The sequence below is a fragment of the Catenulispora rubra genome (assembly GCF_015356825.1).
Lineage (GTDB): Bacteria > Actinomycetota > Actinomycetes > Streptomycetales > Catenulisporaceae > Catenulispora > Catenulispora rubra.
Genome location: NZ_JAACYW010000045.1, coordinates 1 through 56,182 on the forward strand (window position 1 = coordinate 1; position 56,182 = coordinate 56,182).

General features: G+C 70.5%; 48 protein-coding genes and 3 pseudogenes. 23 read left to right on the forward strand and 28 right to left on the reverse strand.

All coding sequences use genetic code 11. The features are described 5' to 3' along the window. Positions 1 to 23: 23 nt before the first annotated feature. The 8 genes from GWK61_RS15375 to GWK61_RS15410 all read right to left on the reverse strand — a co-directional run bounded on the left by GWK61_RS15375 (position 24) and on the right by GWK61_RS15410 (position 11,501). Positions 24 to 1,148, reverse strand: a complete 1,125-nt coding sequence (locus GWK61_RS15375; protein ID WP_194909050.1) for an FAD-dependent oxidoreductase — start codon at positions 1,146 to 1,148, stop codon at positions 24 to 26. A 124-nt stretch (positions 1,149 to 1,272) separates the two neighbouring features. Beyond that, complete coding sequence (locus GWK61_RS15380; RefSeq protein ID WP_194909051.1) at positions 1,273 to 1,971, reverse strand: TetR/AcrR family transcriptional regulator; 699 nt, start codon at positions 1,969 to 1,971, stop codon at positions 1,273 to 1,275. Further along, the gene (locus GWK61_RS15385; RefSeq protein WP_194909052.1) at positions 1,968 to 3,653 is read right to left on the reverse strand and encodes an allophanate hydrolase; all 1,686 of its coding nucleotides are present in this window, start codon (positions 3,651 to 3,653) and stop codon (positions 1,968 to 1,970) included. Before GWK61_RS15385 ends, GWK61_RS15380 begins: the two co-directional genes overlap by 4 nt. A gap of 56 nt (positions 3,654 to 3,709) precedes the next feature. After that, complete coding sequence (gene uca, locus GWK61_RS15390) at positions 3,710 to 7,405, reverse strand: urea carboxylase (RefSeq protein ID WP_194909053.1); 3,696 nt, start codon at positions 7,403 to 7,405, stop codon at positions 3,710 to 3,712. Beyond that, positions 7,402 to 8,088 carry an urea amidolyase associated protein UAAP2 gene (locus GWK61_RS15395; RefSeq protein WP_323747577.1) on the reverse strand — a complete coding sequence of 229 codons (687 nt, stop codon included), beginning with the start codon at positions 8,086 to 8,088 and terminating at the stop codon, positions 7,402 to 7,404. Before GWK61_RS15395 ends, uca begins: the two co-directional genes overlap by 4 nt. Continuing rightward, a complete protein-coding gene (locus GWK61_RS15400; protein WP_194909054.1) occupies positions 8,085 to 8,930 on the reverse strand; it encodes an urea amidolyase associated protein UAAP1 in 846 nt (281 codons plus the stop codon). Before GWK61_RS15400 ends, GWK61_RS15395 begins: the two co-directional genes overlap by 4 nt. Then, positions 8,927 to 10,570, reverse strand: coding sequence for an amino acid permease (locus GWK61_RS15405; protein ID WP_194909055.1), 1,644 nt, complete (start codon positions 10,568 to 10,570; stop codon positions 8,927 to 8,929). The genes GWK61_RS15400 and GWK61_RS15405 overlap by 4 nt, the downstream gene beginning before the upstream one ends. A gap of 190 nt (positions 10,571 to 10,760) precedes the next feature. Beyond that, on the reverse strand, positions 10,761 to 11,501 hold the full coding sequence (locus GWK61_RS15410; RefSeq protein WP_194909056.1) for an SDR family NAD(P)-dependent oxidoreductase: 741 nt from the start codon (positions 11,499 to 11,501) through the stop codon (positions 10,761 to 10,763). Between the two features lie 89 nt (positions 11,502 to 11,590). Here GWK61_RS15410 and GWK61_RS15415 point away from each other — a divergent pair, with 89 nt between their 5' ends. Together GWK61_RS15415 and GWK61_RS15420 are read left to right on the forward strand one after the other, a co-directional pair. After that, entirely contained in the window at positions 11,591 to 12,238 is a 648-nt protein-coding gene (locus GWK61_RS15415; protein ID WP_194909057.1) for a TetR/AcrR family transcriptional regulator, read from the forward strand. A 192-nt stretch (positions 12,239 to 12,430) separates the two neighbouring features. Then, the gene (locus GWK61_RS15420) at positions 12,431 to 13,261 is read left to right on the forward strand and encodes an alpha/beta fold hydrolase (RefSeq protein WP_194909058.1); all 831 of its coding nucleotides are present in this window, start codon (positions 12,431 to 12,433) and stop codon (positions 13,259 to 13,261) included. Between the two features lie 15 nt (positions 13,262 to 13,276). On the opposite strand, the gene GWK61_RS15425 is transcribed toward GWK61_RS15420, so the two are convergent. After that, on the reverse strand, positions 13,277 to 13,717 hold the full coding sequence (locus GWK61_RS15425) for a nitroreductase family deazaflavin-dependent oxidoreductase (protein ID WP_194909059.1): 441 nt from the start codon (positions 13,715 to 13,717) through the stop codon (positions 13,277 to 13,279). 143 nt (positions 13,718 to 13,860) lie between these two features. Further along, positions 13,861 to 14,490: a TetR/AcrR family transcriptional regulator gene (locus GWK61_RS15430; protein WP_194909060.1), complete on the reverse strand. Its 630-nt coding sequence runs from the start codon at positions 14,488 to 14,490 to the stop codon at positions 13,861 to 13,863. A gap of 152 nt (positions 14,491 to 14,642) precedes the next feature. On the opposite strand from GWK61_RS15430, the gene GWK61_RS15435 reads away from it, so the two are divergent. Beyond that, the gene (locus tag GWK61_RS15435) at positions 14,643 to 15,206 is read left to right on the forward strand and encodes an NADPH-dependent FMN reductase (RefSeq protein ID WP_194909061.1); all 564 of its coding nucleotides are present in this window, start codon (positions 14,643 to 14,645) and stop codon (positions 15,204 to 15,206) included. An 82-nt stretch (positions 15,207 to 15,288) separates the two neighbouring features. Here GWK61_RS15435 and GWK61_RS15440 read toward each other — a convergent pair whose 3' ends face one another. Next, the gene (locus GWK61_RS15440; protein ID WP_194909062.1) at positions 15,289 to 17,226 is read right to left on the reverse strand and encodes a pectate lyase-like domain-containing protein; all 1,938 of its coding nucleotides are present in this window, start codon (positions 17,224 to 17,226) and stop codon (positions 15,289 to 15,291) included. 156 nt (positions 17,227 to 17,382) lie between these two features. Then, positions 17,383 to 18,693, reverse strand: coding sequence for an MFS transporter (locus tag GWK61_RS15445; protein WP_194909063.1), 1,311 nt, complete (start codon positions 18,691 to 18,693; stop codon positions 17,383 to 17,385). A gap of 75 nt (positions 18,694 to 18,768) precedes the next feature. Here GWK61_RS15445 and GWK61_RS15450 point away from each other — a divergent pair, with 75 nt between their 5' ends. Then, positions 18,769 to 19,644, forward strand: a complete 876-nt coding sequence (locus GWK61_RS15450) for a LysR family transcriptional regulator (protein WP_194909064.1) — start codon at positions 18,769 to 18,771, stop codon at positions 19,642 to 19,644. Between the two features lie 94 nt (positions 19,645 to 19,738). Here GWK61_RS15450 and GWK61_RS15455 read toward each other — a convergent pair whose 3' ends face one another. Beyond that, positions 19,739 to 20,491 carry an SDR family NAD(P)-dependent oxidoreductase gene (locus GWK61_RS15455; RefSeq protein ID WP_194909093.1) on the reverse strand — a complete coding sequence of 251 codons (753 nt, stop codon included), beginning with the start codon at positions 20,489 to 20,491 and terminating at the stop codon, positions 19,739 to 19,741. Positions 20,492 to 20,579: 88 nt separating this feature from the next. On the opposite strand from GWK61_RS15455, the gene GWK61_RS15460 reads away from it, so the two are divergent. Then, a complete protein-coding gene (locus tag GWK61_RS15460; RefSeq protein ID WP_194909065.1) occupies positions 20,580 to 21,170 on the forward strand; it encodes a TetR/AcrR family transcriptional regulator in 591 nt (196 codons plus the stop codon). A 31-nt stretch (positions 21,171 to 21,201) separates the two neighbouring features. Here the strand turns inward: GWK61_RS15460 and GWK61_RS15465 are convergent, their stop codons facing one another. The 6 genes from GWK61_RS15465 to GWK61_RS15490 all read right to left on the reverse strand — a co-directional run bounded on the left by GWK61_RS15465 (position 21,202) and on the right by GWK61_RS15490 (position 27,742). Beyond that, on the reverse strand, positions 21,202 to 21,528 hold the full coding sequence (locus GWK61_RS15465; protein ID WP_228562362.1) for a DUF4387 domain-containing protein: 327 nt from the start codon (positions 21,526 to 21,528) through the stop codon (positions 21,202 to 21,204). Then, positions 21,528 to 22,898 carry an acyclic terpene utilization AtuA family protein gene (locus GWK61_RS15470; RefSeq protein ID WP_194909066.1) on the reverse strand — a complete coding sequence of 457 codons (1,371 nt, stop codon included), beginning with the start codon at positions 22,896 to 22,898 and terminating at the stop codon, positions 21,528 to 21,530. Before GWK61_RS15470 ends, GWK61_RS15465 begins: the two co-directional genes overlap by 1 nt. A gap of 88 nt (positions 22,899 to 22,986) precedes the next feature. Further along, positions 22,987 to 23,694 (reverse strand): GntR family transcriptional regulator, encoded by a 708-nt coding sequence (locus GWK61_RS15475; RefSeq protein WP_194909067.1) that lies wholly within the window; start codon positions 23,692 to 23,694, stop codon positions 22,987 to 22,989. A gap of 4 nt (positions 23,695 to 23,698) precedes the next feature. Continuing rightward, positions 23,699 to 24,814 carry an ABC transporter ATP-binding protein gene (locus GWK61_RS15480; RefSeq protein ID WP_194909068.1) on the reverse strand — a complete coding sequence of 372 codons (1,116 nt, stop codon included), beginning with the start codon at positions 24,812 to 24,814 and terminating at the stop codon, positions 23,699 to 23,701. Next, positions 24,807 to 26,591: an ABC transporter permease gene (locus tag GWK61_RS15485; protein WP_194909069.1), complete on the reverse strand. Its 1,785-nt coding sequence runs from the start codon at positions 26,589 to 26,591 to the stop codon at positions 24,807 to 24,809. The genes GWK61_RS15480 and GWK61_RS15485 overlap by 8 nt, the downstream gene beginning before the upstream one ends. A 5-nt stretch (positions 26,592 to 26,596) precedes the next feature. Continuing rightward, positions 26,597 to 27,742, reverse strand: a complete 1,146-nt coding sequence (locus tag GWK61_RS15490) for an extracellular solute-binding protein (RefSeq protein WP_194909070.1) — start codon at positions 27,740 to 27,742, stop codon at positions 26,597 to 26,599. 239 nt (positions 27,743 to 27,981) lie between these two features. Here GWK61_RS15490 and GWK61_RS15495 point away from each other — a divergent pair, with 239 nt between their 5' ends. The 6 genes from GWK61_RS15495 (at position 27,982) to GWK61_RS15520 (ending at position 35,128) form a co-directional block, all read left to right on the forward strand. Beyond that, positions 27,982 to 30,168: an MMPL family transporter gene (locus GWK61_RS15495; protein ID WP_194909071.1), complete on the forward strand. Its 2,187-nt coding sequence runs from the start codon at positions 27,982 to 27,984 to the stop codon at positions 30,166 to 30,168. 3 nt (positions 30,169 to 30,171) lie between these two features. Beyond that, positions 30,172 to 30,849: a response regulator transcription factor gene (locus GWK61_RS15500; protein ID WP_194909072.1), complete on the forward strand. Its 678-nt coding sequence runs from the start codon at positions 30,172 to 30,174 to the stop codon at positions 30,847 to 30,849. Next, on the forward strand, positions 30,830 to 32,329 hold the full coding sequence (locus tag GWK61_RS15505) for a sensor histidine kinase (RefSeq protein ID WP_194909073.1): 1,500 nt from the start codon (positions 30,830 to 30,832) through the stop codon (positions 32,327 to 32,329). The genes GWK61_RS15500 and GWK61_RS15505 overlap by 20 nt, the downstream gene beginning before the upstream one ends. Before the next feature lie 20 nt (positions 32,330 to 32,349). Further along, the gene (locus GWK61_RS15510) at positions 32,350 to 32,799 is read left to right on the forward strand and encodes a MarR family winged helix-turn-helix transcriptional regulator (RefSeq protein WP_194909074.1); all 450 of its coding nucleotides are present in this window, start codon (positions 32,350 to 32,352) and stop codon (positions 32,797 to 32,799) included. Positions 32,800 to 32,900: 101 nt separating this feature from the next. Beyond that, the gene (locus GWK61_RS15515; RefSeq protein WP_194909095.1) at positions 32,901 to 34,568 is read left to right on the forward strand and encodes an MFS transporter; all 1,668 of its coding nucleotides are present in this window, start codon (positions 32,901 to 32,903) and stop codon (positions 34,566 to 34,568) included. A 2-nt stretch (positions 34,569 to 34,570) separates the two neighbouring features. Further along, on the forward strand, positions 34,571 to 35,128 hold the full coding sequence (locus GWK61_RS15520; RefSeq protein ID WP_194909075.1) for a cysteine hydrolase family protein: 558 nt from the start codon (positions 34,571 to 34,573) through the stop codon (positions 35,126 to 35,128). 58 nt (positions 35,129 to 35,186) lie between these two features. Here the strand turns inward: GWK61_RS15520 and GWK61_RS15525 are convergent. After that, positions 35,187 to 35,396: pseudogene (locus GWK61_RS15525) on the reverse strand (hypothetical protein); the annotation flags it as partial. Between GWK61_RS15525 and GWK61_RS60755 the strand changes: the two are divergent. The 4 genes and pseudogenes from GWK61_RS60755 to GWK61_RS15540 all read left to right on the forward strand — a co-directional run. Continuing rightward, positions 35,393 to 35,617, forward strand: a pseudogene (locus GWK61_RS60755) (winged helix DNA-binding protein); the annotation flags it as partial. The pseudogenes GWK61_RS15525 and GWK61_RS60755 sit on opposite strands and share 4 nt — an antisense overlap. A gap of 182 nt (positions 35,618 to 35,799) precedes the next feature. Beyond that, positions 35,800 to 37,110, forward strand: coding sequence for a carbohydrate-binding protein (locus tag GWK61_RS15530; RefSeq protein WP_194909076.1), 1,311 nt, complete (start codon positions 35,800 to 35,802; stop codon positions 37,108 to 37,110). Between the two features lie 59 nt (positions 37,111 to 37,169). Beyond that, positions 37,170 to 37,604, forward strand: a complete 435-nt coding sequence (locus tag GWK61_RS15535) for a hypothetical protein (RefSeq protein WP_194909077.1) — start codon at positions 37,170 to 37,172, stop codon at positions 37,602 to 37,604. Then, a complete protein-coding gene (locus GWK61_RS15540) occupies positions 37,601 to 39,406 on the forward strand; it encodes a hypothetical protein (protein WP_194909078.1) in 1,806 nt (601 codons plus the stop codon). The genes GWK61_RS15535 and GWK61_RS15540 overlap by 4 nt, the downstream gene beginning before the upstream one ends. Before the next feature lie 17 nt (positions 39,407 to 39,423). Here the strand turns inward: GWK61_RS15540 and GWK61_RS15545 are convergent, their stop codons facing one another. The 7 genes from GWK61_RS15545 to GWK61_RS15575 all read right to left on the reverse strand — a co-directional run bounded on the left by GWK61_RS15545 (position 39,424) and on the right by GWK61_RS15575 (position 44,915). Next, on the reverse strand, positions 39,424 to 40,023 hold the full coding sequence (locus GWK61_RS15545) for a hypothetical protein (RefSeq protein WP_194909079.1): 600 nt from the start codon (positions 40,021 to 40,023) through the stop codon (positions 39,424 to 39,426). A gap of 217 nt (positions 40,024 to 40,240) precedes the next feature. Further along, a complete protein-coding gene (locus GWK61_RS15550) occupies positions 40,241 to 41,197 on the reverse strand; it encodes an RNA polymerase sigma-70 factor (RefSeq protein WP_194909080.1) in 957 nt (318 codons plus the stop codon). Further along, positions 41,194 to 42,108 carry an NAD-dependent epimerase/dehydratase family protein gene (locus GWK61_RS15555; RefSeq protein ID WP_194909081.1) on the reverse strand — a complete coding sequence of 305 codons (915 nt, stop codon included), beginning with the start codon at positions 42,106 to 42,108 and terminating at the stop codon, positions 41,194 to 41,196. Before GWK61_RS15555 ends, GWK61_RS15550 begins: the two co-directional genes overlap by 4 nt. Before the next feature lie 82 nt (positions 42,109 to 42,190). Then, positions 42,191 to 43,015 (reverse strand): SCO6745 family protein, encoded by an 825-nt coding sequence (locus tag GWK61_RS15560; protein WP_194909082.1) that lies wholly within the window; start codon positions 43,013 to 43,015, stop codon positions 42,191 to 42,193. A 187-nt stretch (positions 43,016 to 43,202) separates the two neighbouring features. Further along, positions 43,203 to 43,889 (reverse strand): hypothetical protein, encoded by a 687-nt coding sequence (locus tag GWK61_RS15565; protein ID WP_194909083.1) that lies wholly within the window; start codon positions 43,887 to 43,889, stop codon positions 43,203 to 43,205. Positions 43,890 to 43,952: 63 nt separating this feature from the next. Then, positions 43,953 to 44,471 carry a SigE family RNA polymerase sigma factor gene (locus GWK61_RS15570; protein ID WP_194909084.1) on the reverse strand — a complete coding sequence of 173 codons (519 nt, stop codon included), beginning with the start codon at positions 44,469 to 44,471 and terminating at the stop codon, positions 43,953 to 43,955. Between the two features lie 54 nt (positions 44,472 to 44,525). Continuing rightward, positions 44,526 to 44,915, reverse strand: a complete 390-nt coding sequence (locus GWK61_RS15575; RefSeq protein WP_323747579.1) for a winged helix-turn-helix transcriptional regulator — start codon at positions 44,913 to 44,915, stop codon at positions 44,526 to 44,528. A gap of 98 nt (positions 44,916 to 45,013) precedes the next feature. Between GWK61_RS15575 and GWK61_RS15580 the strand changes: the two genes are divergently transcribed. Next, positions 45,014 to 45,472, forward strand: a complete 459-nt coding sequence (locus GWK61_RS15580; RefSeq protein ID WP_194909097.1) for an SRPBCC family protein — start codon at positions 45,014 to 45,016, stop codon at positions 45,470 to 45,472. 19 nt (positions 45,473 to 45,491) lie between these two features. Here the strand turns inward: GWK61_RS15580 and GWK61_RS15585 are convergent, their stop codons facing one another. After that, positions 45,492 to 45,938: a MarR family winged helix-turn-helix transcriptional regulator gene (locus GWK61_RS15585; RefSeq protein WP_194909085.1), complete on the reverse strand. Its 447-nt coding sequence runs from the start codon at positions 45,936 to 45,938 to the stop codon at positions 45,492 to 45,494. Positions 45,939 to 46,081: 143 nt separating this feature from the next. On the opposite strand from GWK61_RS15585, the gene GWK61_RS15590 reads away from it, so the two are divergent. From GWK61_RS15590 to GWK61_RS15620, 7 genes and pseudogenes are all read left to right on the forward strand, one after another. Then, complete coding sequence (locus GWK61_RS15590; RefSeq protein ID WP_194909086.1) at positions 46,082 to 47,056, forward strand: amidohydrolase family protein; 975 nt, start codon at positions 46,082 to 46,084, stop codon at positions 47,054 to 47,056. Between the two features lie 116 nt (positions 47,057 to 47,172). Continuing rightward, on the forward strand, positions 47,173 to 49,866 hold the full coding sequence (locus tag GWK61_RS15595) for an alpha/beta fold hydrolase (RefSeq protein ID WP_194909087.1): 2,694 nt from the start codon (positions 47,173 to 47,175) through the stop codon (positions 49,864 to 49,866). 1 nt (position 49,867) lies between these two features. Beyond that, complete coding sequence (locus GWK61_RS15600; protein WP_438939769.1) at positions 49,868 to 50,800, forward strand: ABC transporter permease; 933 nt, start codon at positions 49,868 to 49,870, stop codon at positions 50,798 to 50,800. 144 nt (positions 50,801 to 50,944) lie between these two features. Then, positions 50,945 to 53,149 carry an MMPL family transporter gene (locus GWK61_RS15605; RefSeq protein ID WP_194909089.1) on the forward strand — a complete coding sequence of 735 codons (2,205 nt, stop codon included), beginning with the start codon at positions 50,945 to 50,947 and terminating at the stop codon, positions 53,147 to 53,149. Positions 53,150 to 53,153: 4 nt separating this feature from the next. Then, a complete protein-coding gene (locus GWK61_RS15610) occupies positions 53,154 to 53,837 on the forward strand; it encodes a response regulator transcription factor (protein WP_194909090.1) in 684 nt (227 codons plus the stop codon). Next, positions 53,834 to 55,237 carry a sensor histidine kinase gene (locus GWK61_RS15615; protein ID WP_194909091.1) on the forward strand — a complete coding sequence of 468 codons (1,404 nt, stop codon included), beginning with the start codon at positions 53,834 to 53,836 and terminating at the stop codon, positions 55,235 to 55,237. The genes GWK61_RS15610 and GWK61_RS15615 overlap by 4 nt, the downstream gene beginning before the upstream one ends. A gap of 138 nt (positions 55,238 to 55,375) precedes the next feature. Further along, positions 55,376 to 56,056 (forward strand): annotated as a pseudogene (locus GWK61_RS15620) (transposase); the annotation flags it as partial. Between the last annotated feature and the right edge of the window lie 126 nt (positions 56,057 to 56,182).

The following is a 56,182-nucleotide window of genomic DNA, read 5'->3' on the forward strand; positions in this document are numbered from 1 at the left end:
GGCGTGCGGGGTGGGGTTCGGCGTCAGGACAGCTTCGCTTCGGGGGCGAAGGCGGGCAGCTTGTCGAGGCTGCTCCGCACGGCCGCGGCGCCGTACTCGAACATCTGCCGCTCGTAGGCGTCGACCGCGCCGAGCAGGTCGCGGCGGCCTTCGTCGGCCTCGATCAGGTGACGGCGCAGCAGGTCGGCGTCGCGCAGCGCGGTGTTGGCGCCGTTGCCGCCGGTCGGGGAGGTGGCGTGGATCGCGTCGCCGAGCAGGGTGACCGGGCCGGACGCCCAGCGTGCGCCGGGCTTGACCACGCGGATGGACAGCAGGGTGCTGTTGTCCGGGTCGGCCTGCTCGATCAGTGCGCGCAGCTCCGGGTGCCAGCCCTCCATCCGGGACAGGACGGCGTCCTGCGCGCTCAGGTCCTGCAGGGAGCCGTTCGGCGGCAGGATCATGGCCCAGCGGACGTAGTCGCCGATGTCGGGCAGCGTGACTTCGGGGGCCAGCCGCTCGGCGGCCTCCTTCGGCGGGGTGGGGAACCGCATCGCGCCGAGCAGCAGGCTGACGCCGTCGCCGGCGATCTTCGAGCCGTAGGCCTTGGACAGGCCGGCGAACTCGTCGGTCAGCGGGGTGCGGCCGATGACGAACCGGACGCCGGTGTCCGTCGGCGTGGTCTGCGGCGTCAGCACCCCGCGGACCGCGGAGGTGACGCCGTCCGCACCGACGAGCAGGTCGGCCGTGGCCGGGTCGCGACGGGCGAACCGGGCCTGGACGGTGCCGTCGGCCTGGACGTCGTAGCCGGTCAGCGCGGCGTCGGTGTGCACGGTGAGGCCGGTCAGCAGCAGGTGCCGCAGCACCTGCCGGTCGACCACGATGCCGGTCCGGCCGGCGCCGAGCCGGCCGATCTCGTTCAGCTGCGGGTCCAGGATCAGCTGCTCGGCGGCGGCGTCCATGACGATCTCGTCCAGCAGCGGGTGCCAGCGCGTCGGCAGGCAGTCGCGCACCGCCTGGAAACCGACCGGGTCCAGCACGAGCCGGTAGCCCTGGAACCGGGCGACGATGCCCGGGTCGCGCTCGAACACGGCGGCCTCGATCCCGGCGCCGCGCAGACCCTGCGCGAGAGCCAGACCTCCCAGACCGGCTCCGACAATGGAAACTCGCATCACACACCTCCGGATGACCTGCGAACGAACTTAGTTCGTTCTGACGATCTAAGTTCTACTCGGCGAACTTAGTTCGTGTCAACTCGTGGTGGTCGGCGGCTCGGCCGCGAAGGCCTCCCGGCGGTCACCCCAGTTTCGTGGCACCCGCCGCCGCGGCCCGGATCTCGGCCGGACCGAGTCCGGCCGTCCGCAGCGTCGCTTCCGCCACGACGGCCGGTTCGATCTCGACCGCCGGCTCCGCCGAGGTGCCGCCCCAGCGCCGCAGGGGGATGACCACCTCCACGACCTGGATCAGCAGTGCTCCCAGCACCGTCGCCGGTACCGCGTCCGAGCCGGCGACCAGTTGCCCGGCCTTGCCGCCGAGTCGGCCGTAGATCTCCTGCAGTTCGTGTCGCAGGGCGCGGAAGTCGTCGAAGCGCTCGTCGCGTACCTCAGGGATCAGATACAGGCTGCCGATGTTGTGCGGGGCGCGCGCCAGCAGCTCGGTGTCTGTCGCGGCCAGGGTGTACAGCGCCGCTGCTGCGGCCGCCGGGTCGGAGCCTGCCTGTTCCTCCAAGCGGCGTGCGAGTTCGGCGCTGGGGCGCACCGAGCGGTCCAGCAGTTCGGCGAGGATGTCGTCCTTGCCTGCGAAGTGGTAGTACAGCGACGCCTGGCGGATGCCTACCGCGTCGGCGATGGCGCGAGTCGAGGTGCTGCCGACGCCCTGCTCCACGAACAGCCCGGCGGCGGCGAGCAGGATCTGTTCGCGCGGCGGCAGCTGCGGGGCGGTGTCCGGGACCGCGCGGGGTCGGCCCGCGCGTGACGTCTTCTCCACGATGGTCATTCTCGCGCCTGGCCCAGATGAGCGCGCCAGCCGCCGGCCGCGGTGATGTCCTCCGCGTCGTCGAGTGCTGCCGGTTCGCACAGGAAACCGGGCACCGTGCGGCCGTCGGCCAGCGCTACCGGGCCGATCGCCATCGGGGGTGGCAGGGTTGCGACGAGTTGGGCGAATCCGGCGGCGGGCAGCTTCCACAACTCGCCTTCGATAGACGCGCCCTGTGCGGTGCCGGTGCCGGTGTTGGCGTTGGTGTTGGCGCCGGTCCGGACCAGGCCGGGCTTGGCCGGGACGGTCCTCAGCGCGAAAAGCCGGTACTCCGGCGCGGTGCGCACGTCTTCGGCGAACGCGCCGCCGAGCCCGACCAGCTGCCGGTTCAGCGGCTGGCCGCGCAGGTGCGCCCCGAAGACCGCGACGTGGACCGGCGGCGCGGCGAAACGTGCGGCGAGTTCGGCCAGGGCCGCGTCGGAGTGCGGCGCGCCGGTGACCATGACGCCGAACGGCAGCCCGTCGACGAGCCCCGCCGGGACCGCGAGCGCCGCGAGGCCGAACAGGTTCGCGAAGTTCGTGTACCGGCCCAGGCGGCTGTTCACACCGACCGGATCGGCGGCGACCTCGGCGAGTGTGGGGTGGCCGGTGGTGGTCGGGGTGAGCAGGGCGTCGCAGGTGTCGAAGACGGCCAGCCCCTCGGCGCCGAGCTGCTCCAGGCGCTCGCGGTCGCGGAACAGTTCGGCGGCGGTCGGGGCGGCACCGGCCAGGATGATGGCCGCGACCGTCGGGTCCAGGTCGGCGTCCGGATGCTTCTCGATGAACTCGCCGACGGCCGCGTAGCGCTCGGCGACGAAGGCGCCGCCGTACAACAGGGCCGCGGCCGCCAGAAGTGGAGAGATGTCCACTTCGACGATCTCGACGCCGCACGCGCGCAGCCGGGCGACCGCCGCCGCGAACGCCTCCGACCAGCCCTCGGCCAGGCCGGTCAGCTGCGCCGCGACCGGGACGGCGACCCGCGGACGCGCCGGCAGCGCCGGCAACACCGGAGCCGGGTCACCCATCAGCTCGGCGACGGTGCGCGCGAGGGCGAGTTCGGGGGCGAACACCGTCACGCAATCCACCGAACGGCACGCGGGGACCACGCCGGTCGTCGGCACCGAACCCACAGTCGGCTTGACCCCGACGATGCCCTGAAACGCGGCGGGCACTCGGCCGGAACCGGCGGTATCGGTCCCGAGGGCGAAGTCGACCTCGCCGAGCGCCACCGCCACGGCCGACCCCGACGACGAGCCGCCGGAGATCCGCGCCGGATCCCAGGCGTTGCGGACGGGGCCGAAAGGGCTGCGGGTGCCGACCAGTCCGGTCGCGAACTGGTCGAGATTGGTCTTGCCGATGACGATCGCACCGGCGGCACGCAGGCGCGCGACGCAGGTGGCGTCCCGGTCCGGCCGGTAGGAGTACGCGGCACAGCCGGCGGTCGTGGCCAAGCCCAGGACGTCGATGTTGTCCTTGACGGCGAACACCAGCCCTGCCAACGGCAAACGCTCTCCGGCGGCAACCCGCTCATCGATCGCCTCCGCCTCGGCCAGGACCTCCGGCTCCGGACGCACGCTGATCCAGACCTCCGGCCGGTCGGCCTCCCGGATCCGGGCAAACGCAGCGCGCACCCGCGAAACAGCACCGTCCGCGCCGCACCGCAAAGCACTATGCGAAACGGCACTCTGCGAACCAACAGCACTCTGCGAACCCAAGGAACTCAAGCCCCCACCCCGATCGACACCAGCGCCTGCCCCGCAGCGACCTGTTCCCCAGGCCGGGTGTACACATCCAACACCCGCCCCGCGCACGGCGCCGTCACCACCGACTCCATCTTCATCGCCTCCACCGCCGCGATCCGCTGTCCGGCGGCGACGACCGAACCCGGCTCGACGTGCAGCTGCCACACCGTCGACAGGAACGGCGCGGCCACGACGACCGCCCCGTCCGGCACCGCGAACCCCGACTGGTCCGGCGCGGTCGCGGCGACCGGCTCGGTCTGCCGGTCGAACTCTCCCGAGGCGTGCCAGCGCTGCTTCTCCGCGTCGAACGCAGCACTCTGCTGCGCCCGGAACGCGGCGATCGATTCCGCCTCCCGCGCCAGGAACCGCTCGTACTCGGCGATCGAGAACGTCCCCTCGACCGTCTCGAAGTCGCCGCGGCCCGCGTCGGTTTCGGCGCGCAGCTCCAGCAGCTCCTCGGCCGACACCGGATACCACTCGATCCGGTCGAAGAACCGCAGGGCCCAGGGATGCTCGCGGAACAACCCGCCGCGGCGGAAGCGGTTCCAGACCTGCACGGTCCGCCCCACGAACTGGTACCCGCCGGGCCCCTCCATCCCGTAGACGCACAGATAAGCCCCGCCGATCCCGACCGAGTTCTCGGCGGTCCAGGTGCGGGCCGGGTTGTACTTCGTCGTCACCAGCCGGTGCCGCGGGTCCAGCGGGGTCGCGACCGGAGCTCCCAGATAGACGTCGCCGAGCCCGAGCACCAGGTACGAGGCGTCGTAAACGATCCGCTGCACGTCCTCGACCGACTCCAGGCCGTTGATCCGCCGGATGAACTCGATGTTCCACGGCGTCCACGGCGCGTCGTCGCGCACCCCGGCCATGTAGCGCTCGATCGCGACCCGCGTGGCCGGGTCGTCCCAGGACAGCGGCAGCCGCACCGTCCGTGACGGCACCACCAGCTCCGAGGTAGGCGGGATCGTCGCCTCCAGCTCGCGCAGCAGCGCCGCCATGTCGGTCGCGCGCAGGGTCCGCGAGTCGGTGTGGACCTGCAGGGACCTGATGCCCGGCGTCACGTCCAGAACGCCGCGCGGCGCGTGTGCGGCCAGCGCTTCTTGCAGGGCGTGGACGCGCATCCGCAGCCCGATGTCGAGCGTCATCGGCCCGTACTCGACCAGCACGTTGCCGTCCCCGTCGCGCCGGTAGGTCACCTCCGGGCGGTCGTCCTGCGCCGGCAGCCGGCCCAGCACGCCGTCGTCTCCGTCGCCGCCGCGCAGCAGCACCGTGTGGCACGCGCGGTCGTCGGTGAGCAGCGCCGCGTCGGCCTCCCGCACCGGGACGAACCGCACGGTGTCGCCGGGCCGCAGCTGCCCGAGCTTCCACAGGTCGCCGCCGGCCACCACCGCCGGACACACGAAGCCGCCGAGCGAGGGCCCGTCCGGCCCGAGGATGATCGGGGTGTCGCCGGTGAAGTCCAGGGCGCCGACGGCGTAGGGCGTGTCGTGGATGTTCGACGGATGCAGCCCGGCCTCGCCGCCGTCCTGCCGGGCCCACGCGGGGCGGGGCCCCAGCAGCCGCACGCCGGTCCGCGCCGAGTTGTGGTGCACGGTGTAGCAGGACGCGTACAAGGTCTCGATGTCCGCGCGGGTGAAGAACTCCGGCGCCGCGTGCGGGCCCTCGGTGACGGCGATCTCCCAGGCGTCGGTGAACGCCGGGCGCCGGTGCGCCGGGGTCGGCGGCCCGACCCGCGTCAGCCGCTCGCCGGGAGGGAACGCCGGATGCGGGTGGTCGGAGTCCGGCGATCCGGGGCGCAGCACGTCACCGGTGACCAGGGCCCGGCCGCCGTGGCCGCCGAACCCGCCGAGCGTGAAGGTCGAGGCGCTGTCCAGGTGGCGCGGCACGTCGAAACCGCCGCGCACGGCCACGTAGACCCGCAGCCCGGGACCCGCGACCGCGCCGACCGCCAGCTCCGACCCGGCCGCGACCTCGACCGGCTCCCACATCGGGATCGGCGCGCCGTCCAGCAGGACCTCGCACGGCGCGCCGGTGACGGCGACGATCGTCGCCGCCGAGAAGAGCAGCGTCGGCCCCGAGGCGGTGGCCTCCAGCGCCGGCGCCCCGGCCGGGTTGCCGACCGCCAGGTTGGCCTCGGCGAAGGACACCGCGTCGAAGGGCCCGCTCGGCGGGACCCCGACCGACCACAGCCCGATGCGGCCCGGCAGGTCCTGGACCGTCGTCTGCAACCCCGGCACCAGCACGTCCACGCGCGGATCGGGATCGCCGACGCGTCCCTCCTCGGCCAGTGTGGAGGTCGAATGCGTCACCGAGCGCAGTGCCGCGTCGTCGGTCAGGGCCCTGAGAAGCCCGAGGTTCGTGACGATCCCGTCCACGCGGCAGCCCTGGAGCCCTTCGCGCAGCACATCGAGCGCGTCGTCGCGGGACGGGCCTGACGCGATCACCTTGGCGAGCATCGGATCGTAGTGCCCTGAGACCTCCATCCCGGTCTCCAGCCAGCCGTCCACCCGCACCCCGGCCAGCGGCGGCGTGCCCTGGCCGGGGAACAGCACCGCGGTGACCAGCCCGGAGCTCGGCTGCCCGCCACGCCCCGGGTCCTCGGCGTAGACGCGGGCCTCGACGGCGTGGCCGCGCGGCTCGTGCGGGCCGAAGACGGCGTCGCCGAGCCCTGCGTCACCATCGAGCCCTGAGTCATCGTCGAGCCCGGCCGCGCCGTCGCGCGCAAGGCGCAGCATCAGGGCCACCAGATCGACCCCGAACACCTCCTCGGTGACCGGGTGCTCGACCTGCAGCCGGGTGTTGACCTCCAGGAACGAGGCCTCGGCCCGGACCGGGTCGTAGACGAACTCCACGGTTCCGGCCGACCGGTATCCGACGCCGGCCAGCAGGGTCCGTGCCGACTCGTGAAGCAGTGCCCGCATATGGTCCGGCAGCCCCGGCGCGGGTGCCTCCTCGATCACCTTCTGGTGCCGGCGCTGGAGCGAGCAGTCGCGGTCGCCGAACACCGCGACCCGGCCGGCGCCGTCGCCGAACAGCTGCACCTCGACGTGCCGCGCCGGCCGGACCAGCCGCTCCAGGAACACGCCGCCCTCCCCGAAGTTCGCGCCGGCCAAGCGACTGACCCGGTCGAACGCCTCGCGCACCTCCTCGGCCGTGGCGCACGCCGCCATGCCGATCCCGCCGCCGCCCGCGGTCGCCTTCAGCATCACCGGGAACCCGATCCGCGTTGCTTCGGCGACCGCCTCGTCCGCCGAGGCCAGCAAACCGGATCCGGCGAGCATCGGGACGCCGGCGTCCGCCGCGAGGGCGCGCGCCGTGTGCTTGCTGCCGAAGGCCTCGATCTGTTCGGCCGTGGGGCCGACGAAGGCCAGGCCGGCCTCTTCGACGGCGCGGGCGAACTCCGCGTTCTCAGACAGGAAGCCGTAGCCGGGGTGTACGGCAGCACCATGCTTGACCGCGAGCTCCAGGATCGCCTCGGCGCGCAGGTAGCTTTCGCGTGCCGGGCCGGGGCCGATCCGGACGGCCGTGTCGGCCTCGCGGACGTGCGGCGCGGCCCGGTCGGCGTCGGAGAACACTGCGACGGTCCGGATGCCCAGCTCCCGCGCCGAACGGATCACGCGCCGGGCGATCTCGCCGCGGTTGGCGATCAGGACCGTGTCGAAGCGGGGGTTCACGCGTCCTCCTGAGCGGTCGGCGAGACGTTCTGCGGGGCGGCGTCGGCAGCGGTGACGATCATGCGCAGCGGCGTCGGGTCGAAGGCGTTGCAGGGGTTGTTCATCTGCGGGCAGTTGGACACGACGACCAGCACGTCGCGCTCGGCGCGCACCGCCACGCGCTTGCCGGGCGCGCTCAGGCCGTCCACGATCCCCAGCGCCCCGTCGGCCTCGACCGGGACGTTCATGAACCAGTTCAGGTTCGACACCAGGTCCCTGACACCCAGACCCCACTTCGCGCCCTCGAACAGGAAGTTCTCCCGGCAGGCGTGGTCGGCGGCGGTGTGGTGGCCGTAGCGCAGGGTGTTGGACTCCTTGGAACAGGCCCCGCCGATCGTGTCCTGCCGGTCCACCTCGTTGCCGACGACGGTCATCAGGGGATTGCCGTGATTGGACCGCAGCACGGTACCGGTGCGGACGTAGGCGTTGCCCGACCAGGTCAGCGTGTCCGGGACGCTGTAGCGCTCGGCCGGGTCGGCGGCGTCGAACAGCAGGCAGTCGGCGCTCTGGTTGCCGCCGACGTCCACGATCGTCAGCACCTGCCCGGCCGGTACGACCGCCGACCACGAGGCGCGCGCCGCGACCCGGTCGTCGCGCACGACGGTGCCGGGGACCAGGGGATGGGACCAGTCCAGGACGGTCACGAGCGGGACTCCCAGTCGTCGATGGTGTTCAGGTACGCGCGGGTGCGTTCGGGGCTGGCGGCGAAGGACGCGTCGCCGGGTCCGGTCGGGGTGCTCCGCCAGGCGTGGATGCGCAGGGGGCCGACGCGGTAGTCGGGACGCGGGTCCAGGGGATGCGGGACGTTGGCGATCAGGACGATCAGCGGGAGCTCGGCGATCAGGTCGACCGAGGTGCCGGGGCCTGCGGAACCCTGCCAGGTGAGGGTGCCGTCCTCGGCGACGCGGACGCCTTGGAAGAAGGACAGGGACGGGCCCAGGTCGCGCGGCGTCAGGCCGTGCTTCGCGGCGGCGAGCGGCAGGAGCGACTGGCCGGACGGCGTCGGTCCCTCGGGGCGGGCGTCGCCGTACTTGGCGAGGTTCCAGGCGTCGGAGCTGGTGCCGCAGAAGGCGTCGTGGTGCTGCGAGGTGTCGGCGGCGAGGGTGGCCAGGACCCTGCCGTCGCCGGAGAGCAGGGGATGGCCGGGGCCGAGGTAGGCCTGCCAGGGGATCTTGAGGGTGTCGGCGATGTTGAGGCGTTCGTACGGTGCGTCGGCGCGTAGGAGGAAGACGTTGGCGCAGGCGTCGCCGGTGGGGTCCTGCAGGCGGATCCGTGTGCCGCGGGCGACGATGCGGTGCGTGTAGGCGGCCGGGGGGACGGTCTCGGCCCAGGTGAGAGCGTGCGGCGCGACGTCGGCCGGTATGTACGGCGAGGTCGCGGCCGGGATGTAGGGCATGGATTGCGTGGCCGTCGCGGTCGCGGATGCGGCCTGGGAGCGCGCGTCGCTTCGGGCGGCGGTGATGGTGTCGGTCTGGCGGGTGGTCATGACGCTGCCTCGGCCACCGTTCCGGGCGCTCCGGCCCCTCCGGCTGCCGCGACCGCTCCGACCGTGATCCCGCTGGGTGCCCGGTGCCGCCGGTGCGTCGCCGCGTAGTAGAGGCCGCCGACGGCCGTCGCCCCGGCGATGAACAGGACCCCCGACCACCGCAGCCACCAGGTGTGCCCGGTCGTGTCGTAGACGGCGGTGCGCGGCCACAGCAGGTTGACCACCATCGCGGCCTGATAGAGCACGGCGATCGTGCCGACGGCGATTCCGAACCGGCCCAGGCTGAAGACGGCGTGTCCTTCCTCGTCCCGCTCGCCGTCGGACAGGGCGGTCCATCCCGTCAGCCGCCGCCACAGCAGCGGACCGGTCACCCCGAGGTACGCCAGATACAGCATCGCGATGCACAGGCTCGACAACGCTGTGAAGAGCGCGGTCTGGCCGATGTTCACGACCAGTGCCGCCACCGCTCCGACGCCCACGACCAGGCTCGCGGTGATCGGCGTCCCGGTGCGCGGCGAGACCTTCGCCAGGGTCCGGGAGAACGGCAGCGCGTTCTCGCGTGCCATCGAGAACACCATCCGCGATCCGGCGGTCTGGCAGGCCAGCGTGCACGCGAACACCGCCACTGCCACCGTGCAGAGCAGCAGCCGTCCCAGCACGGACCCGAACCGCTGGGAGACCACCCAGGCCAGTCCGCCGGAGGCCAGGTTCCCATCGGTCAGGCTCGGCGCCGCGATCAGGCCGGCCAGGATGAGCAGGCCTCCGCCGAGCCCTGATACCGCGACGGCGCGCACGATCGTCTTCGGCGTCGTCCGGCGCGGGGCGCGGGTCTCCTCGCTGAGCTCGCCGGCGGCGTCGAAGCCGACCAGGACGTACGCGGCCATCAGCGCCGAGGCCAGCCACGCGAACAGGTACGAGCCGCCCGAGGCCGCGCCGGTGGTGTGCAGCACGACGGTCGCCGACCGCTTCGGCAGGAAGAACAGCAGGGCTATCAGCGCGCTGACACCGATCAGTTCGACGACCACGCCGGCGCTGGTGACCAGGGCCATGACCCGCACCGAGACGATGGTCACGACCGTGGTGACGACCAGCAGGACGCAGCCGAGGAGCACCGCGTTCTCCGCGCCGGTCGAGGAGGTCGGCGTGGCGTCGGCGTGCGAGCCGCCGACGATCTGGAACCCGTTCCAGATGCTCGGCAGCACCGCCTGCAGGGCGACGGCGGCCACCGCGACCGTGAGGATCTGTCCCACGATCATGGTCCAGCCGGTGAACCAGCCGAACACCTTTCCGGCCAGCCGCGTGGACCACTGGTAGATCGCCCCGGAGACCGGCCACCGCGCGGCCAGCTCAGCGAAGTTCAGCGCCACCAGCATCTGCCCGGCGAACACCACCGGCCAGGTCCAGAAGAACGCCGCGCCGCCGAACCCGAAGCCCAGGCCGAAGAGCTGGAAGACGGTGGTCAGGATGCTGACGAAGGAGAACCCCGCGGCGAAGGAGGAGAAGGAGCCGACCCCGCGGCGCAGCTCCTGGCGGTACCCGAGGGCGGCGAGGCCGTCGGCCTCGGCGAGGCCCGTCGCGGCGCCGCGGCCGGACGGGGACAGGGGTTGAGCGGGTGGCGCAACGTTCGGGTGCTGACTCATCGCGGACCTCACCGGGACTGGCGAATACCTGTCGAGCGACAGGTATCACCCAAAGTCATATCGGCTGGTCACCGCTTCATGACGCGGTCGTATTTCCTGTGTTAAATCCGGCGCAGGTTCGCGACGGTTCACGCAGGTTCCGGGGAACACGTGGAAGCGTGATGCGCCGGTCGGCGCGGCCCGGCCCCGCTCACACCGCGACGCGTCCGCCGTCGACGGGCAGGACCACGCCCTGGACGAAGCTCGCGCCGTCGCCGACGAGGTACGCGACCGCCTGCGCGATCTCGTTCGCGTCGGCGACCCGCCCCGTGGGCGCCTGGGAGGCGAGCTGGTCCAGGCCGTCGCCCATCGCCGTGGTGCCCTCGGTGCGCGTCGGCCCGGGGGAGACCGCGTTCACCCGTACCCCGTGCGGCCCGAACTCGGCCGCCCAGGCCTTGGTCAGCAAGTTGACGGCGGCCTTGCCGGAACCGTAGAGCGCCATTCCCGGCATCCCGAAGGCGGCGACCATCGTGGACACGTTGACGATCGCACCCCCGCCGCGCTCGGCCATCGCCGGGGCCAGCGCCGCGACCAGGAAGTACGGGACCTTGACGTTGATCGCGTACATGGCGTCGAACTCCGCCTCGGTGGTCGCCTCGGTGGGACCGAACCCGCCGATCCCGGCGTTGTTGACCAGGATGTCCACCCGGCCGGCGGCGGCGATCGCGCGCTGGGCCAGGTCGCGTGCCGAGTCGGCGTCGTGCAGGTCCGCGGCCAGGAAGTCGGCCTTGTGGCCGGCGGCGCGCAGGGCCTGGACCACCTGTGCGCCGCGCTCGGGATCGCGGCCCGAGACCAGGACGTGGGCGCCCCGGTCGGCCAGGGCTTGGGCGGTGGCCCGGCCGATGCCGCTGGTCGACCCGGTCACCAGGGCGATTTTGCCGGTGAGTTCCATGAGGCGCCTCCTTGAGAATGGCTTGTGCGATCCACTATTCGCCGCAAAAAATGGATTGTCCAATCCAGAACTTGAGGTAGGCTGATCTCATGAACACCCGTGACCAGCCCGCGAAACTGACCCGGAAGGGCGAGGCGACGCGCCTGCGCATCGTGGCCGCCGCCGCGCAGCTGATGTACGAGAACGGGGTCGCCGGCACCACGATGGAAGACGTCAAGACCGCGGCCCGGGCCAGCAGCTCGCAGCTCTACCACTACTTCGCCGACAAGCAGGCACTCGTGTTGGCGGTCATCGACTACCAGAACGAGTCGGTCGTCGGCGGCCAGGAGGCCATGTTCGTGCGGCTCGACAGCATCGACGGGCTGCGCACCTGGCGTGACTTCCTCATCCAGCACCAACGCGACCTCGGCTGCCGCGGCGGCTGCCCGATCGGATCACTGGGCAGCGAACTGGCCGAGATCAACCCGGACGCGCGCACCGCCGTCTCCACCGCGTTCCTGCGCTGGGAGGCGGGTATCCGCGGAGGACTGCAGGCCATGCACGAACGCGGGGAGCTCACCGCCGACCCCGACGAGCTGGCTTTGACCATCCTCGCCGCACTGCAGGGCGGACTCCTGCTCACCCAGATCCACCGCGATGTCCGGCCCCTGGAAGTCACGCTCGACGCCATGATCAGCCACGTGGAAGCCCACACCGTAGTTGCTGGGGCCTCGGTCAGCCTCACCCGATCGGCCTAACGGGCCCGTCTCCGCATCGGGTCGAATCCGCTGGTCGGCCGGTCTGTCGCCGGCGGGACCAGTGTTGTCCGGAAGCGCCGCTGGACGACCGGGGGAAAGGTGGCGGTTGGCGTCGGTCGCAGGGCCGATCCACTCCATCGCATCACCACCGCGCGTCACCACATCGCATCACCCGCAGAAGGAGCCTTCGCCATGCCGTTCGTCACCGTGGGGCAGGAGAACAGCGCGTCGATCGACCTCTACTACGAAGACCACGGCTCCGGGCGTCCGGTGGTGCTGATCCACGGCTTCCCGCTCAGCGGCCGGGCCTGGGAGCGCCAGGAGCGGGCGCTGTTGGCCGCCGGGCGGCGGGTCGTCACGTACGACCGGCGTGGCTTCGGCCGGTCCAGCCAGCCGTCGACCGGCTACGACTACGACACCTTCGCGGCCGACCTCGACAAGCTGCTTCAGGCGCTCGACCTGCAGGACGCGGACCTCGCCGGGCACTCGATGGGCGGCGGTGAGATCGCCCGGTATCTGGGGTCTTACGGTTCGTCCCGGATCCGCAAGGCTGTGATCATCTCCGGCGTCCCGCCGTATCTGCTCAAGACGCCGGAGACGCCCGACGGCGTGCCGCTCGACGTCTTCAACGAGATCGCGGCGGCGCTGACCGCGGACCGCGCCGCGTACTTCACCGAGTGGAACAAGAACTTCTTCAACCTGGACGAGACACTGGGATCGCTCATCAGCCCGGAGGAGGTCCAGGACTGCTGGAACACGGCGGTCGGGGCGTCGCCGACCGGCACCATCGCGTGCGTGGCGACGTGGTACACGGACTTCCGTGCCGACCTGCCGAAGATCGACGTCCCGGTGCTCGTGCTGCACGGCACGGCCGACCGGATCCTGCCGATCGCCGCCTGCGGGCCCCGGACCCACGCGTTGATCCGGGGCAGCGAGTACAAGGCGATCGAGGGCGCGGGTCACGGCTTGTGCTGGACGCACGCCGAGGAAATCAACGCGGAGCTGTTGAAGTTCCTGGCGTAGCGGCCACCCGCGTCCCTATGCCTCGAAAGGGGTGAGGACGAAGATCGGCATCTTCCTGCTGGTCTTCTTCTGGTACTCGGCGTAGTCCGGCCAGACGGCGACGGCGCGGTCGAACCAGGCCTCGTACTCCTCGTCGTGGACCTCCCGGGCCCGGTAGTCCTTCTTGGCCGGGCCGTCCTGGAGTTCCACGTGCGGGTCCGCGGTCACGTTGAAGTACCAGACCGGGTGCTTGGGCGCGCCGCCGAGGGAGGCGACGACGGCGTACTCGCCGTCGTGCTCGACGCGCATCAGCGGGGTCTTGCGCAGCTTGCCGGACCTGGCGCCGACCGAGGTCAGCACGATGACCGGCCGGCCCTGGTTCTCGGCGCCCTCGGTCCCTCCGGAGCGTTCGTAGAGCTCGACCTGGTCGCGGCTGAAGTCGAACGCGCTGGGCTCGTATTCCCCGGTGAGAGGCATGGTTTCGTCATCCGATCCGTCGTCGGTCCACCGGCCGGCCACCAGGCGTGGCGGGGCCTCGTCCTCAAGCGGACTTTACCCCGTTTGATGGGCGGAGGCCAGAGGCTGCGCGGATCGGCGTCCGTGTTCGGGGTCGGGGCGGATCACACGCCGCAGAGACGCCGGATGAGGTCCTGCCAGGCCTGGCCGATCCGGTCCTCGATCCCGGTGGGCTCGGTGAGGTCGGAGGACGACAGGTAGAGCAGCATGGGTCCGTCCAAGGCGGCGGTGAGCTGGATGGCGAGCATCTCCAGGTCGGCGCCGTCGAGCCGCAGCTGCCCCAACAGCATGCGGATGTGCGTCCGGGACAGGGGTGATTCCGTCCCGGCCGGAATCGGCTGCCGGCCGTCGAGGGAGGCGCGCGCGATGTCGCGGTTCCTGATCATGAAGGCGATCCTGGCCTCGCCGTAGGCGATCAGGCGGTCCATCGCGGGGGCGCCGGGGCCCAGCGGCGCGGGTCCGGCCAGCACCTGTTCCTGGAAGTCGTGCTCGTCGTCTTCGAGCAGCGCCTGGAAGATCCCCGCGCGGGTGCCGAACCGGCGGAACACCGTGCCCTTGCCGAGCCCGGCGCGCTCGGCCAGGCCGTCCATGGTGATGCCGTCCGCGCCGCACTGTTCGGCGAGCATCTCGCGGGCCGTGGCCAGCAGGTGTTTGCGGTTGCGCACGGCGTCGGCGCGTTCGGTCGGCGGTGCACCCAGGGGCAGTGCGCCCAGAGGCAGAGCGGGGCGGTCCATGGGGGCCATGGTACCGGCGGGAATGTTAATCGGGGTAAAGTCCGTTTATCGTGGAGCGCGGCGACCCCCGCCCGCACACAACCCCCGCACCCGCCCTCACGGCGGTCGGCGGAAACCTCGACCGACCAGCACACTCACAGATCGGAAGCATCATGAGCGACTTGAAGATCGCGGTCATCCTCGGCAGCACCCGGCCCGGCCGCAACGGCAAGGCCGTCGCCGACTGGGTCATGGAGAAGGCCGCGGCGCGCACCGGCGCGAAGTACGAGCTGGTGGACCTGGCCGACTACCCGCTGCCGCACCTGGACGAGGCCCTGCCGCCGGCCATGGGCCAGTACGCGGGCGAGCACACCAAGGCCTGGGCCGCCACCATCGCTGCGTTCGACGGGTTCATATTCGTCAGCCCCGAGTACAACCACTCCACGTCCGGGGTGCTGAAGAACGCCATCGACTACCTGCACGCCGAGTGGAACAACAAGGCCGCCGGCTTCGTCTCCTACGGCTCCCTCGGCGGCGCGCGGGCCATCGAGCACCTGCGGGCGATCGCCAGCGAGCTCCAGATGGCCACGGTCCGCCAGCAGCTGTCCTTCTCGATGTTCACCGACTTCGAGAACTTCTCCGCCTTCCACCCCGGCCCGCAGCACGACGACTCCGCCACCGTGCTGTTCGACCAGCTTGAGGCGTGGGCCGGTGCGCTGAAGACCCTGCGGGTCTGAGGCCCGGCGGGACCGGAGCCGGGCCAGGCTGCCTCGCGGCGGCCTGGCCCGGGGAATTCAGGACTCTGCTACTGCTACTGCGCTACGGGTACGAGACGACGTCGCTCGGGCCGACGAACGTCGAACTGACCGCCGCGCCCTTGCCGTTGATGACCGACTGGATCCCGCCGGAGCCGGTGAGGAACACCGTCAGGATGTCGTGGAACTGGACGCCGGGCCTCGACGGTGCCTGGAACGCCATCGAGTTCTGGATGCCCACCCCCTGGTTGAAGAACGTGTAGCTGCCCATGCCGTAGCCCTGGAAGGTCTTGACGTGCTTGCCGACCAGGAAGGCGGGGTAGCCGTTCTGCGTCGGGCTCGCCATCCACGAGGCCTGGTTCGGCACCTCGTACGGGTTCTCGTTCTGGAAGAAGATCACAGTGCCCTGCTGTCCGTTCCAGACCGTCTCGTTCTTCTGGAAGTGCTCGACCGCGAGCCCGTAGGCCGTGACGCCGTTCCCGTTGACGGTCAGACCGGTGTCGGCCTGGTCGGAGGTCCAGGTGCCGGCGCCCGCGCCGTGGTCCGCGCGCCAGATCCAGACGTCGTCGAGGATCGAGCCGTCGCTGTTGTCCACGAAGGCGTCGCGTACCGTGCCGGCCGTCGCGCCGCCGACCCGGAAGAACACGTCGTCGACGGTGATCGGGTTGTCGGCGTGGCTGACGTGGAAGGGCCGCGGTGCGATGTCGAGCAGGGCGTGCGACTTCTCCGTCCCGGCGTCGAAGATCAGGCCGGACAGCGTGGTGCCGCCGGTGTCCGCGACGTCCATGGCCACGTTGCCGTCGGTCGGGACCAGGGTGGGGAAGCCGAGGCCGACGATCTGCGTGTTCGGCCACAGGACGTGGATCGTCCGCGGGACGTTGTAGACGCCCGGGGTGAACAGCAGGTCGTCGCCGAGCAGCAGCGCCGTGTTGATCTGCATGACGGTGCTGGCCGGGTTCACGACGTAGAACTTGCTCAGCGGCAGCGAGGTCCCGGGAGTGGGGCCCGCGGCCCAACTCGGTCCGCTCGAACTCTTTTGGAGCGAGGGGACGAAGACCTGGTACTGGCCGGAGTCGTCGAGGTAGAGGTACGGGGCTTCCTTGGTGACCGGGCACGTGGCCAGCGTCGTGTAGGGGGCCGGGCCGCCGGGGTCTCCGGAGTTCGCGGCGAAGCTCTGGGCCGGAGCGCCCGGGTCCCCGCAGAAGACCTGGTTCCAGACGCCGTTGGTCCAACCGTCGAGGGCGGTGTTGCGGGTGATGTACTGCTGCTGCGAACCGTTGATGACCGTCCCGCCGGTGAACCGCGAGTCGGCGATGAAGCCGCCGCTGGCGTAGTCCGGCGAGCCGTCGCAGTAGTCCATCAGGCTGACGTTGCCGTTGACGACCACCCGGCGCAGCGGGGCGGCCTGCGAGGCGGCCCAGAACTCGGTGTTCGCCTGGCAGCCGCTGCCGCCGGCGACGTTGATCGTCAGGTTCGTCACCGACCGCCAGAAGTTGTCGGTGGCGTTGCAGTTGGTCTGGCTGCCGAGGCACTGGTTGTAGACGTCGAGCGAGCCGTTGATGACGGTGCGGTCCGGGGTCAGGCCCAGGCCGGCGACGCTGGTGTAGTAGCCGACCTGGAAGACCAGGGGATTCGCGACGGAGCCGTACGTCCCGGGCTTGAAGAGCAGGGCGTAGCGCTCGGTGCCGAACTGGTTCGGCACCTGCTGGGTCGCGATCGTGGTGAGCGTGCTCTGGATCGAGGCCTGCGACATCGTCGGATCGAACACGATCACGTTCGGACCGAGGGCGCCGCCGGTGGGCGGGAGGAGCGTCGCAGGGCTCTGGTGCGCGGCGCTCGCAGAACTGGACACGGACGCGGTGCGGGGCGCGGATGCCGACGCGGACGCCGACGTGGTGAGGGCGGAGGCTGTCACGAGGCCCAACGCCGCCGCCGCGATCGTCAGAGCCCGGCCCGCGCGCCCGAGGGTGCGCGGGTAGCGGAAACGTTTACGTCTGATCACATTCCACCTAGCCTTCGTAGCGGATGTCTGTGATACCTGTGTTGGAGAGCGCTCTCAGGGACAGGAGTGAACTCGCGTGCGACGAGCGCTGTCAAGAGATGCTCTCCAGCTGGTCGAAGGCTCTTGCTGGTCAAACGCTTCAGGTGATCATCGGTCTCATCTGTCCGCGGCCACCCGCACCACCCGCGTGCAGGCCACCACGGCGATGCTGACCAGCGCGGCGAATACCACCATCGCGTTGCGGGCGGAGACGTGCTGGGTCGCGATGCCCAGACCGACCACCGGCACGGTCAGGCCGACGTAGGCGCCGAGGAAGAACCCTGCCAGGACCTCGGCCCGGGATTCCGGGGCGGCGGTGGAGGCGGCGGCGGTGATCGCGGCGCGGAAGGAGATGCCGGCGCCGGCACCGGCCAGGGCGCCGCCGATCACGAAGGTCGTGAGGTCCGGCAGCCACATCCCGGTGATCATCAGGGCCAGGCCGGGGATCAGCAGCAGCGGGCCGGTGCGGAGCGCGGTGCGCTGTCCCGCGCGGCTCATCGCGATCTGGGCGAGCGCGCCGGCGGCGAAGGCGGTGAACGCTACGGCGCCGGCCACCGCGTGCGAGGTCTGGTGCAGGGTGCCGGCCAGGAACGACGGGGCGAGTGAGGTGAAGACGCCGTAGACGGCGAAGGTGGCCGCGCCGGTCGCCGTGGCGGCGAGGAACATGGGGCGGGCGTGCGGCGGCACCGCGATGCGCTGCGGGCGGTAGCGGGGCATCGGGTCGGGGCGGTCGGTGGTCTCCGGGGAGAGGGCTATGAGCAGGGACAGCACCAGGAGCGTCGCGCCGAAGACGTAGTACGACAGGCGCAGCGGTTGCGGCGCGTACTGCGCGAGGAGTCCGGCGATCAGCGGGCCGACGCCGATGCCGCCGAGGTTCGCGGCGGTGGCGACGATCTGTGCTGTCTGGGAGGAGCGTGCTGTCTTTGCGGAGCGTGCGCGCTGTGCGGAGTGCGAGGCGTCAGCGAGCGTTTCGCGGTGGAGCTCGGACAGGTAGGCGGTGGCCGTCGCGGTGGTCAGGCCGATCGAGACGCCGGAGACGACGCGGGCCACGAGCAGGCCGGCCAGGCTCGGTGCGAGGACGAAGATCAGGCCGCTGAGCACGTTGACCAGCAGCGCCGGGACCAGCACCCGCTTACGGCCGAGGCTGTCCGAGAGGTGGCCGCCGAAGAACAGGCTGGCGACCACGCCGATGGCGTAGGCGCCGAAGACGACGGTGAGCGTGATCGTCGAGAAGTGGTCGCGGCGCTGGTATAGGACGTAGAGCGGGGTGGGCACCGCGGAGAAGCCCATGTTCACCAGGAAGGCGGCCGCCGCGGCCCAGAACCCGAACGAGTGATGGCGGCGCCGGCGTGCGTGGTCGAGGCCCCGGTCCGTAGGCGCCGTCGGCGAACCCGACGGTGCGGAGGTCGCATTGGAGATCGCAGTCATGCGTCCAGCGTGCGCGCCGACGCTTATTATGTACAACGAAAAGAAATGATGACGGTCATCGACGAGAGACATAACATGGAGCTCAGGCACCTGGAGCACTTCGTCGCCGTCGCCGAGGAGCGTGGCTTCACCCGCGCTGCCGCCCGGCTGCACCTGGTCCAGTCGACGCTGTCGGTCTCGATCCGGTCCCTGGAGCGTGAACTCGGCGGGCGGCTGTTCGACCGGACCACGCATCAGGTGGAACTGACCGACACCGGCCGCGCGCTGCTCGCCGAGGCCCGGAACGTCCTGTCCGCCGTCGACGTGGCGCGGGACGCGGTCGCCGCCGCGCAGGGCGGCCTGCGCGGCACGGTCCGGGTCGGCATCATGCACTCGCTGCACCTGATCGACATGGCCGCGATGCTGACCCGCTACCACCGGGAGCGCCCCGCGGTGCGGATCATCCCCATCACCGCGCAGAAGGGATCGGCCGAGCTGGCCGCGCGCGTCGCCGACGGGGATCTCGACATGGCGTTCGCCGGGCTTCCCGGCGAGTATCCGCCCGGCGTCACCGCGCACCGGCTGGCCTCCGAACCGATGCGGCTCGCCTGCCCCGACGACGACCCGCTGGCCGGCCGGGACGTCATCCCGCTCGCCGAGCTCGACGGCGCGCGCTTCGTCGACTTCCCGGTCGGCTGGGGCATCCGGAACGGCGTGGACCGCCTGTTCCTGGGCGCGGGCCTGCACCGCGTGATCGCCGTCGAGGTGACCGACATCCCGACCGCCGTCGACCTGGTCCGGGCCGGCTTCGGGTACGCGTTCCTCAGCCCGTCGCTGACCGTCGGATCACGGCCGGTGGCGCTGCGGCCGGTGGCCCCGACGCAGGAGTTCGAGGTCTCACTCCTGACCCCGGCTGAACGCCGCTCCTCGGCGGCCGCGCGGGCGCTCATCGACCTGGTGCTTGCGAGCTGAGCGGCTTCAGCGAACTAGACCGGCTCGTCGCTGAACGTCGGCGCCCCACCATGAAACGCCGAGACTCGCCTCATTCCGATCTGGGCGCCACCGCTCAGACCTGCACCTGTCCGCCGTCGACGAAGTGCTCGGCGCCGGTGATGAACGAGCTCTCCGGTCCGGCGAGGAAGGCGGCCAGCGCTGCGACCTCCTCGGGGCGGCCCATGCGCTGGAGTGGGACCTGGGAGGCGAGCGCGGTGTGGAAGTCCTCTGTGGTCTGGCCGAATCGGGTGGCCAGGCCCTCGAGGGCGGGGGTGGCGATGGGGCCGGGCGTGATGACGTTGACCCGCACGCCGCGCGGGGCCAGTTCGGCGGCCCAGGTGCGGCCGAGGCTGCGGACGGCGGCCTTCGACGCGGCGTAGACGCCCATGCGGTCGACGCCCTGGTGGATGGTGGTGGAGCCGAGCAGGATCACCGACGCGGGCTCTGCGAGCAGGGGCAGGGCCTTCTGGACGGTCAGCAGGCTGCCCTTGGTGTTCACCCCGAAGACGTGGTCGAACTGCTCCTCGGTGACGTCGGTCAGGCTTGAACCGTCGCCCAGGCCGGCGTTGGCGACCACCACGTCGAGCCGCCGTCCGTCGCCGCGGATGACGTCCATGACGCGGTCGATGTCGGCGGCGCGAGAGACGTCCGACTGCACCGGGACCGCGTTCGGACCCATGTCCTTCGCCGCGGCTTCGAGCTCGTCGGCGCGCCGGCCGGTGATGTAGACCCGGGCTCCGTCGTCGGCGAAGCGCTGGGCGATGGCCCGTCCGATGCCGGTGGAGGCTCCGGTGACCAGGGCTGTCTTTCCGTCCAGGGGGCTCATGACGTCGGTCCTCTCGTAGTTCTTGACTGCCTGGTCCAGAACGTAGCCCATTCTGGACCGGGTGGTCAAGAACGGGTATCGTTGCGGCATGGCGCGCCCCCGGAGCTTTGACGAGGAAGAGGTTTTGCGTGTCGCCAGGGACCAGTTCTGGGCGACGGGCTACGCGGCGGCGCGGGTTGACGACATCGCGGCGGCCACCGGCCTGGGGAAGGGCAGCCTCTACGGCGCGTTCGGCGACAAGCACCAACTGTTCCTGCGGGCCTTCGACGAACACTGCGCCGCGCTGGTCGAAGGCGTGCGCCGGGACCTGGACGGCCCGGATGCCGGCGCGTTCGAGCGGTTGCGCACACATGTGACGGCAGTCGCGGACGCCACCGCCTCAGACGTGTGCCTGCGCGGCTGCCTGCTCGCGAAGGGCACCGCCGAGCTCTCGGGACAGGACCCGGCGGTCGTGGCAACGGCCCGCCGCACCTTCGCGGCCATCGAAGGACTGATCGCCTCCTGCGTTGCCGGGGCCCAGCGGGCGGGCGAGATCGACCGGGACGCCGACCCCGGCCGCCTCGCCGGACTCCTGCTGGCCGTGCTGCGCGGGATCGAGGCCCTGGGCAAGGGCGGCAGCAGCGCTGAATCGCTGCGCGCGATCGCTGAAACGGCCATGGCCGTCCTGCCTCGGTCGTAGGAGGTAGGACCCTGAGATGGGGGTGTAGTGCTCAGGTCTGCTCGGAAGCCGGCACCGGAACCTCCAGATCGACCAACGGCGCGTACAACTGCCCGCCGTAGCAGTCGGAATCGCGCAGGTCGCCCTGGCGCACCGGTCGCGGCATGGAGACCTTGACCGCCTCGGCGCGGTCGTGGTGGACCACCAGGACGTCGGCGGGATCGCCGCCGTAGAGCTCGGCGAAGAGCTCGGGCGTCAGCACGCCGGAGTTCCGCAGCGCCTCGTAGCTCGCGGTGTCGCGGCCCATGAAGTCGAAGGTCAGGACGAACGGCCCGGCGTTCTTGGAGCGGATCAGGGAGCACAGGTCGAGCAGGCGCATCAGGGCTTCACCTCTTCGTGGACGGTGCGGAACATCTCGTGCGGGTCGGTGGGTTCGACCACGTGGTTCAGCGTGAACTCGTACAGTGGGCCGCGGTCGATCTCCGGTGGCGAGAACGGGTACGCGATGGTGCTGGCCAGGCCCTCGTACTGGGGGATCGGCAGGTGGGAGCTGGCGTGCGCGACGAAGGTGGCGACGGCGTGCGCGACGGCCTGGGTCGGCGCCGTGACCGTGATCAGCACGCCGAGCTCGTGCACGGGGCGGTCGCGGTCCGGGTCGTTGACGCCGAGCACCGCGTTCCGGCCGTAGAGGCGGTAGTCGATGTCGATGTCGTCGGGATCGACGCGGCCGCCGAACACGTCGCGGATCTTGGCCCGGAAGTACTCCTTCGCCATCGGAAGCAGCGTCGGCAGCTGCTCGATGACCACGCGGTCGCGGATGCCGCCGATCGCGATGGTCTGGTAGCCGACCAGGCGTGAACCCTCCAGCTTGATCGTGTAGGTGTCGCCGGGCAGGTATTCGGCGCCGGCGACGCGCACCGTCCACTCGTCGACCGCGGTATAGGTGGCGTTCGAGGTGTCCAGGACACCCGACGGCTCCGTGATCAGATACGGGTTGGCGTTCTCGTACAGCGTGTGCGCGGCCACCGAGTGCGGCGTGAGCCGGACGGACGGATCGAGCGTCTGGACGTCGAAGTGGTCGTCGCGCAGGTGGACGAACAGGCCGTCGGGCCTCGGCGGGATGGCGCAGGCCGCGCCGCACTCGACGGTCTTGGCCGCGTGCCAGGTCAGACCGGGGTCGGCGCCCATCGCGTGGGGGAGCGCCGCGAACAGGGCGGTGTCGCTGGCGCGTCCGGCCAGGACCACCTCGGCGCCGTCGCGCAGTGCCTGCTGGATCGGCTCGACGCCCATCATGCCTACCACATGGCTGTCGGTCAGGGTGTTGACGTCGATCGGCGGCGCGGGGTGCAGCGGGCGGATACGGCCCTGGTCGTAGCGCTTAATGAGGTAGTCAGGGTCCTGGTCGGCGTATATGAGGGCGAGCTTGAATCCCAGGCCTTCCTCCCGCGCGATCTCCCGGGCGATGTCGGCCACCAGGTCGACGCCCACATCGCGACCGCTCGTGCCGCAGGACCCGATGATCAGCGGCACGCCGAGTGCGTCACGCGCTTCGAGTAGCAGCCGGAGATCGCGGCCGACGGCCTCCCGCGACAGCTTCGGCTGCCCGGCGCCCAGGTAGTACGGCCCGCTGTCGGTCGAGCCGGCGTCGCAGGCGATGACATGCGGGCGCAGGGCGACTCCGCGTTCCAGCGACTCGACGGGGAAGCCCGCGCCGAGGGCCCCGGTGGGGGCGAGGATCCTGATCTCCATGGTGCCGTTCTCCGTTCTTTGCAATTTGCTATAGCAAGCCTGCGGTGGGGCTGCGTTGGTAGGGGAGAGGGGCGTCCCCGGTCCGGGCCTAGGCGTCCCAGCCGGCGAGGTCGCCCGCCGAGGACGCGGCATGGACCCGCGCCAGCTGTTCGGCCAGGTCGCTGTTCCGGTCGCGCAGGGCCGCGAGGATCTGGTGGTGCTGGCCGTAGCGCTGGATCTGGCTGGTCGCGCCCGCGTTGAGCTGGGCGGCGGCGATCTTCAGCCGTTCGGAGCGGCTGAACGCGCGGACCTGGGTCAGCGTGCGCGTCAGCTGGATGTTGTCGGCCGCGAGCTCGATCTCGGCGTGGAAGTCGCGGACCGCGTTGAAGATCCGCTCCACCTGGTCGGGGGTCAGCTCCCGGCCGGCGTCGCGGTCCGCGCGCAGGACGGCCGCGGCGTCGTCGGCGGCGTCGAGCAGCTGCTGCATCCGTTCGAGCTGCGTCTTTGTGGCCTTCTCGGCGGCGAAGCGCGCGGCCACTCCTTCCAGGGCCGCCTCGATGGTCCCGCTCTCGGACCGCGCCTGCGGGGAGACGGTGGCCACGCGCAGGGAGCGGGGTCCGGTGCGTTCGACGAGCTGTTCCTGCTCCAGCCGGCGCAAGGCCTCCCGGACCGGCGTCGGACTCACCCCGAGGCCGGCGGCCAGACCGCGCTCGGTGATCTTGTCGCCCCAGGGCAGGTCGCCCTGGACGATCGCCGCCCGCAGCGCCTTGTAGGCCTGGTCGGCGAGCGACTGCGAGCTGAGTTCCGGGAGCGTCATGGTCCTATTCGATTTCTGCTACAGCAAATTTGTCAAACGCCTCCGCCTCGTCGCTGACCGGGCTGGCCGCGTCGTCGACCACGCTGACCTGGACAGAGCCGGTGGTCAGCGGCCGAGGGGTCGACGCCTGCAGCACCTGCGGTCCGACCTGCACGGTGTGCAGGAAGCTCTCACCCAGGAAGGTGCTGTGCGTGACCTGCCCCGACCAGCCGGGCTCTGCGGCTCCCGGCACTTGCTCCGAGACGGACAGCGACTCGGGCCGCACCGCCAGGGTCACAGCGCCCGGCCCCGGCGTGACGTCGGCGCGGAACCGCACGCCGCCGAGCAGGCCCGGCGCCTCCAGCACGTAGACGTCGCCGCCGACGTGATGCGCGATCCCGGTCACGAAGTTGCAGCGGCCCAGGAACTCGGCGACGAACCGGCTGCCAGGTCGCCGGTAGACGTCCAGCGGCGGCCCGGCCCGCACGATCCGACCGCCGCTCATCACCAGGATCTGGTCGCTCATGGCCAGCGCCTCGGTCTGGTCGTGGGTGACGAAGACGGTCGTGATGCCGAGGTCGCGGTGCAGGGCGCCGAGCCAGTCGCGGGCCCGGTCGCGCAGCTTGGCGTCCAGGTTGGAGAAGGGCTCGTCCAGCAGCAGCGCGGTCGGGCCGTGCGCCAGCGCGCGGGCCAACGCGACACGCTGCTGCTGCCCTCCCGACAGCTCGTGGGGATGCGCGTCGGCGCGGTGACTCAGCTCGACAAGCTCCAGGACCTCCGCGACCCGCCTCTTGATCTCGGCCCGGTCGGTGCGGCGGACTTTGAGCGGGAAGCCGACGTTGGCCGCGACCGTCAGGTGCGGCCACAGCGCGTAGGACTGGAACACCACCCCCAGCTCGCGGCGCTCGGCCGGGACGTTGCGGCGTTGCCGCGCGTCGAACAGCACGCGGTCGCCGTGGCGGATGATGCCGTGCGACGGGGTCTGGAACCCCGCGATGGACATCAGGGTCGTGGTCTTCCCGCAGCCCGACGGCCCGAGCAGGGTGACGAACCGTCCGTCGGGCACGGTGAAGCTGACGTCGTCCAGGACGCGGGCGGCCCCGAAGGTCTGGGTCAGGGAACGTATGGAGATCTCAGGCATGGCGGGCCTTCTTCCGCAGTGTCGAGCCGAAGCCGAAGCCGAAGCCGAAGCCGAAGCGGACGCCGACGCCGATCGCGAGCGCCGCGGCGACCAGCAGGACTTGGATGAGGGCCAGCGCGGCGACCGGGCCGGGCAGCCCCTTGCCCCAGGTCTGCAACATGGTGGTGCCGAGCAGTTCGGTACCGGGCTTGGCCAGGAACACCACCGGGTCGTAGTCGCTGACCAGGGTCACGAACATCAACACCACCGCGCTGAGGATCGCCGGCCGCAGCAGCGGCAGGGTGATCCGGCGCGTCGTGGTCCACCAGCCCGCGCCGGCCGTCGCGGCCGCCTTGGCCAGCTCCGGACTGATCCGGGCCAGCGCCGGGGCGATGATGATGTACGACAGGGTCATGTTGCGCACGCTCAGCGCCAGCAGCTCGCCCCACAGACTGTTGCGCAGCATCGCGCCGGGCCAGCCCACGATGAGGAACAGCCAGAAGAATCCGACCCCGAACACGATGCCGGGTGTCGCCCGGGGATAGACCAGCAGCGCGGGCAGGGTGCGGCGCAGCCGGAACCGCGACTGGCCGGCGATGACGGTGGCGACCGCGACCAACGCCACGGTGGCCACACTGCCGATCACGGCGACGACGAGGCTGTCGGTGATCGCCCGGTGCAGGGTGGGGTCCGACCAGGTCTGGCTCCAGTTCCCGCCGGTCCACAGGTGCCACGGCGCGACGAGGGTCGTCAGCGAAGTGACCGAGGACATCAGGCCGAGGCCCAGCAACGGGATCACAGAGGTGATGGCTACGAAAGCGGCTATGAGGCCCGCGATCGGACGGCGCCAGCGGCCCAGCTCCAGGGCGCGCGCAGGCGGGTTGGCCCGGGTGCCGGCGGTGTAGCGGGCCGAGTGTCGCAGCAGCCTGCCCCGGATGATCAGCAGCGCCGAGGCCACGACCAGCAGGAGGATCGCGCCGGCCGAGACGATCGGCGGGTCCGGGACGGTGCTGTTGGACCAGGTGTCGTAGAGGTAGCTGGCGATGAAGCTGATGTTCGCCGGGCGGCCCAGGAACAGCGGGATGCCCAGGACCTCCAGGCACAGGGTGAAGATGAGCATTCCGGAGTCCAGCAGCGCGGTGCGCAGCATCGGCACTGTCACGGTGCGCAGTATGCGGATGGTGCCGCCGCCGGACGCCCGGACCGCGTCCTCCAACGCTCCGTCGGCGCTCTCCAGAACCGCCTTGCAGGTCAGATAGGCGATCGGGAGTGTCACCACGGCTCCGAGTACTGACATGCCGGGGATGGAGGTCAGGTTCCAGACCGGGAGGTGCAGGTTCTTGTGCCACAGCTGGGTGAGGTAGCCGGCCGGCCCGTAGAGCGATTCCCAGCCGACGATCAGCCCGAGCGGAGGGATCAGCAGCGGGGCCAGCAGAGCCGGGCCCAGCCAGCGCTTGCCGGGCAGGTCGGTGCGGGTGATGAGAACGGCGAACGCGGCGCCGAGCGCGACCGCGAGCGCGGTGGTCGCGATCGCGAACAGCAGGGTGTTGACGGCGGCGCTGCGGAACGCCGGGTCGGCGAACAGCTGCCGGTAGGCGTCCGTGCTGAACACGCCGCCGGGCAGGTAGTAGGGCTTGGAGCGCAGCGAGGTGATCACCAGCGGGACCAGCGGTGCCAGGGTCAGTACGGCGACCGCGGCCCACACCAGGTACTGGCCCGGTGCGGTCGGCAGGCGCCGGCGCCGGTTCCGGCCGCGAGCGGCGACCGGGACGGCTTCGTCGAGGGTGCGGGTCGCCATGGTGATCAGTGGCCGAGGGCCTTGTTCCAGCTGGCGGTGATGGCCTTCTGCTGGTCGACCACGCCCTGCGTGACCGGGACCAGGAACTCGGTGCCCGGGTCGACGTGCGTGGCCAGATCCGTGAGGTCGGCGGTGCAGCCGGTCGCGGGCTTGAAGCCGTTCATCGACGCCTCCATCCCGGTCGCGCACATGACCTGCTGGCCGGGATCGCTGTAGACGAAGTCCAGGAACAGCTGGGCCGAGGCCGATGCGGCCGCGCCGGCGGTCTGGGCGATCAGGCGCGGCGTCAGCGGGGTCGCGTCCGTCATGTAGCCGTACTTGATCAGGCCCTTGTACTGCGGGACGACCGCCTGCGCCAGGCCGCTGGACAGCCAGCCGAAGGAGGCGCCGCCGCCGGCCAGGTAGGTCAGTCCGTCCAGGCCTTCGTCGAAGGTCTTGGTGCGCGGGCCGTACGTCGCGAGGTAGCCGTTGACGGTGTCCGGGCCGAGGACGTGTTCGAGGCCGTAGACGGCGTTGTAGCCCAGCGGGTTGGCGGGGGAGTAGCTGACCAGCGGGTACTTCGCCGGGTCGGCCTTGATGTCGGCGGCGAGCTGCGCGTAGCTCGTGGGGACGTCGGCGCCGGACAGGGTCTTGGTGTTCCAGGCTGTCAGCACCGGATCCGGCGACATCACAAAAACACCGTGTCCCTGGTCGATGTAGTGAGGGAAGTTCGACAGGCCCTGCGGGGTCACGTCGGCGATCAGGCCGTTCTGCTCGGCCTGCAGCGCCTGCGGGATCGCGTCGGAGATGAGGAGATCGGCGGTCCGCGCGCCTTGGGCGTGCTCGGACTGGAACTTTGTGTAGACCTGGTTGTCGGACAGCTGGGAGTACGCGGGCTTGATCCACGGATACGCCTTGCTGAAGGCGTCCAGCAGCGGCTGCATGACCGCGGTCGGCGTGTTGCCGTAGAGGATCAGCCCGGACTCGGTGTGCGACTTGGTCGTGAGGTCGGCGATGGCGGCGGGAGCGGCCGGAGCCGAGGATGCGGCGCTTTGCGGTGGGGTGCGGGTGCTCTTGGAACAGCCGGCGGCCGCGGCGCCGAAGGCGAGTGCGGCGACGGTGACTGCGGTGGCTCTGAGAGCGGCGGCGGAGCGGGAGCGGCGGAGGGACATGGCGAGCTCCTTTCGGGCGGGGAGACGGGCTGGGAGATTTGCTATAGCAACCTTCCACTAACCTGCCTGAAACGCTGTCCCGGCGCGAGACCCCGATGTTAAGCGAAACGAAAGGTGTGTCTGCTATAGCAAAGATCCCGGTGATCCCGCTTAAGCGAATCGAAAGGTGCCCCCACCTAGCGTCCAGGACCGTAGCCGGTCCGTGCCCGCGGACCGGGTGGTTCTAGGAGGTGGAGATCGTGGAACGCTTCGGTGCGCTGCTCCTGCGTCACCGGCTGGTGGTGACCCTGGCCTGGGTCGTCGTGACCATCGTCGGGGTGCTGGTGGCGCCGAACGTGGCCGGCCGTCTGCAGAGCGGCACGACCGTCAACACGGCCAGCTATCACGCCAACGTCGCGCTGCAGAAGGAGTACGGCGGCGTCGCCGCGAACCCCAGCGTGCTGGTGGTCGACCTGCCGCACGGCCTTACCGCCGACAGCCCGGCGGTCAAGGCCGGCCTCACGGCCGCCGACAGGGTCGCCGCCGGTGTCCCCGGGGTCCGCGATCTGTCCTTCGCCACCACCGGTGACCGGGCTCTGGTCGGCTCGGGCGGGACGTCCACGCTGGTGATGGTCTACCCGCCGGTCAGCGGGACCGCGGTGGACGCGCCGGTACTGGACGCGATGGGTTCGGCGATCACCGGGACGGTCCCGGGCGCCGTCGTGCACCAGACCGGCATCGAGCAGTTGTCGGCCGGCGGGACCGTCGGCGGGTCCAGTGTGCTTTCCGAGCTGCTGGTCGGCGTCGGGCTCGCGCTGATCGTGCTGGCCTGGGTGTTCGGCTCGGCGCTGGCGCTGCTGCCCCTGCTGTCGGCGCTGGTCTCGGTGTTGACGATGCAGCTGGCCATCTACGGCCTGACCTACGTGACCAGCATCCACATCAACCCTTCGGTGCAGTTCATCGTCGCCCTGCTGGGCCTGGGTCTGTCGATCGACTACTCGCTGCTGCTGGTCAACCGCTGGCGCGAGGAACGCGACCGGGGCGCCGACAACCGCGGGGCGGTCGTGCGGGCGGTCAAGCGTGCCGGACACTCGGTGGCGTTCAGCGCGCTCATCGCCTCGCTCGGGCTGTTCGCGCTGATCGTGGTGCCGGTGTCGTTCCTGCAAGGCGTGGGACTGTCAGGGCTGTTCATCCCGTCCATCGCCGCGCTGGTGGCGCTGACGACCATCCCGCTGCTGCTGTCCACGATCGGGCCGCGGCTGGACAAGATCCGGCTGCGCCGCCGCAAGAGCACCGGTCCCGGGACGATGTGGACCCGGACCGCGAAGGCCATCGTGGCCCGGCCCAAGGCCGCGGCTGTGTCCGGCCTGGCGATTCTGGGCACGCTGTGCGCGTTCGGCCTGACCATCAACATCGCCTCGCCCGCCTCGACGTCGCTGGCCGCGAACGGCCCCGCGCAGCAGGGCCTGGTCGCCCTGCAACACGACGGCTTCCCGACCGGCGTCCTGACCTCGATCCCGATCGAACTCCCCGCCGGCACCGATCCGGCCGCGACCGCCGCGACCCTGCGCGCGCTGCCGTCGATGCACGGCGTCCTGGTCGCCGACACCCCGGCCTGGCAGCACCCCGGCAGCTCGGTGATCATGGGGCTGCCGGACAGCGAGATCGGCACCTCGCAGGCCGGATCGGCGCTGTCCGACCTGCACGCCGCGGTGCCGCACAACGCCATGGTCGGCGGCGACCTGGTGCAGTCGACCGACGTCACGCACATCATGTCCAGCTGGTTCCCGGTCCTGCTCGGCGTCGTCGCGCTGCTGACCTTCGTACTGCTGGCCCGGGGCATGCGCTCGCTGCTGCTGCCGGCCAAGGCCGTCGCGCTGAACGTGCTGTCGGTCGGCGCCGCCTACGGCGTGCTGGTGCTGATCTGGCAGCTCGGCTACGGGTCGAACAGCCTGTGGGGCATCCCGGCGACCGGGTCGATCAGTCCGTTCGTGCCGATGCTGTTGTTCGCGTTCTTGTTCGGGGTGTCCATGGACTACGAGGTGTTCATCCTCGCCAGGGTCCGGGAGGCCTACGACCGCACCGGACGCACCAACGACGCCGTGGTCGAGGGCGTCAGCCGGACCGGACGCCTGGTCACCAGCGCCGCGCTGATCCTGTTCCTGGCCCTGGCCTCGCTGTCGTCGGCCCCGGACGTGACCATCAAGATGATGGCCACCGGTATGGCCGCCGGAGTCCTGATCGACGCCGTGGTGGTCCGGACGCTGCTCACCCCGGCGCTGGTGGTGCTGTTCGGCCGCGCCAACTGGTACCTGCCCGCGTGGGCCGCCCGGCTGCTGCGCGTGAAGCCCTCGGCGCCGGGCCGGATTCCCGACGAGCTGGATGCACGGGACGCGGACGACGGCGCGGTGGACGCGCCGACCCCGCACGCGCCTGTGCATGCTTGAGCCATGAGAGTCCTCGTCATCGAAGACGACGAATCCACCGGTGCGTCCCTGACCTGGGGACTCCAGGCCGAGGGCTACACGGTCGTGCTCGCCGTCGACGGCGGCGAGGGCCTGTGGCAGGCCACCGAGCACGACTTCGACCTGATCGTCCTCGACGTCATGCTGCCCGGCCTGGACGGCTACCAGATCTGCGCGCGCCTGCGCGAGGCCGGGAACTGGACGCCGATCCTCATGCTCACCGCGATGGACGCCGACCTCGACCAGGCCGAGGGGCTGGACCTGGGCGCCGACGACTACCTCACCAAGCCGTTCGCCTACCCGGTCCTGCTGGCCCGGATGCGGGCCCTGCTGCGGCGCGGCGGCAAGCCACGCCCGGCGCTGCTGACCGCCGGCGACCTGACGCTGGACCCGGCGACCCGCGTCGTCCGGCGCGCCGGACGGACCGTCACCCTGACACCGGGGGAGCTGGCGGTGCTGGAGTACCTGCTGCGGGCCGAAGGCCGTGCGGTGTCGAAGACGGAGCTGCTGGAGCACTGCTGGGACGAGAACTCCCAATCCGATCCGGCGGTCGTCGAGGTCCGCATCCACCATCTGCGCCGGAAGGTGGACGAGCCCTTCGGCTCCCGCCTGATCGAGACGGTGCGGGGAGCGGGGTATCGCGTTGAACCGCAGCCCTCGTAGCCGCCTTCGTGGCCGCCTTCGCAGTCGCGCTCGCGACCGTCCGCGCAACCGTCCGCGCAGCCGCTCGCTGCGGCTGCGGCTCACCGCGCTGGCCGCGCTCGCGATCACCGTGACCGTCGGGCTGGCGACCGCCGTCCTGGTCGCCACGCTCGTCAGTTCCGTGCGGTCGAACGAGACCACCACCTTGAACGCCTACGCCGAATCCCTCGCCCGCTCGGCCGTCGACGGCCGGTGGCCCGCGCCGCTGCCCCCGGCCCCCGGCGACCCGGGCATCTGGTCCCAGGTCGTCGACTCCTCCGGCCGGGTCGTCGCGGCCACGGAGAACGTCGCCGGGCGGCCCCCGATGTACACGCTCGCGGCGGGCAGCACCTCGCCCACGCCGACACCGTCTTCGGCGGGGCACGGGGACGAACAGATCGTCGCGCAGCGGTACGTGGTCGGCTCGACGCCGGTCGTCGTCTACGCCGGCGGTCCGACGCGCCTTCTCAGCATCCTGACCAGCGACATCAGAGGACACCTTCTCTACGCCGTCCCCCTGGTGCTGCTCGGCGCGATCGGCATCTCCTGGCTGCTGATCGGCCGCACCCTGCGTCCGGTCGAGCGGATGCGCGCCGAGGCCGCCGAGATCACCGGCAGCGGCCTGCACCGCCGCATCCCCGAACCGGACGGCGACGACGAGATCGGCCGCCTGGCCCGCACCCTCAACACCATGCTCGGCCGCCTGGAGAACTCCGCCGCCCGGCAACGCCGCTTCGTCTCCGACGCCTCGCACGAGCTGCGGACACCGGTCACCGCCATCCGCACCTCGATGGAAGTGGGCCTCGCGCACCCCGACCAGGCACCCTGGCCCGAGCTCGCGACGCGCGTCGTCTCCGAGGCTGCCAGGCTCCAACGCCTGGTCGACGACCTGCTGCTGCACGCCCGCGCCGACGACGATACGCTGCTGGCCCGGCACGAGCCGGTCGACCTGCGCGGCTTGGCCGTCGCCGCGGTCGACGCGGTCAACGCCGTGCCGTCCAGGATCCCCATCGCCGTCGAGGCCGAGGACGGCGTCCTCGTCACCGGCGACCCGGACCAGCTCACGCGCCTGCTGCGCAACCTGCTGGACAACGCCGAACGGCATGCGACGGCGCACGTCAGGGTGCGGGTCATGACGCAGGGGCCGGGGACTGCCGTCGTCGAGGTGATCGACGACGGCCCCGGCATCCCCCTCGCCGATCGCGAGCGGGTCTTCGACCGATTCGTCCGGCTCCAGGCCGCGCGGGAACGCGGGCCGGGAATGACCGCGGGCACCGGATTGGGGCTGTCGATCGCGCGCGACATCGTCACGGCGCACGGCGGGACGATCGAAGTCACCGACGCTGATCCTGGGCAGGATGATCCTGGGCAGGCTGACCCAGGGCTGAGCGACGAGCGCGGTGCGAAGTTCACCGTGCGGCTGCCGATCGTCTATCCACAGGGGTTAGTTACTTCACATTAATTAAGCTAAAGTAACTAGTTGTGGACCACGCCGATCGGCCCGCAGCCGACGCCCAAGAGCTCGCAGCAGAGTTACAGCTGGTCGTGGGCCGCACCGCGCGGAGCCTGCGGCAGGCGCACGCCGTGGGGTACGTGGCGCTCTCCGAGCTGTCCGTCCTGTCCCGGCTGGAACGGGAGGGCCCTGATTCCCCCAGCTCGCTCGCCGAGGCGGAGCGCGTGCGGCCGCAGGCCATGGCGGTGACGCTGGCGACGCTGGAGGAGCGGGGCCTCGTGAGCCGTCGGCAGCACCCCGGCGACGGCCGTCGCGTGGTCATCGCCGTGACGGACGCGGGCCGAACTCTGCTCGTCGACCGCCGGTCCGAGTCGGTGCGGCGAATAGCGGCGGTCCTCGAAACCGAATTCACGCCGGCCGAACGGGACGCGATGCTCGCCGTTCTGCCGCTGCTGAACCGGCTCGCGGAGCGGTTGTGAGATCCGCGTCGAAGGACCGGCCCGGCGTCCGCGTCAAGAACGGTCACTTTAAGGACGGCCATCTCAAGGACGGCCATCTCAAGGACGGCCGCTACAAGTGGATCGCGCTGTCCAACACGACCCTCGGCGTGCTGATCTCGGCCGTCGACAGCTCGATCGTGATCATCTCGCTGCCCGCGATCTTCCGCGGCATCGGCCTGGACCCGCTGGCCCCGGGCAACATCGGCTACCTGCTCTGGATGATCCTGGGCTACCTGCTGGTCTCTGCGGTGCTCGTGGTCGCCCTGGGCCGGCTCGGCGACATGTTCGGCCGGGTCCGGATGTACAACATGGGCTTCGCGATCTTCGCCTGCGCCTCGCTCGCCCTGTCGGTCGACCCCTTGAAGGGCGGCAGCGGCGCGCTGTGGCTGATCGGGTTCCGCGTCGTCCAAGCCGTCGGCGGATCCATGCTGACCGCGAACTCCGCGGCCATTCTCACCGACGCCTTCCCGGCGCGGCAGCGCGGCATGGCGCTCGGCGTCAACCAGATCACGGCGCTCGCCGGGATGTTCCTCGGGCTGCTGGCCGGCGGGCTGCTGGCCGCGATCGACTGGCGCGCGGTGTTCTGGGTCAGCGTGCCGATCGGCGTGATCGGCACGATCTGGTCCTACCGCAGCCTGCGGGAGGTCGGCACCCGCAAGCCGGGACGGATCGACTGGGTCGGCAACGTCACCTTCACCGCCGGCGCCGGATCGCTGCTGGCCGCCGTCACTTACGGCATCCAGCCCTACGGAGGCCACTCGACGGGCTGGACGAATCCCTGGGTCCTGGGCGGGCTGGGCGGCGGGTTCCTGCTGCTGGTCGTGTTCTGCGTCGCCGAGACCCGGATCAGCGATCCGATGTTCAACCTTGGGCTGTTCCGCATCCGTGCCTTCGCCGCCGGGAACCTGGCGGCGCTCCTGATCGCGATCGCGCGCGGCGGATTGCAGTTCATGCTGATCATCTGGCTTCAGGGCATCTGGCTGCCGCTGCACGGCTACACCTTCGAGCGCACCCCACTGTGGGCCGGCATCTTCATGCTGCCGCTGACTGTCGGATTCCTCGTCGCCGGGCCGCTGTCCGGGTACCTGTCGGACCGGTTCGGCGCGCGCCTGTTCTCCACCAGCGGGCTGATATTGGTCGCCGCCGCGTTCATCGGCCTGCTGCTGTTGCCGGTGGACTTCCCGTATCCGGCGTTCGCGGCCCTGCTGCTGGTCAGCGGGATCGGCCAGGGGATGTTCTCGGCCCCGAACACCTCGGCGATCATGGGCAGCGTGCCGCCGGACCAGCGCGGGGTAGCGTCGGGGATGCGCGCGACGTTCCAGAACTCCGGCACCGCGCTGTCGATCGGCCTGTTCTTCTCCCTGATGATCACGGGCCTCGCGAGCACGCTGCCGCACACCCTGAACACCGGCCTCCAGGCGCAAGGCGTGCCGGCCGACACCGCCCACCAGGTCGCCTCGCTCCCGCCGGTGAGCACGCTGTTCGCCACGTTCCTCGGCAACAACCCGATCTCGCACCTGCTTGCCCCCAGCGGCGTCCTGCACACGCTGCCGGCCCGCAACGTCCAGACCCTGACCGGCAACCGGTTCTTCCCCGAACTCGTCTCCGGGCCCTTCCACCACGGACTGGTCATCGTCTTCAGCGCGGCCGCCGCGATGTCGCTGATCGGTGCGCTCGCCTCGGTGCTGCGCGGCCGGCATCACCAGGTTGGACCGGACCGGCCGGCCGCTTCGACGAAAGGACAGTGAACGTGTCGGACACCGCCCTGCTCGTGATGGACGTGCAGCGGGACATCGTGGACCGCTTCCCGGACGCCGACTACCTGCCGCGCCTCCGGAGCGCGATCGACGCCGCCCGGACGGCCGGCGTCCCGGTCATCTACGTCGTGGTCGGGTTCCGCCCCGGCCACCCGGACGTCAGCCGGCGCAACAAGACCTTTGCCGCCGTGTCGCAGACCGGCCGCTTCGTCGAGGGCGATGTCAGTACCCAGATCCACCCGGATGTCGCACCGCTGCCCGGCGACGTCGTCGTCACGAAGAAGCGGGTGAGCGCCTTCGCCGGCAGCGACCTCGACGTCGTCCTCCGCGCCGGCGAGCTCCGGCACCTGGTGCTCACCGGCATCGCCACCAGCGGCGTCGTGCTGTCCACCTGCCGTCAGGCCGCTGACATGGACTACGAGCTCACCGTGCTGGCTGACGGCTGCCTCGACGGGGATCCGGAGGTGCACCGGGTGCTGACCGAGAAGCTGTTTCCGCGTCAGGCGGACGTCGTCACGGTCGAGGAGTGGGTTAAGACGCTCGGCGGGTGAGCGGCTGGAGCGGCGCGGACCGGTGCGTGTCGGGCATGGCGCTCAGCCGCCAGCCGACTCAGCTCAGCTGCACCGAGCGCGTCGAATTCCCCAGCACCATGCGGTCGATGGCGCTCACGGCGCTGCCGGTTTCGGCGGCGAGTTCCGGTTGCCGGAGGACGGCGAAGCTGTGCGTCATGAATCCCGAGCCGAGGACGAGGATGCCTTCGTTGCGCAGGGGGCGCAGGCGCGCGCCGTGGTCGAGGCCGCGGTCGGTGAATTCGTGCACCCGACTGGGTCGTCCGCCGCCCCGACCCCGCCAACGGCCGGTACACCCTCGCCACCCTGACCGACGCCGGGCGGCAGAAGCTCGTGGAGAGCGCGCCGGAACACGTTGCAGAGGTGAGGCGGCTCGTGTTCGATCCGCTCAGTGCAGCCCAGCGGCGCCAGCTCGGTGTGGCGCTTTCGCGCGTCGCGGCGACCGTTCGTCGGGAATTCGAAGCGGGGTGAGCCCGAAGGTCCGCCACGAGTGTGGCCGACCACGAGCTGCGCGCCGCTTCATTGGTCTGTACCAATCTTGTGAATGGTCTTGACCAATCCGCTCCCCGCACGTACAAAGTGGACACCGGGCCGCCCCACGGGCTCGGCGAGATGCGCAATCCACCAGCACCTCTCCCCACTTTGGAGTGCTCATGCGGATCGGAAAACGGAATCTTCGCGCAGCACTGACAGCCGGCTCGGCGTTCGGGCTGGCAGTCGGCGCGACAGCGATCGCGGTGGCCGCGGCTCCCGCCGCACAGGCCGCCACATGCGCCGCGGCGTGGAGCTCCACCGCCGTCTACACCGGCGGCCAGCAGGCCAGCGAGAACGGGACCAACTACACCGCCAACTGGTGGACGCAGGGCAATGACCCGGCGACCAACAACGGCGGATCCGGCTCCGGACAACCGTGGACGTCCAACGGCGCCTGCACCGGCGGCGGCACCACCGGCGGCGGAACCGGTGGCGGCACGACCGGTGGCGGCACCGGCGGAACCGGCGGCGGGACGGGTGGGGTCAGCGGTCTGCTGCTCAGCCCGTACAAGGACGTCACCGTCAACATGAACTGGAACACCGACCAGATGCAGTCGGCCGTGACCGGGTCCGCCCTGCCGGTGGTGGGTTCCGGGAGCCTGGTGTCGCAGTACATCCCGAACCTGCCCGCGATCACCCTCGCGTTCGCCACCGGCTCCTGCGGCAGCGAGACCTGGGGCGGTGTCCCGGCTGCCGGCTTCGCCTCGGAGAACGTGGCCCAACTGCACGCCGCCAACCTGAACTACGTCGTGTCGACCGGAGGTGCGGCTGGGACCTTCACCTGCGCCTCGACGGCTGGCATGGACTCCTTCATCGCCCGCTACGCCAGCCCCAACATGGTCGGCGTCGACTTCGACATCGAAGGCGGCCAGAGCCAGTCGGACATCCAGAACCTCGTCAACTCCGCCGTCGGAGCACAGGCGCAGTACCCGAACCTCCAGTTCTCCTTCACGCTCGCCACACTGGGTGCCTCCGACGGCAGCTACGGCGGCGTGAACTCGCTCGGCGACCAGGTCGTCCGGGCGGTGCGCGGCTCCAGCCTGAACCACTACGTCATCAACCTGATGACCATGGACTACGGCAGCGGGTCCAGCAGCGTGTGCGTCGTCTCAGGCGGCAGTTGCCAGATGGCCCAGTCGGCGATCCAGGCGGTCAAGAACCTCGAGCACACCTACGGGATCCCGGCCAGCAAGATAGCCGTCACGCCGATGATCGGCATGAACGACGCCACCAGTGAGATCTTCACAGTCGCCGACGTGAACACTCTGTCGTCGTACGCGGTCAACAACGGCCTGGCCGGGCTGCACTTCTGGTCACTGGACCGGGACACGCCCTGCTCGAACACCTACGCGTCCCCCACCTGCAACTCCGTCCCCAGCACGTCAGCGCTGCAATACACCAAGCAGTTCATGAGCGACACCGGGCACTGACGCAGAACCCAGAGCGGGCCGCGCGAGCTTTCGCGCGGCCCGCTTAATCATTCGGGGACGTGGTCGACCCCAGGGAGTACGATTTAGCTTCTATCACTGTGTCGGCCGGGGGGCTTGAAATGGCAGAGTCGAAGATCCGCTTGCCCGGCCTTTCCAGGGCCGATGCTTTGGAGCTCACTGAGTTCGTCGACCGCTCCGTGACCTCTTATGAAGAAGAGGCGGTACCCGAAGGAGAATTCGGAGACCTCGGTCTGGTGACGGCGGGGGTACTGCTCTCAGTCCCGGTGCTCCGAGGACTCATCGCCTATCTCGCGTATCGGCACCGCGGAAAGACGTTCGAGCAGATCATCGAGATCGAGCGCCCGGACGGCTCGCGCGTACGGACGACCGTCAAGTGGCGCGACACCTCAGCCGACCCCGTCGACGTCTCGCTGGCCAAGGAACTGGCGTCGGCGACGGGAATCCCCTACGACAAGATCGTGGGCTCGGGGTGAGCGGTCAAGACCACTTCGGCTCCCCGTCGGGGAGTAGGAGCTTCGTCAACCCGGTCACGAACCTCAGCGTCATCACTTCTTTCCGGCCGGGTGAGCACTTGCCGGGGCTGATCAACGGTTCCCTGCCTTCTGAGTGTCTGCCCGCCTTGCTGCACGAGGCGACGCATCATTGGTGCTTCATGCACACCGCCGGCGCCGCGTTGGCGCTGATGTATCAACGGTGTGCAGCCGACGCGGACATGTGGGAGGCCGATCCGGCCGCAGGCGCCGTGGCAGGTCGTCGTCTCGTCGGCGCCATGATGCGTTTTGAGGCGTTCATGGCGCTGCAGCGCTCTCTCGCCGAGGGTCTGGCTCTGTTCGCCGAGTTCGATCTCTTCTCTGGCGGAGAGCTTGCGCGGATGTCTCCGGTCATGTCCCTCGTAGCCGGCCGTTTCGGCCCGCGGGCTCAGGTCGCCGACCAGCCCACCGAAACGCGCGACCGCATCGAACGCGACCTCGTGGCGGGTGTGCTGGGTGCGGCCCGCTGCGGTCGGCCGATGCTGGAGCGCAAGACGAACCTGCTGGCCCAGCCGCTGGATCCGACAGGTGGCGGCTACCTTCCCGGGTATCTCCTGGTCAAGATGCTGTGGAGCGCGGCGCTCGGCAACGACGCCCGGTTCAACGACCCCGAGTTGTTCTTCGCCTATCTGACGGTCTACGTCTACACCGATCTCGGATTGATGGCGCACCTGCTCGACGACGACACCGACCCGCTTCTGTCCGTCGACCGGTTGATCAAGTACTTCATCGATCGGCTGGTCGGATTCGCGACCTCGGACCACGGCACCAGCCTCGACGAGTACCTGGCATCCCGAGCGGACACGCTGACCTACGGAACCATTGAGGAGTGGGCTCGTACGGGCAACATTCGTTGGCACACCGACGCGGAGCTCGCTTCGGTAGGCGCCGATCGGTTGGCCGAGATCCTCACGGCGGACGTGAGCGCCGACGATCTCGTCGCGGACGAGGACGCCAACCAGGCGGTCATCCTGGCCAGGATCATGCTGCTCCGGAGAGGCGAGCTCCATCTCGGCTCCGCGCCGGTCACCGTCACCGTCGACGATCGCCATCACGTGAGCGTGTCCGAAGGCGGGCGGGTCCTGCTCGAAAGCGACAATGTTTCGGGAGATCTGCGCGGCTCGATCCACGAGGGGCAGCTGGAGACCTATCTCAATATGAGCACCGGATCCACGGCGATAGCCGTGGCCTTCGGAGGGGACAAGGTGGCCGGCTGGTTCTCCGCTGATGCGCCGAGCGACTGGATGGACGACTTCCTGCGGTACCGCCGAAATCTGCCCGAGGCGATACGGGCAGCGGAGGCGCTCCAGACGCGTCTTAAGACATCGGTGCGCCAGGCCGCTGCCATCCTCTTCCCGCTTGAGATAGCGCATGACCGTGCGGAGGAGGCGACCTGGAGTTTCGTCCATCTGGCTCTCGGCCTGCTCGCGGCTCTGGGGCTCGGTGAGGCGGCGGAGCCGGGACGGATAGCCGGGATGCGCGCGGCGCTGGAGTCCGACGGGTTCGTCGGCGTGTTGCTGAAAGTGCGCTACGTCCGTGCCTTGGCGTGGGCGAATGCGCACGCCGCGGCAGGCGTGCTCGGAGATCCGGAAAACGCCAACCGCCTGTTCGCGGAGCACCGGGACTTCCACGGCGTGTCGGAGACCTTCGAAGCAGTGCTCGGCATGTTCCACCGCCTGGGGATCGAGGCCCTTGCCGTTCCGCTTTTCGACGTCGTCGGCGGTTGGCCTGTCTTCGTCGTGTGAGCGTTCGTTCGCCGATGCTACCGATCAAGCATCCGATCGATGTGCTCCGGCTCGAAGCCGTATGTCATGGCCTCCAGCAGCGCGTCTATCCGGTACAGGTCGTTGGATCGTCCGAGGACACGCCCGATGGTCCGCGATCCGGCGGCCGCCTCGACGCCCTCTGCGATGGTGGCCACCGTGCCTTCGATGACCCGGACCACGGCGTGCCTGATTTCGGCCGGACTCGCGCGGTGGGACAGAACTGTCGCCAGGCAGCCCTTTTTGACGCCGTCGTGCGGATCGGTGACACGCGTGAGCCCGAGATCCGACAGATCGCCGTTCTGCCCGCGCAGATAGACGACCACGAAGTTGTGCCAATGATCGGCCAGCTCCTGGCCGATCGTTTCGACGGGAGCACGGACCATCTCGTCCAGCATCGCGTCGAACGTGTCGCCACAGCATGCGGCCAGGTACGAGATGGTCGAGGTGATGGGAATCCGGTAGAGCGCGAAGGCCGGCAGGCCGGAGCCTGTAGCCCATTCGATCTCATCGAGCCCGCGGTCCGGCCAGAGCTTCAACGGCCCGTAGAAAAGCTGGCCCCCGTCGCGACCGAGCTGGTGATCCACGAACAACCGCATGACCCGCCACCCCTCGCACCAGCAGTAGGGCAATGGCTTCATCGTACGCGCGACATCGGGCTCTGATGAGGCAGGAAACCCCTGTCCTGCTCCCTGTCCTACCAACGTGCTCGACATCCCCGATCCGGACGAGACCGCCGAGACCGCCGAGGTCCTTGGGCTGCCGGTCATTGATCGTGTCAACGTTCGTGGTTTGGTGGAGCCGACACATCCGCGCCTATTCGCTCCGGGCGTTCTTCGCCCCGCTCTCATGGCGGGCCTGCTTGACCTCGCGGGCCAGGGTCCACGGGTCCGCGAGCGGGCCCAGGTGGCCGAGCTTGTCGGGGTTGACCACCGAGCGGATCATCTGGATCCGGCCGTCGAGCACGTCGAGGACCAGCGTGCCGGCCACGTTGCCGTCCCGGTCGCGCAGGATGGCACCCGGCTGGCCGTTCACTTCGTGCGGTTCCACGCGGGCGATGCGGGAGATCGCGGGGAAGACCCCGGCGAGCAGCCGGGCCACGTTGTCGGCGCCGATGACGCTGCGCGCGAGCGCGGGCGCCTTGCCGCCGGCGTCGCCGACCAGCTGGACGTCCGCGGCCAGCAGGTCCCTAAGCGCGCCGACATCGCCGTCCCGCAGGGCGTCGAAGAACCGTGCGGACAGTTCCTCGCGCTCCTTCTGGTCCGCTTCGAAGCGGGGGCGGCCCAGGTCCATGTGCCGGCGCGCCCGCACCGCGAGCTGGCGGCACGCCGCCTCCGAGCGTCCGACGGAGTTCGCGATTTCGGGGAAGCCGAACCCGAACACCTCCCGCAGCACGAACACCGCCCGCTCCAGCGGGGACAGCCGCTCCAGCAGCAGCAAGGCCGCCATGGACACCGAGTCCGCCAGCTCCGCCGAACGCTCAGGGTCCTGATATGGGTCGGACAGCAAAGGCTCGGGGAACCAGGGCCCGACGTACGCCTCCCGCCGCACCCGGGCCGAACGCAGCACGTCGATCGAGGCCCGCGTGACCAGAGCGGACAGGAACGCCTTGGTCGAGGTGGGCACCGTCGCCGAGGCCATGTAGCGCAGCCAGGTGTCCTGGACCGTGTCCTCGGCCTCGGTCACGCTGCCCAGGATCCGGTAGGCGATGGAGAACAGCAGCGGCCGAAGCTCCTGGAACTCCTCGGCCCGCGCTGTGGCGGAGGTGCTCACGCCAACTCCTTCTCGAATCCCTGCCGCCACGACGGATACCGCAGCTGCCAGCCCAGTTCCCGCTTCGCCTTGGCGTTGGAGAAGCCGCGCCCCTCGACCATCATCCCCACCGCCATCTCCCCGGCCAACAGCCGGGCGAGCCACGCCGGCAGCCGCCGCGGCGGCTTGGCCCCCACGCACTGCGCGAGGTACGGCAGCCACTCGCTCACGGCGGCCGGCTCGTCGTCGACGATGTTGAACACGCCGGTCGCCCGCTGCTCCACCGCCAGCACGGTCGCGGCGGCGGCGTCGTCCAGATGCACCCACGACGAGTAGCCGGTCCCGCCCCCGATGATCGGGAGCAGCCGCTTACGGACCAACGCGACCTGCTTGTCGTTGGCACCCGGCCCGTAGAACCCGCCGTAGCGCAGCACGGCGCCGCCGGCTTTGACGACGGCTTCTTCCAAGTGGACCAACGCCTTCGTGCCCTCCGTGACCTCCAGCGGATCGTCCTCGGTCTTGACCCGTCCGCCCTGCCGGACCCCGTTGAAACTGCCGTGGCTCTGCGCCACGACGTGACCCACCCCGACCGCCTCGGCCGCAGCCAGCAGATGGTCCATCCCCTCGGTCCGCAGCCGGTTGGTGGCCGCGAAGAACCGGTCGGCCTTGCGGGGGTTGAGCTTGCCGGCGTGCGTCTGGGACAGTCCGGTCATCTGGTTCACGATCACGTCCGGCCGCGCCGTGGCGACTGCCTCACCCACCGACGCCGCGTCCAGGCCGTCCATCACGAGGCCCTCCGCGCCCAGCCGCGTCAGCAGGTCCAGCTTGGCCGCACCGGTCGTGGTCGCCGTCACCTGATGCCCCCGGGCCACCAACTGCGGCAGCAGCCGCTGCCCCAGTACTCCGGTACCGCCCGCCACGAATACTCGCATGGTGTCACCCTCCTGGTCTCGGACCCTCTCTCACGACCGGAGTCGAGATAGCGGCGCCGGTAGTGACATCCCAGACGGAGGTTCAGTCGTCGGCGGCTTCGACCGCGTCGGCGATGGGTTCGAGCCCGGCGATCAGTTCGTCGAGTTCGTCTGGGCTGAGCACGTCGTACGCGGGTGCCGCCAGGTCGTCGGTGAGGGCTTCGACCAGCTGCCTGGTCGCCCGGCCGCTGTCGGTGAACCCGCCGGCGGCGTCCACCAGGCCGCGCCCGCGAAGGCCGTCGAGGACGGCGGCCAGCTGTGCCTTGGGCAGGTGGTGCAGCCGGCCGAACTCCTCGGCCCTCATCCCGAGGGCGAGTGCGAGCAGGACGTGGGCCTCGGTGCCGCCGACGCCGTGGGCCAGGAGGGCGGCGTTGTGGCCGTCCCCGCGATGTTCGCGCAGCAGCGTCGCGGCGTGCCAAAGCCTGGCGATCGGTTCCTCGGGTACGGCGAGCGTCCGGAGTCCGGCGTACAGGGCCCGGCCCTCGGTCGGCGCGCTGACCGCCGCCCGGGTGGCGAGGTCGGTGATCCGCACCAGATCGGGGGCGTCCGCGAGCTGTCCGATCCGCTGCCGCAGCGCGGCGGCGCTGCCCCGCTCGCGTACGGCGATGGCCTCCTGCGGGGTGGTCTTGCCCCAGACCCAGGGGATGTGGCGTGCCACCTCGCCCTCGGCGAAGTTGTAGAAGACCGCGTGTACCACCTCGGCCGGTGCCGACCCCAGCGGCGCCGCCCGGCCCGCGAAGTAGCCGTCCCAGTAGTTGCGCATGCCCAAGGCCAGGAACCCCTCGTTCGGCACCTCGGAGAAGGTGACGGTGCCGATCGGCTCGATGAGCTCGGACATGCGGTGGATCTTGGTCTGCGGGTGCGGCATCGGTCGTCTCCTGTGGTCCCGGCGCCCTCGCGGGCGGCCTCTCACACAGGCTACGAACGGCGTGGCGCGGATCCGACAACCGCGATCGATCGGATTCCGGCGTGGCCGGTCCGGCTCGCGGTCTCCGGGATCTTGACTATCCCGGAGACCGCGGGTCGCATGCAGGCTGTGGCCGCGTTCCGTCCGCCTACTCCGGCTGCGGCGGCTGTCCCAGAAGGTTGCCCGCGGCATCGTAGGCCCAGATCTTGACAACGGGCGCCAGTCTCGACGGGGTGGTGCCGGTCGGCAGGATCGCGTAGTAGCCGACCCAGTCCTTCAGCCCGTCCACTTCGACGATCGTGGCCGTGTAGTGCTTGCCGTCATTGGCGATGACGTCGATCAGGCTGGGCACCTGGGCACCGTGGAATCCGCCCACGAGGATCATGCCGGCCGGGGTCCAGTCCACGCTCGAAGTGATCGACGGGGAGTGCAGGACGAGGTTGGGGCCGGCGCCGAACTGCTCGGCCTGGGCGACGGTGAACGAATGGCCGTCGGCGACGATGGTCTGCGTGCTGCTCGTCACGTGCTGGACCGGCGACACGGTGAGCGCGCCGGCGGACGTCCCCGAACCCGTATGCCCGGCAGAGCCGCTGCCGGCCGTGGTCACCGTGGAGCCCGGCCCACCCGCACCCGCGGACGCGGCCACCGTCGTCACGCCGGCCCCGATCGCGATGACCGCCAGCGCGCTGCCCGCGATCCCGAGGGCTCGGGCGCGCGAGCGCCGCCGTACGCCCGCGAGCACGTCGGCCGGTGAGAACGGCGGGTTCGCCCCCGGCCCCGGTGCCGTGCGGAGGTTCATCAACGTCGTGAGATGTTCTTCGAATTTCTCGTCCATGTGTACTCTCCCTGTAGGGATTCGGATAGGGATTCGGACAGTGATTCGGACAGTGATTCGGACTCACCCGGCCATCGGCAGCGGTACGAGCTCAGGCATCTCGCGAAGCCGGTTCAGGGCCCGCGACAACGTGCTCTTCACCGTGCCCACCGCTATCCCGAGCTCGGCGGCGATCGCCGGTTCGGTCAGGTCGCAGTAGAACCGCAGGACCACCACCTGGCGTTCACGCCTGGTGAGCGCGGCCAGCGCGGCCAGCATCGCGACCCGCAGCGCGTGGTCGTCGGCCGGGTCGGACCGGTCGGCGGCCTCCGGCAGCCGCTCGGTCAGCACCTCCCTGGGCCGCTTGCGGCGCCACCAGTCGTTCTGGTGGTTGATCATGACGCGCCGGGTGTAGCCGACGGGGTCGTCGCCTCCGATCCGCCGCCAATGGGGATAGACCTTGATCAGTGCGGCCTGCACCAGATCAGGCGCGTCGTGGGGGCTGCCGGTCAGCAACTCGGCCACATGGATCAGCCGCGGCGTGTTGGCCGCCACGAACGCGGTGAACCCGGCGTCGTCGCGCTCCCTTGTCGATTGCCTCACACCCCTACCGAACGTGTTCGAGGCGTCGAAAGGTTCTGTCCGGTCGCAAACCGGTCACCGAGCTTGGGACTGCTCGCCGTGGGGCGGGACGGCGGTGGCCACGGCCCAGTCCACCAACGGCAGAAGCAGGCGGGCCGCCCTGCGTCCCTGCTCCGTCAGGCTGTAGTCGACCCGGGGCGGGACCACCGGATGGGCCTCGCGAGCGACCAGGCCGTCGGCCTCCAGCGTCCGCAGAGTCTGGGCCAGCATCTTCTCGGTCACGCCGGTGAGCAGACGGCGGATCTCGCCCCAGCGCATCGTGCCGTCGGAGAGCGCGACGAGTACGAGGACACCCCACCGGCTGGTCACGCGTTCCAGCAGCGCTCGGGCGGGGCAGTTCGGATCGACGACGCCGCTGAGTCTGCGTTCCGCGACTAAGGGCTCTACCTCGATACTTTCCCTCACGCTAGTACCGTACTTCAGAGTGCGTACCCGTGAACGGGAAAGTCTGGTCGACGTCGCTTGTTGAACGTGGCGTACCTGCCGGCGAGAAAGGAGCACTCGTGTTCTCGAACAGACAGAGTTATGACGTGACGGTGCGATCGAAGGCCCCTGTGCCCGTCATCTGGGCGCTACTGCTGGACGCGGCCAGCTGGCCGGTCTGGTCGTGTGTCGACAGCCTGGAGCGTGAGCGGTCCGTCGGGCTCGACCCGGAGGGCCGGGACGGCGTCGGTGCGGTTCGCGCGTTCCGCACCGGGCGAATGGTCACCGGGGAGCGCCTCACGTCGGTGGACTCGGAGAGGCGTCTGGCATATGAGGATGCTTTCAACCCCGTGATGCGCGACTACCAGGCCGAGATCGAGGTTGAGCCGGCCCCTGATGGAGGCACGTCCGTCCACTGGCATGGCGTCTACTCGACACGCTGGGGGCTCGGCTGGTACATGGGGCCCTACCTTCAGCGGTACATGCAGAAGATGGCCGACGGCCTCGCGGCCCATGCCGATACGCTCGCCGAACCCTGACTCGGATCAAGGGCCGGATTCATCCGGCCCCGCCGCGGGTCCGGGCGACGAGCCGGGCCTCGATGTTCCGCAGGGTCGAGATCGCGGCGTCGATCTCGTCGGAATCGGCCACCGTCTCTTCGAGAAGGTGGCTCCAGGCCGTGCGCAGCCGTTGCAGGTTCTCCTGCGCCTTGTCGGTGGGAAAGAGCAGCACGCGCCGCGCGTCCTGGCGATCGACGTCGCGTCGCACATAGCCCGCCGTCTCCAGGTTCCGCACCGCGCGGCTGAAGTTGCTGGAGATCAGCTGGGTGGCCTCGGCCGCCGCGCTGGCCGTGGTGCCCGGGTGCCGGTCGATGTAGCGCATCACCGCCCCCTCCATCGGCGTCCCCGACTCCGCCGCGGCCTCCTTGGACGCCTGGATGTGGCGGCCCACCGCCAGAATCAGGTCGGCGAGCTCGAACAGCCGCGAAGTCTGCTCCTCGTCCATCCGCCCGGACCTCCGTCATCGCCGCGTGATTGCTATCAATTGACAGCGAATTCTGCCGCGCGCTAGCTTTGCTGTCAATCGATAAGCATCGAAGCGAGTGGCTGTCGAACCAGCCGCCGGCGCCGATGGAAAGGGCGACCACCATGACTCTCATCGCCATCGAAGAACACTGGATCATGCCGGAGCTCACCTCCGCCCTCAAAGCCCTGCCCCGGCCGGACGAGAGCCTCGCCTTCAACGAGATGGCCGACCACCGGCAGCGGCTGGAGGACCTGGGGGACGGCCGGATCGCCGCGATGGACGAGCAGGGCATCGACGTCTCGATCCTGGCCCTGACCCCGCCCGGGACGCATCCGCTGCCGCCCGATCAGGCCCTGCGGCTGAGCCGCGCCGCCAACGACACGGCCATCGAGGCCGTCGCCAAGCACCCGACCCGGCTCCGGGCGTTGTCGACCCTGCCGATGTCCGCCCCCGAGCACGTCGCCGACGAACTCGCCCGCGCCGCCGGACAGGGCCACGTCGGCACCATGGTCTACGGCCGCTGCGGCGAGCGCTTCCTCGACGATCCGGTCTACGAGGACTTCTTCACCGCCGCCGCGCACCTCCGTCAGCCGGTCTTCATCCACCCCCAGATCCCCTCCGACGCCGTCCGCGACGCCTCCTACCGCGGCTTCGACGCCCTCACCGACCTCGGCCTGGCCACCTTCGGATGGGGCTGGCACCTCGACACCGCCACCGCCGCCCTCCGGCTCATCCTGTCCGGCACCTTCGACCGGAACCCGGAGCTGCAGATCGTGCTCGGCCACTGGGGCGAGATGCTCCTGTTCTGGCTCGACCGCGCCGACAGCCTCGCGCGCATCGCCGGCTTGCAACACCCCGTCACGCACTACATCCGCACGAACTTCCACATCACCGCCTCCGGCATGCTCAACCCGGCGCTCCTGCAGCACGCCCTGTCGGTCACCACCATCGACCGGCTCACCTTCTCCACCGACTACCCCTTCCAACACCCCACCCGGGACGAGATCACCACGTTCCTCACCCACTTCGCCACCGACGAGGACCGGCAGAAGTTCACCGCCACCAACGCGGCAACCCTCTACGGACTCGAACTCTGACTCGAACTCTGACTCGAACTCTGACTCGAACTCTGACTCGAACTCTGACCGGAACTCTGACCGGTGCGAAACGTTGATCTACGTGTGTCGGGGATGCCCCGGCGGTAGGGAGGATAGTGCGCGTGCGCAGACGGACGTTGGCATGGGGCGCCGCCGTGGGGGTGGCCGCCGTCATCGGCGCATCGCTTCTGGCGGCCGCCGGCTCGAGCGCGCCGGTGCGCACCGAAGTCCTCAGGATCACCGGGACGCCGGACCCGGACGGCTCACCGGTGACCCTGGACGCGACCCTGTACCTGCCCGCTGGAGCCTCGGCGGGCAAGCCCGCCCCGGCCGTCGTCCTGGCCCACGGATTCGGCGGCAGCAAGACCGACGAGGACGCGGACGCGCGCTACCTGGCGCAACACGGCTATGTCGCGCTCGCCTACTCGGCGCGGGGATTCGGCGCCTCCGGCGGGCACATCGCCGTGGACTCGCCCGACTACGAGGTGCGCGACGCCTCGAAGATCGTCGACCTGCTCGCCACCCTGCCCGCGGTCCTGCGGGACGGCCCCGGCGACCCGCAGGTCGGATTCACCGGCCCGTCCTACGGCGGCGCACTGACGCTGCTCGCGGCCGGCTACGACCACCGCATCGACGCGATCGCACCGCTGATCACCTGGAACGACCTGAACCAGGCGCTGTTCCCGCAATCGGCGACGGGCCCGGGAGCCACGGACGCCGGAGTGTTCAAGAAGCTGTGGTCCGGGGAGTTCTTCGGCTCCGGCAGCGCGCCGGCCCCCGGGCAGGCGCCGACGGTCTGCGGCCGGTTCACCAGCGCGGCCTGCGCGGCGTTTCAGCGAAGCGCGGCGACCGGCGACGCCTCACCGTCGCTGCGCGCGCTGCTCGCCGCGTCCAGCCCGGCCGCGGTGACCTCGCGGATCAAGGCGCCGACGCTGGTGGTCCAGGGTGAGAACGACTCGCTGTTCCCGCTCGGCGAAGGCGACGCCAACGCCCGCCAGATCGCGGCGACCGGCACGCCCGTCAAGGAGGTCTGGTACAGCGGCGGCCACGACAGCTCCTCGGACGTCGAGTCCGGACGTCTCCGGGCACTGACGCTGTCCTGGTTCGACCGCTACCTCAAGCACGACGGCTCCGCGCAGAACACCGCGTTCGAGTTCACGCGCACCGGGACCTCGCTCTCGGTCCAGAACTCCGCGCCGCGCTCCTCGGTGGTGACCGCCTCCGGACCGGCGACGACGACCTCCGTTCCGCTGAGCGGCCCGGAGCAGACCGTCGTCTCGCCGGCCGGGGGAAACCCGTCGGAGATCACCAGCCTGCCCGGACTCGGCGCGGTGCTCTCCCAGCTCGGCCCCGCCGCGAACCTGCCCGCCCCGGCCGGACAGCAGGCGGTCTTCGCCGGTCCCACCCTGGACCGGACAGTCCACCTCGTCGGCGCGCCGACCGTCTCGCTCACCGTCGCCACCGACGCGCCCGACGCGACCCTGTTCGCAAAGCTCTACGACACCGCCACGGACGGCTCGGGAACGGTCCTGCCGAACCAGCTCCTCGCACCGATCCGTGTGGCCGGGTCCCCCTCCGGCACCACGGTCCGGGTCACGCTGCCGGAGGTCGTGCACGATTTCGCCGCCGGCCACCGACTGACGCTGGTCGTCTCCACCACCGATCTGGCGTATCAGACCCCTGCCACAGCCCGCACCTACCGCGTCGCACTCGCCGACGGCGGCAAGCTCACGGTCCCCTCGGTGGCGGGCAGGGCCACCGGCGGCGGCTCGGTGACGGTCTGGGTGCTCGGCGCCGCCACCGCACTCGCCGTCGGCGGCGTCATGGCCGTCGCCGCACTCTGGTACGTCCGTCGCCGCAACCAGGCCCGCGACGCCGACGTCGATCCGCAGCTGGCCGACGTCCCGGTCGTCCTGTCCCATCTCGGCAAGGCCTACGGCGACGGTTTCCGCGCCGTCACCGACCTGTCCCTGCGCGTCGAGCGCGGCCAGGTCCTGGGCCTGCTCGGCCCCAACGGCGCCGGCAAGACGACGGCGCTGCGCATGCTCATGGGCCTGATCCACCCCACCGAGGGCGAGATCCGGGTGTTCGGCCACCGGATCACCCCGGGCGCGCCGGTGCTGTCCCGGATCGGCGCGTTCATCGAAGGACCCGGATTCCTGCCGCACCTGTCCGGCCGGGAGAACCTCGAACTGGCCTGGGCCGCCACCGGACGCCCGGCCGGCGACGCCGACCTGGACGCCGCCCTGGAACTGGCCGGGCTGGGGGAGAGCGTCGAACGCAAGGTCAAGGCCTACAGCCAGGGCATGCGCCAGCGCCTCGCCGTCGCGCAGGCCATGCTCGGGCTGCCCGATCTGCTGGTCCTGGACGAACCGACCAACGGCCTGGACCCGCCGCAGATCCGCGAGATGCGCGACGCGCTGCGCCGCTACGCCGCCACCGGACGCACCGTCGTCGTCTCCAGCCACCTGCTCGCCGAGGTCGAGCAGACCTGCACGCACGCCGTGGTCATGGCCCGCGGGCGGCTGCTGGCGCAGGGGTCGGTCGAGCAGCTGCTGGTCGCCGCCGCCTCGGTCGCCGTCGACGTCGGCGCGGGACAGTCGCAGCGGGCGGAGAAGGTGCTGGCGGGCCTGCCGGGCGTGAGCGAGGTGTCCGCCGACGGCGACCGGCTCACCGTCCGGCTGGAGGGCGTCCGGCCCGCGGCCGCCGTCGCGGCGCTCGTCGGCGCGGGCCTGGCGGTCGACCGCATCGCGCCGCACAACCGGCTCGAAGACGTGTTCCTGAACCTGTTGGAGGGCGACCGTGTCTGACGTGCGAATCCCCGAGGCCTCGACCCGACCGGGGGAGCACACCCGGCTCGAGGCCGCGGCCGCCCCGGCGCTCGCCGTGGCCCCGTCCGGCGCCGCGCCGGGCTTCGACCCGCGCCGTACGCTGCCGCTCAAGGTCGAGCTGCGCCGCCAGCTCAAACGCCGTCGCACCCAGGTGGCCTTCGGACTGCTGGCCGCGCTGCCGCTGATCCTCGCCGCCGCCTTCAAACTCGGTTCCCCCACCAGCGGACGCGGCCCGGGCGCCCCGATCGATCTCGCCGATCTGGCCACCGTCGGCGCGCCCAACTTCACCTTGTTCACGCTGTTCGCCACGTCCGGGATCGCGCTGTCCCTGATGGTCGCGCTGTTCACCGGGGACACCGTCGCCAGCGAGGCGAGCTGGTCGAGCCTGCGCTACCTGCTGGCGACGCCGATTCCCCGCTCGCGTCTGCTGCGCCAGAAACTGATCGTCGCGCTGGGGCTGTCCGCCGCGGCGCTCGTCGTGCTGCCGACGGTCGCGCTGCTGTCCGGGTGGGCGGTCTTCGGCTGGGCCCCGGCCCGCTCTCCGCTGGGCACCTCGCTGGCGACTGGCCCGGCGCTGGTGCACCTCGCCATCGTGATCGGCTACCTGGCCCTGTCGCTGTTGTTCGTCGCAGCGCTCGGATTCGCTCTGAGCACGCACACCGACACCCCGCTGGGCGCGGTCGGCGGCACCGTGATGCTGGTGATCCTGTCCGACATCCTCGACAGCGTCACGGCCCTGGGCGGCGCCCGCGCCTTCCTGCCGACGCACTACTCCTACGCCTGGCTCGACGCCTTGAGCCCGACCGTCAGCTGGGACGGGATGGTCCGTGGCGTCGTGTCGTCGTTCGCCTACAGCCTCGTCTTCTTCGCGCTGGCCTGGCGCAGGTTCCTGCGCAAGGACATCACGAGCTAGGACATCACGAGCTGGGAGCGTGGGTCGGCGATGACCGAGTCCGGCCGCTTACAGGCACCCCCACCAGCGCTGTAAGCATCCGGTAAGGCAGCGGAGCCTAGGGTCCGGATCGCTCCCGTGGGACGGGACACCTAGGAGGGACTCATGGACAAGATCAGCGGATTCCTGCTCCGGCATCGTGGGCTGGTGGGGCTCGCCTGGCTGGTGATCACCGTCGTCGGCGTGGTGCTGGCGCCTTCGGTCTCGGGCCGCCTGCAATCCGGCGTGCACGTGAACACCGCCGCCTACAACGCCAACGTACAGATCGCCAAGCAGTACGGCGGGGTGACGGAGAACCCCGGCGTGCTCGTGCTCAACCTGCCGGCCGGGCAGACGGTGGCCTCGCCGCAGACCGCGACCGAACTGCGCGCCGTCGACGCGGCGCTGGCCAAGGCCGCCCCGGACATGCGCACCGTCTCCTACGCCGCGACCGGCAGCCCGGCGCTGGTCGGGACCGGCGGGACCAGCACCATCGTGCTGGCCTACCCGCCGCACCAGGGGGACGACGTCAGCACGACCGTCGTCGACCAGCTGACCGCCGCCGCGAAGGCCGCCGCGCCCGGGCTGACGATCCACGGGACCAGCGAGAAGGCGCTGGAGGCCGGCAACCAGTCCTCCGGCGGCAACTCCAGCGTCCTGGGCGAGCTGCTCATCGGGGCGATCGGCGCGCTGGTGGTGCTGGCCTGGGTGTTCGGGTCGTTCCTGGCGTTCCTGCCGCTCATCATGGCCCTGATCTCGGTGCTGACGATGCAGCTGCTCATCTACGCCCTGACCTACGTGATGCCGGCCTCCTCACCGATCGCACCCGCCGTGCAGTACATCGTCGCGCTGCTGGGCCTGGGGCTGTCGATCGACTACTCGCTGCTGGTGGTCAACCGCTGGCGCGAGGAGCGCGCCGCCGGGCGTCCCAACGACGAGGCCGTGCGGGTGGCGATGCGGCGGGCCGGGCACTCGGTGTGGTTCAGCGGGATCGTCGCCTCGCTCGGCCTGTTCGCGCTCACCGTCGTCCCCAACTCGCTGGTGCGCGGGATCGGCGTCTCAGGGCTGTTCATCCCCTCGACCGCCACGCTGGTCGCGCTGACGCTGCTGCCGGTCGTGCTGTCGAAGATCGGGCCGCGCGTGGACTGGCCGCGGCGCCGGAAGTCGGGGAGCGCCAGCCGGTTCTGGAGCGCGTGGTCGCACGGCGTCATCAAGCACCGGGTGGCCGCGGCCGTGCTCGGCCTGGGCATCCTCGGCGCGCTGGCCGGGACCGCGGCGACGATCAACATCGCGCAGCCCACGACCGGCGCGCTGGCCTCGTCCGGCGCGTACACCGACGGCCTGCACGCCCTGACCGCCGACGGATTCCCCAGCGGCGCGCTCACCGCGGTCCCGACCTGGGTCCCGGACGCCACGCGGGCGCCGTCGATCGTGACGTCGCTGGACCACGTGAGCAGCCTGTACGGGGCGGTGACGGCGGCCGGTCCGGGCTGGAGCCCCGGCGGCTCCGCGATCGTCGTGGCGATCCCGTGGCACGAGGTCGGTACCGCGCAGGCGGGAACCTCGCTGGCCGACATCCGGACCACGGTGCCGCCCGGAACGCTGACCGGCGGCGACGCGGCGTTCGAGACCGACCTGGTGAACTCCACCTATAACTCCTTCCCGCTGCTGTTCGGGATCGTCGCGGTGGTGACGTTCCTGCTGCTGGCCCGCGGGCTGAAGTCGATCCTGCTGCCGGCCAAGGCGGTGCTGCTCAACATGCTGTCGGTGGCCGCCTCCTACGGGCTGCTGGTGCTGGTGTTCCAGCACGGCCTCGGCATGCACGCGCTGTGGGGCACGAACTCCTACGGCTCGATCGACCGGCTGGCCCCGGTGCTGATCTTCGGGTTCCTGTTCGGGGTCTCGATGGACTACGAGGTCTTCATCCTGGCCCGGGTCCGGGAGGGCTACGACCGCACCGGTTCGACGCGGGACGGGATCGTGGAAGGCGTCTCGCGGACCGGACGGCTGGTCACCAGCGCGGCGCTGATCCTGTTCTTCGCGCTGGCCGCGCTGTCCACGGCCAACGACATCACCGTGCGGCAGATCGCCGCCGGGCTGGCGGCCGGTGTCATCCTGGACGCGGTCGTGGTGCGGATGCTGCTGCTTCCGGCACTGGTGTCGCTGTTCGGGAAGGCCAACTGGTGGATGCCGGAGCGGGCCGCGCGGATCCTGCGGCTGCGCGCGTCCGAGACGACCGAGACGACCGGGACCACCGGGGCCTTCGAGCCTTCTTGGTCCGAGACTGAGCCCGAGCCCGAGCTGTCCGGGACCCCCACCGGAAAGGACTGATCCCGTGCGGATCCTGGTAGTCGAGGACGAGCCGGCCATGGCCGAGTCCCTCACCTGGGGCCTGGAACAGGAAGGCTACGTCGTCGTCGTGGCGGCGACCGGGGAGACCGGGCTGTGGCTGGCCGAACAGGCCGCCCCGGACGTGATCATCCTCGATGTGATGCTCCCCGGTCTGAACGGCTACCAGGTCTGCGAACGACTCAGGAAGAACGGCGTCTGGACTCCGATCCTGATGCTGACCGCGATGGACGACGATCTGGACCAGGCTGAAGGGCTCGACATCGGCGCGGACGACTACCTGACCAAGCCGTTCTCCTACCCGGTCCTGCTCGCGCACATCCGGGCCCTGACCCGCCGCGGCCTGCGCGAGCGGCCGGCGGTCCTGACCGCCGCCGGCCTCACCCTGGACCCCGGCAGCCGCTCGGTGGCGCGCGACGGCGTCGCTGTGGACCTCCCCGCGCGCGAAGTGGCGGTCCTGGAGTACCTGATGCGCAGCCAGGGGCGCGTCGTGTCGAAGACCGAACTGCTGGACCACTGCTGGGACGCCGCGTACGACGGCGGCCCGGCGGTGGTCGAGGTCGCCGTCCACCGGCTGCGCCGGAAGATCGACCCGCCGGGCGGGCCGCCGGTGATCACGACGCTGCGCGGCGAGGGATACCTGATACGAGCACAGGACGACCGATCATGACGACATGGAGGTCCCGGTTGCGCGCGTTGCGCACCATGCGCGCCCGGGTGACGATCGTGGCCGGTTCGGCCATCACGGCCGGAGTCGTGGCCGGCATGCTGCTGATGTACCTGCTGCAGATGAACTCGGTCCGCAGTACCATCGACGGCCAGCTGCGGACTTACGCCGCGCAGATCGAGCAGGCCGGCCAGTCGGGCACCTGGCCGCACCCACTGCCGCCCTCCACTATCGACCCGAACGCCGCGGCCCAGGTGATCGACACACAGGGGCACGTCCTGGCCGCCACCGCGACGCTGTCCGGCCAGCCGGTCCTCTACAGCCTCGCCCCCGGCTCCGACGCGCCGACCCGGCTGCCGGCAGCGGACGGCCGGCTCCCCGGCGAGGTCCGCACCTACGGGACCTGGGCCACCGTCGCCGGCCGGCCGGTGAGCATCATCACGGGCACCGGCACGGGACTGCTGAACCAGGTCAACGAACAGTCGGCACACGGCCTGCTCTTCGGGACCCCCATCCTCCTGCTGCTGGCCGGCGGTACCGTCTGGCTCATCACCGGCAGGGCTCTGCGACCGGTCGAGGAGATCCGCCACGCCGTCACCGAGATCACGTCCGCCGACCTGACCCGGCGGGTGCCGGAGCCGGGAACGGACGACGAGATCGGCAACCTGGCCGTCACGATGAACGACATGCTCGCGCGGCTGGACGAGTCCGCGCGGCGCCAGCGGCGGTTCGTCGCCGACGCCTCGCACGAGCTGCGCAGCCCGCTGGCCGCGATCCGGACCACGCTGGAGGTCGGCCTCGCGCATCCCGACGCCGCACCGTGGCCGACGATCGCGCAGCGAGCCGTGCAGCAGGCCGGGCGGCTGGAGGACCTCACGCAGCAGCTGCTCATGCTGGCCAAGGCCGACGACCGGCAGCTGGCGGCCGCGGCCAGGCCGGTCGACATCGCACGGCTGCTGAACGACATCCGCGCCACGACCACGACCACGAGCGAGGGCGCGCGTATCGACATCGCCGTCACCGCGGACCCGGGCAGCATGGTCGGCGACCCGGATCATCTGGAACGCGCGTTCCGCAACGTCATCGACAACGCCGTCCGGTATGCGCGCAGCGTCGTCGATATCACCGGTGAGGTCGAAGAAGGCGGCATACGGGTCCTGATCGACGACGACGGACCGGGAATCCCCGTCGAAGACCGCGAGCGGGTTTTCAGCCGCTTCGTCCGACTCGACGACAGCCGAGACCGCCACACCGGAAACTCAGGCCTCGGTCTCGCCATCGCCCGCGAGATCGTGACCGCCCACCACGGCCGAATCGCCGTCAGCGACAGCCCGCGAGGTGGGACGCGCGTTACCGTCGAACTTCCGCAGAAGCCTGATGAGGACTCGAGGCTCGTGGACTAAGCGCGTGGACTAAGCCCGTGGACTAAGAGCGACCGAGGATAGGCGTGGAGTGCGTTGTTGGTATCTCAGGGATTTGACAGGCAGGCACGGACCTGATGGTTTCGGAGTTCTCTACGCTTCGTAACCGTCGGAGCGCCCGTGCCTGCCATGCCATCATCTCTTCTCGACCCCCTGTGGGACCAGTTCTCGGCGCTGCTACCCGACCGTCCCGAGTTCGATCCGAACCACCCTCTGGGCTGCCACAAGCGTCGGATACCTGATGAGATGGTGTTCCGGCTGGTCGTCGAGGCCTTGGTGCACGGCTCGGGCTACGAGCGGATCGCCGTCGAGGGCTGCTCGGACTGGACCATCCGCGACCGGGTCAAGACTTGGTCGGCGCTGGGCCTGACCCACGAGCTGCACCGCCTGGCCCTGGCCGCCTACGACCGGATGATCGGCCTGGATCTGGACGACCTGTCCGCCGACGGCTGCCACACCAAAGCGCCGGTCAAGGGCGACAAGGCCGGACGCTCGCCGGTGGATCGTGGTAAGCAAGGTCTGAAGCGCTCGACCCTGGTCGAGGCGCGGGGCGTGCCGCTGGGCATCGCCTCCGACGGCGCCAACCGCCACGACTCCAAGCTGCTCGAACCCACCATCGCCGCAGCCGAACAGCAACTCGGAGCGCTGCCGGCCAAGGCCCGGATCCACCTGGACTCCGCCTACAACGGCAAGCCGTGCCGGAAGGTCTTGGACGACCACGCCCTGGTCGGGGAGATCGCCGTCAAAGGCGTGCCCGCTCCGATCCAGGTCGGCAAGCGGTGGGTTGTCGAACGATCGCAGTGCGCCACGAGGCGCTCTGTTGTATCCCCAGTTCAGCTGGGAGGAACTTGGAAGGAGGTTCCTGGGCCAGATGACTTACCTGGATCCGAAAGGTGAAGGGGACAGCAGCATGTCAGGAAACCGGTG

Bases quoted from the DNA above. Each gene is read 5' to 3' on its own strand.
- GWK61_RS15485 (WP_194909069.1), bottom strand. From the start codon at position 26,591: ATGGCGACCCGCACCCTCGACGAAGCCGTCCCGGTCGCCGCTCGCGGC.
- GWK61_RS15415 (WP_194909057.1), top strand. From the start codon at position 11,591: ATGAACACCCGTGACCAGCCCGCGAAACTGACCCGGAAGGGCGAGGCG.
- GWK61_RS15500 (WP_194909072.1), top strand. From the start codon at position 30,172: ATGAGAGTCCTCGTCATCGAAGACGACGAATCCACCGGTGCGTCCCTG.
- GWK61_RS15470 (WP_194909066.1), bottom strand. From the start codon at position 22,898: ATGGAGATCAGGATCCTCGCCCCCACCGGGGCCCTCGGCGCGGGCTTC.
- GWK61_RS15460 (WP_194909065.1), top strand. From the start codon at position 20,580: ATGGCGCGCCCCCGGAGCTTTGACGAGGAAGAGGTTTTGCGTGTCGCC.
- GWK61_RS15400 (WP_194909054.1), bottom strand. From the start codon at position 8,930: ATGACCACCCGCCAGACCGACACCATCACCGCCGCCCGAAGCGACGCG.
- GWK61_RS15410 (WP_194909056.1), bottom strand. From the start codon at position 11,501: ATGGAACTCACCGGCAAAATCGCCCTGGTGACCGGGTCGACCAGCGGC.
- GWK61_RS15455 (WP_194909093.1), bottom strand. From the start codon at position 20,491: ATGAGCCCCCTGGACGGAAAGACAGCCCTGGTCACCGGAGCCTCCACC.
- GWK61_RS15420 (WP_194909058.1), top strand. From the start codon at position 12,431: ATGCCGTTCGTCACCGTGGGGCAGGAGAACAGCGCGTCGATCGACCTC.
- GWK61_RS15530 (WP_194909076.1), top strand. From the start codon at position 35,800: ATGCGGATCGGAAAACGGAATCTTCGCGCAGCACTGACAGCCGGCTCG.
- GWK61_RS15555 (WP_194909081.1), bottom strand. From the start codon at position 42,108: ATGCGAGTATTCGTGGCGGGCGGTACCGGAGTACTGGGGCAGCGGCTG.
- GWK61_RS15450 (WP_194909064.1), top strand. From the start codon at position 18,769: ATGGAGCTCAGGCACCTGGAGCACTTCGTCGCCGTCGCCGAGGAGCGT.
- GWK61_RS15425 (WP_194909059.1), bottom strand. From the start codon at position 13,717: ATGCCTCTCACCGGGGAATACGAGCCCAGCGCGTTCGACTTCAGCCGC.
- GWK61_RS15480 (WP_194909068.1), bottom strand. From the start codon at position 24,814: ATGCCTGAGATCTCCATACGTTCCCTGACCCAGACCTTCGGGGCCGCC.
- GWK61_RS15605 (WP_194909089.1), top strand. From the start codon at position 50,945: ATGGACAAGATCAGCGGATTCCTGCTCCGGCATCGTGGGCTGGTGGGG.
- GWK61_RS15445 (WP_194909063.1), bottom strand. From the start codon at position 18,693: ATGACTGCGATCTCCAATGCGACCTCCGCACCGTCGGGTTCGCCGACG.
- GWK61_RS15375 (WP_194909050.1), bottom strand. From the start codon at position 1,148: ATGCGAGTTTCCATTGTCGGAGCCGGTCTGGGAGGTCTGGCTCTCGCG.
- GWK61_RS15490 (WP_194909070.1), bottom strand. From the start codon at position 27,742: ATGTCCCTCCGCCGCTCCCGCTCCGCCGCCGCTCTCAGAGCCACCGCA.
- GWK61_RS15380 (WP_194909051.1), bottom strand. From the start codon at position 1,971: ATGACCATCGTGGAGAAGACGTCACGCGCGGGCCGACCCCGCGCGGTC.
- GWK61_RS15560 (WP_194909082.1), bottom strand. From the start codon at position 43,015: ATGCCGCACCCGCAGACCAAGATCCACCGCATGTCCGAGCTCATCGAG.
- GWK61_RS15545 (WP_194909079.1), bottom strand. From the start codon at position 40,023: ATGCGGTTGTTCGTGGATCACCAGCTCGGTCGCGACGGGGGCCAGCTT.
- GWK61_RS15430 (WP_194909060.1), bottom strand. From the start codon at position 14,490: ATGGACCGCCCCGCTCTGCCTCTGGGCGCACTGCCCCTGGGTGCACCG.
- GWK61_RS15435 (WP_194909061.1), top strand. From the start codon at position 14,643: ATGAGCGACTTGAAGATCGCGGTCATCCTCGGCAGCACCCGGCCCGGC.
- GWK61_RS15475 (WP_194909067.1), bottom strand. From the start codon at position 23,694: ATGACGCTCCCGGAACTCAGCTCGCAGTCGCTCGCCGACCAGGCCTAC.
- GWK61_RS15585 (WP_194909085.1), bottom strand. From the start codon at position 45,938: ATGGACGAGGAGCAGACTTCGCGGCTGTTCGAGCTCGCCGACCTGATT.
- GWK61_RS15615 (WP_194909091.1), top strand. From the start codon at position 53,834: ATGACGACATGGAGGTCCCGGTTGCGCGCGTTGCGCACCATGCGCGCC.
- GWK61_RS15405 (WP_194909055.1), bottom strand. From the start codon at position 10,570: ATGAGTCAGCACCCGAACGTTGCGCCACCCGCTCAACCCCTGTCCCCG.
- GWK61_RS15565 (WP_194909083.1), bottom strand. From the start codon at position 43,889: ATGGACGAGAAATTCGAAGAACATCTCACGACGTTGATGAACCTCCGC.
- GWK61_RS15590 (WP_194909086.1), top strand. From the start codon at position 46,082: ATGACTCTCATCGCCATCGAAGAACACTGGATCATGCCGGAGCTCACC.
- GWK61_RS15465 (WP_228562362.1), bottom strand. From the start codon at position 21,528: ATGCGCCTGCTCGACCTGTGCTCCCTGATCCGCTCCAAGAACGCCGGG.